The 56770-nt window shown below is 71.3% G+C and carries 49 protein-coding genes, 1 tRNA gene, 1 pseudogene and 1 riboswitch (2 of these 52 cut by a window edge); of the genes and pseudogenes, 31 read left to right on the top strand and 20 right to left on the bottom strand.

What is annotated here, in order from left to right:
* The 3 genes from ACH4D5_RS04250 to ACH4D5_RS04240 form a co-directional block, all read left to right on the top strand.
* On the top strand, positions 1-1862 hold the 3' portion of the coding sequence (locus ACH4D5_RS04250) for a HelD family protein (protein ID WP_398298318.1). Its footprint begins 484 nt before the window's first position; 1862 of the gene's 2346 nt are visible here — the last part of the coding sequence; its start codon lies off the left edge, out of view; it ends in the stop codon at positions 1860-1862.
* A 409-nt stretch (positions 1863-2271) separates the two neighbouring features.
* Positions 2272-3702, top strand: coding sequence for an NAD-dependent malic enzyme (locus ACH4D5_RS04245; protein ID WP_362987124.1), 1431 nt, complete (start codon positions 2272-2274; stop codon positions 3700-3702).
* 302 nt (positions 3703-4004) lie between these two features.
* A complete protein-coding gene (locus ACH4D5_RS04240; protein WP_016645140.1) occupies positions 4005-4286 on the top strand; it encodes an HU family DNA-binding protein in 282 nt (93 codons plus the stop codon).
* 68 nt (positions 4287-4354) lie between these two features.
* On the opposite strand, the gene murA is transcribed toward ACH4D5_RS04240, so the two are convergent.
* Entirely contained in the window at positions 4355-5698 is a 1344-nt protein-coding gene (gene murA, locus ACH4D5_RS04235; protein ID WP_398298315.1) for a UDP-N-acetylglucosamine 1-carboxyvinyltransferase, read from the bottom strand.
* 253 nt (positions 5699-5951) lie between these two features.
* Between murA and ACH4D5_RS04230 the strand changes: the two genes are divergently transcribed.
* Entirely contained in the window at positions 5952-6551 is a 600-nt protein-coding gene (locus ACH4D5_RS04230; protein ID WP_398298313.1) for a YqgE/AlgH family protein, read from the top strand.
* On the opposite strand, the gene ACH4D5_RS04225 is transcribed toward ACH4D5_RS04230, so the two are convergent.
* Positions 6524-7444 (bottom strand): LysR family transcriptional regulator, encoded by a 921-nt coding sequence (locus ACH4D5_RS04225; protein WP_398298311.1) that lies wholly within the window; start codon positions 7442-7444, stop codon positions 6524-6526. The two genes, ACH4D5_RS04230 and ACH4D5_RS04225, sit on opposite strands and share 28 nt — an antisense overlap.
* Before the next feature lie 101 nt (positions 7445-7545).
* On the opposite strand from ACH4D5_RS04225, the gene ACH4D5_RS04220 reads away from it, so the two are divergent.
* The 7 genes from ACH4D5_RS04220 (at position 7546) to ACH4D5_RS04190 (ending at position 17131) form a co-directional block, all read left to right on the top strand.
* On the top strand, positions 7546-8727 hold the full coding sequence (locus ACH4D5_RS04220) for an MFS transporter (RefSeq protein WP_398298309.1): 1182 nt from the start codon (positions 7546-7548) through the stop codon (positions 8725-8727).
* A gap of 292 nt (positions 8728-9019) precedes the next feature.
* Entirely contained in the window at positions 9020-9316 is a 297-nt protein-coding gene (locus ACH4D5_RS04215; RefSeq protein WP_033263869.1) for a DUF3039 domain-containing protein, read from the top strand.
* Between the two features lie 126 nt (positions 9317-9442).
* On the top strand, positions 9443-11068 hold the full coding sequence (locus tag ACH4D5_RS04210) for a beta-N-acetylhexosaminidase (RefSeq protein ID WP_398298307.1): 1626 nt from the start codon (positions 9443-9445) through the stop codon (positions 11066-11068).
* Positions 11069-11353: 285 nt separating this feature from the next.
* A complete protein-coding gene (locus ACH4D5_RS04205) occupies positions 11354-12259 on the top strand; it encodes an FAD binding domain-containing protein (protein WP_398298305.1) in 906 nt (301 codons plus the stop codon).
* Entirely contained in the window at positions 12256-14295 is a 2040-nt protein-coding gene (locus tag ACH4D5_RS04200) for a 2Fe-2S iron-sulfur cluster-binding protein (protein WP_398298303.1), read from the top strand. Before ACH4D5_RS04205 ends, ACH4D5_RS04200 begins: the two co-directional genes overlap by 4 nt.
* Positions 14292-16595, top strand: a complete 2304-nt coding sequence (locus tag ACH4D5_RS04195; protein ID WP_398298301.1) for a xanthine dehydrogenase family protein molybdopterin-binding subunit — start codon at positions 14292-14294, stop codon at positions 16593-16595. Before ACH4D5_RS04200 ends, ACH4D5_RS04195 begins: the two co-directional genes overlap by 4 nt.
* Positions 16592-17131 carry an AAA family ATPase gene (locus tag ACH4D5_RS04190; RefSeq protein WP_398298299.1) on the top strand — a complete coding sequence of 180 codons (540 nt, stop codon included), beginning with the start codon at positions 16592-16594 and terminating at the stop codon, positions 17129-17131. The genes ACH4D5_RS04195 and ACH4D5_RS04190 overlap by 4 nt, the downstream gene beginning before the upstream one ends.
* Positions 17132-17156: 25 nt before the next feature.
* Here the strand turns inward: ACH4D5_RS04190 and ACH4D5_RS04185 are convergent, their stop codons facing one another.
* The 3 genes from ACH4D5_RS04185 to ACH4D5_RS04175 form a co-directional block, all read right to left on the bottom strand.
* Positions 17157-20489 carry a S8 family peptidase gene (locus ACH4D5_RS04185; RefSeq protein ID WP_398298297.1) on the bottom strand — a complete coding sequence of 1111 codons (3333 nt, stop codon included), beginning with the start codon at positions 20487-20489 and terminating at the stop codon, positions 17157-17159.
* A gap of 250 nt (positions 20490-20739) precedes the next feature.
* Positions 20740-20811 (bottom strand) — tRNA-Cys (locus ACH4D5_RS04180).
* Positions 20812-22474: 1663 nt separating this feature from the next.
* Complete coding sequence (locus ACH4D5_RS04175; protein ID WP_398298295.1) at positions 22475-23098, bottom strand: rodlin; 624 nt, start codon at positions 23096-23098, stop codon at positions 22475-22477.
* A 190-nt stretch (positions 23099-23288) separates the two neighbouring features.
* On the opposite strand from ACH4D5_RS04175, the gene ACH4D5_RS04170 reads away from it, so the two are divergent.
* Positions 23289-23837: a DinB family protein gene (locus ACH4D5_RS04170; protein WP_398298293.1), complete on the top strand. Its 549-nt coding sequence runs from the start codon at positions 23289-23291 to the stop codon at positions 23835-23837.
* Between the two features lies 1 nt (position 23838).
* Here ACH4D5_RS04170 and ACH4D5_RS04165 read toward each other — a convergent pair whose 3' ends face one another.
* Positions 23839-24285 (bottom strand): ATP-binding protein, encoded by a 447-nt coding sequence (locus ACH4D5_RS04165; protein WP_398298291.1) that lies wholly within the window; start codon positions 24283-24285, stop codon positions 23839-23841.
* 156 nt (positions 24286-24441) lie between these two features.
* On the opposite strand from ACH4D5_RS04165, the gene ACH4D5_RS04160 reads away from it, so the two are divergent.
* The 6 genes from ACH4D5_RS04160 to ACH4D5_RS04135 all read left to right on the top strand — a co-directional run bounded on the left by ACH4D5_RS04160 (position 24442) and on the right by ACH4D5_RS04135 (position 31194).
* Positions 24442-25296: a helix-turn-helix domain-containing protein gene (locus tag ACH4D5_RS04160; RefSeq protein WP_398298289.1), complete on the top strand. Its 855-nt coding sequence runs from the start codon at positions 24442-24444 to the stop codon at positions 25294-25296.
* A complete protein-coding gene (locus ACH4D5_RS04155; protein ID WP_398298287.1) occupies positions 25293-25574 on the top strand; it encodes a DUF397 domain-containing protein in 282 nt (93 codons plus the stop codon). The genes ACH4D5_RS04160 and ACH4D5_RS04155 overlap by 4 nt, the downstream gene beginning before the upstream one ends.
* 71 nt (positions 25575-25645) lie before the next feature.
* Positions 25646-27178: an MFS transporter gene (locus ACH4D5_RS04150; RefSeq protein WP_398298286.1), complete on the top strand. Its 1533-nt coding sequence runs from the start codon at positions 25646-25648 to the stop codon at positions 27176-27178.
* Between the two features lie 215 nt (positions 27179-27393).
* Positions 27394-29193 carry a DEAD/DEAH box helicase gene (locus ACH4D5_RS04145; protein WP_398298285.1) on the top strand — a complete coding sequence of 600 codons (1800 nt, stop codon included), beginning with the start codon at positions 27394-27396 and terminating at the stop codon, positions 29191-29193.
* A gap of 316 nt (positions 29194-29509) precedes the next feature.
* Positions 29510-30151 carry a helix-turn-helix domain-containing protein gene (locus ACH4D5_RS04140; RefSeq protein ID WP_362987159.1) on the top strand — a complete coding sequence of 214 codons (642 nt, stop codon included), beginning with the start codon at positions 29510-29512 and terminating at the stop codon, positions 30149-30151.
* Positions 30152-30387: 236 nt separating this feature from the next.
* Positions 30388-31194 carry a S16 family serine protease gene (locus ACH4D5_RS04135; protein WP_398298284.1) on the top strand — a complete coding sequence of 269 codons (807 nt, stop codon included), beginning with the start codon at positions 30388-30390 and terminating at the stop codon, positions 31192-31194.
* A gap of 148 nt (positions 31195-31342) precedes the next feature.
* Here the strand turns inward: ACH4D5_RS04135 and ACH4D5_RS04130 are convergent, their stop codons facing one another.
* From ACH4D5_RS04130 to ACH4D5_RS04105, 6 genes are all read right to left on the bottom strand, one after another.
* Positions 31343-31951: an ArsR/SmtB family transcription factor gene (locus ACH4D5_RS04130; protein WP_398298282.1), complete on the bottom strand. Its 609-nt coding sequence runs from the start codon at positions 31949-31951 to the stop codon at positions 31343-31345.
* Between the two features lie 76 nt (positions 31952-32027).
* The gene (locus tag ACH4D5_RS04125; RefSeq protein ID WP_398298280.1) at positions 32028-32996 is read right to left on the bottom strand and encodes a glycine betaine ABC transporter substrate-binding protein; all 969 of its coding nucleotides are present in this window, start codon (positions 32994-32996) and stop codon (positions 32028-32030) included.
* Positions 32993-33865 carry an ABC transporter permease gene (locus ACH4D5_RS04120; protein ID WP_398298545.1) on the bottom strand — a complete coding sequence of 291 codons (873 nt, stop codon included), beginning with the start codon at positions 33863-33865 and terminating at the stop codon, positions 32993-32995. The genes ACH4D5_RS04125 and ACH4D5_RS04120 overlap by 4 nt, the downstream gene beginning before the upstream one ends.
* A 26-nt stretch (positions 33866-33891) precedes the next feature.
* Entirely contained in the window at positions 33892-35166 is a 1275-nt protein-coding gene (locus ACH4D5_RS04115; protein WP_398298278.1) for a betaine/proline/choline family ABC transporter ATP-binding protein, read from the bottom strand.
* On the bottom strand, positions 35159-35806 hold the full coding sequence (locus ACH4D5_RS04110) for an ABC transporter permease (RefSeq protein WP_398298543.1): 648 nt from the start codon (positions 35804-35806) through the stop codon (positions 35159-35161). Before ACH4D5_RS04110 ends, ACH4D5_RS04115 begins: the two co-directional genes overlap by 8 nt.
* Positions 35807-35837: 31 nt before the next feature.
* A complete protein-coding gene (locus ACH4D5_RS04105) occupies positions 35838-36308 on the bottom strand; it encodes an Lrp/AsnC family transcriptional regulator (RefSeq protein WP_030794967.1) in 471 nt (156 codons plus the stop codon).
* Between the two features lie 121 nt (positions 36309-36429).
* On the opposite strand from ACH4D5_RS04105, the gene hppD reads away from it, so the two are divergent.
* Positions 36430-37575 (top strand): 4-hydroxyphenylpyruvate dioxygenase, encoded by a 1146-nt coding sequence (gene hppD, locus ACH4D5_RS04100; protein ID WP_398298276.1) that lies wholly within the window; start codon positions 36430-36432, stop codon positions 37573-37575.
* 85 nt (positions 37576-37660) lie between these two features.
* Here the strand turns inward: hppD and ACH4D5_RS04095 are convergent, their stop codons facing one another.
* Both ACH4D5_RS04095 and ACH4D5_RS04090 read right to left on the bottom strand, forming a co-directional pair.
* Positions 37661-38548, bottom strand: a complete 888-nt coding sequence (locus ACH4D5_RS04095) for an alpha/beta hydrolase fold domain-containing protein (protein ID WP_398298274.1) — start codon at positions 38546-38548, stop codon at positions 37661-37663.
* On the bottom strand, positions 38545-39102 hold the full coding sequence (locus ACH4D5_RS04090) for a quercetin 2,3-dioxygenase (RefSeq protein ID WP_398298272.1): 558 nt from the start codon (positions 39100-39102) through the stop codon (positions 38545-38547). The genes ACH4D5_RS04095 and ACH4D5_RS04090 overlap by 4 nt, the downstream gene beginning before the upstream one ends.
* Positions 39103-39183: 81 nt before the next feature.
* On the opposite strand from ACH4D5_RS04090, the gene ACH4D5_RS04085 reads away from it, so the two are divergent.
* The gene (locus tag ACH4D5_RS04085; RefSeq protein ID WP_398298270.1) at positions 39184-39639 is read left to right on the top strand and encodes a MarR family winged helix-turn-helix transcriptional regulator; all 456 of its coding nucleotides are present in this window, start codon (positions 39184-39186) and stop codon (positions 39637-39639) included.
* On the opposite strand, the gene ACH4D5_RS04080 is transcribed toward ACH4D5_RS04085, so the two are convergent.
* Positions 39625-41082: a tetratricopeptide repeat protein gene (locus ACH4D5_RS04080; protein WP_398298268.1), complete on the bottom strand. Its 1458-nt coding sequence runs from the start codon at positions 41080-41082 to the stop codon at positions 39625-39627. The genes ACH4D5_RS04085 and ACH4D5_RS04080 overlap by 15 nt on opposite strands.
* 107 nt (positions 41083-41189) lie before the next feature.
* Here ACH4D5_RS04080 and ACH4D5_RS04075 point away from each other — a divergent pair, with 107 nt between their 5' ends.
* Positions 41190-42560, top strand: coding sequence for an FAD-binding oxidoreductase (locus ACH4D5_RS04075; protein ID WP_398298266.1), 1371 nt, complete (start codon positions 41190-41192; stop codon positions 42558-42560).
* A 40-nt stretch (positions 42561-42600) separates the two neighbouring features.
* On the opposite strand, the gene ACH4D5_RS04070 is transcribed toward ACH4D5_RS04075, so the two are convergent.
* Complete coding sequence (locus ACH4D5_RS04070; RefSeq protein ID WP_398298264.1) at positions 42601-43086, bottom strand: SsgA family sporulation/cell division regulator; 486 nt, start codon at positions 43084-43086, stop codon at positions 42601-42603.
* A gap of 254 nt (positions 43087-43340) precedes the next feature.
* On the opposite strand from ACH4D5_RS04070, the pseudogene ACH4D5_RS04065 reads away from it, so the two are divergent.
* The 3 genes and pseudogenes from ACH4D5_RS04065 to ACH4D5_RS04055 form a co-directional block, all read left to right on the top strand.
* Positions 43341-43463 (top strand): annotated as a pseudogene (locus ACH4D5_RS04065) (DUF2510 domain-containing protein); the annotation flags it as partial.
* Positions 43464-44237: 774 nt separating this feature from the next.
* Positions 44238-45224: an RDD family protein gene (locus ACH4D5_RS04060; RefSeq protein WP_398298541.1), complete on the top strand. Its 987-nt coding sequence runs from the start codon at positions 44238-44240 to the stop codon at positions 45222-45224.
* Positions 45225-45299: 75 nt separating this feature from the next.
* Complete coding sequence (locus ACH4D5_RS04055) at positions 45300-45983, top strand: RDD family protein (protein ID WP_398298262.1); 684 nt, start codon at positions 45300-45302, stop codon at positions 45981-45983.
* Here the strand turns inward: ACH4D5_RS04055 and ACH4D5_RS04050 are convergent.
* Entirely contained in the window at positions 45973-46245 is a 273-nt protein-coding gene (locus ACH4D5_RS04050; protein ID WP_398298260.1) for a hypothetical protein, read from the bottom strand. The two genes, ACH4D5_RS04055 and ACH4D5_RS04050, sit on opposite strands and share 11 nt — an antisense overlap.
* 541 nt (positions 46246-46786) lie before the next feature.
* Between ACH4D5_RS04050 and ACH4D5_RS04045 the strand changes: the two genes are divergently transcribed.
* A complete protein-coding gene (locus ACH4D5_RS04045; protein WP_398298539.1) occupies positions 46787-49162 on the top strand; it encodes an immune inhibitor A domain-containing protein in 2376 nt (791 codons plus the stop codon).
* A 123-nt stretch (positions 49163-49285) separates the two neighbouring features.
* Entirely contained in the window at positions 49286-49600 is a 315-nt protein-coding gene (locus ACH4D5_RS04040) for a hypothetical protein (protein ID WP_362987193.1), read from the top strand.
* A 29-nt stretch (positions 49601-49629) separates the two neighbouring features.
* Here the strand turns inward: ACH4D5_RS04040 and ACH4D5_RS04035 are convergent, their stop codons facing one another.
* The 3 genes from ACH4D5_RS04035 to ACH4D5_RS04025 form a co-directional block, all read right to left on the bottom strand.
* A complete protein-coding gene (locus ACH4D5_RS04035) occupies positions 49630-50670 on the bottom strand; it encodes a beta-propeller fold lactonase family protein (protein WP_398298258.1) in 1041 nt (346 codons plus the stop codon).
* A 195-nt stretch (positions 50671-50865) separates the two neighbouring features.
* Positions 50866-51450 carry an isochorismatase family protein gene (locus tag ACH4D5_RS04030; protein ID WP_398298256.1) on the bottom strand — a complete coding sequence of 195 codons (585 nt, stop codon included), beginning with the start codon at positions 51448-51450 and terminating at the stop codon, positions 50866-50868.
* A gap of 132 nt (positions 51451-51582) precedes the next feature.
* Positions 51583-52911, bottom strand: a complete 1329-nt coding sequence (locus ACH4D5_RS04025) for a nicotinate phosphoribosyltransferase (RefSeq protein WP_398298254.1) — start codon at positions 52909-52911, stop codon at positions 51583-51585.
* 91 nt (positions 52912-53002) lie between these two features.
* On the opposite strand from ACH4D5_RS04025, the gene clpS reads away from it, so the two are divergent.
* The 5 genes from clpS to ACH4D5_RS04000 all read left to right on the top strand — a co-directional run.
* Positions 53003-53317, top strand: coding sequence for an ATP-dependent Clp protease adapter ClpS (gene clpS, locus ACH4D5_RS04020; RefSeq protein ID WP_398298252.1), 315 nt, complete (start codon positions 53003-53005; stop codon positions 53315-53317).
* Positions 53318-53342: 25 nt separating this feature from the next.
* The gene (locus tag ACH4D5_RS04015) at positions 53343-53945 is read left to right on the top strand and encodes a DUF2017 domain-containing protein (protein WP_398298250.1); all 603 of its coding nucleotides are present in this window, start codon (positions 53343-53345) and stop codon (positions 53943-53945) included.
* Between the two features lie 372 nt (positions 53946-54317).
* Positions 54318-55826 (top strand): amino acid permease, encoded by a 1509-nt coding sequence (locus tag ACH4D5_RS04010; RefSeq protein WP_398298248.1) that lies wholly within the window; start codon positions 54318-54320, stop codon positions 55824-55826.
* An 86-nt stretch (positions 55827-55912) separates the two neighbouring features.
* On the top strand, positions 55913-56335 hold the full coding sequence (locus tag ACH4D5_RS04005) for a Mov34/MPN/PAD-1 family protein (RefSeq protein WP_398298246.1): 423 nt from the start codon (positions 55913-55915) through the stop codon (positions 56333-56335).
* Positions 56308-56471, top strand: a riboswitch (cobalamin riboswitch). Its footprint overlaps the gene before it by 28 nt.
* 43 nt (positions 56472-56514) lie before the next feature.
* Positions 56515-56770: the 5' end (the start) of an ABC transporter substrate-binding protein gene (locus tag ACH4D5_RS04000; RefSeq protein ID WP_398298244.1), read on the top strand. Its footprint extends 707 nt past the window's final position; the window shows 256 of its 963 coding nt (coding positions 1-256); its start codon is at positions 56515-56517; its stop codon lies beyond the right edge, outside the window.

Here is a 56770-nt window from a genome sequence, read left to right as displayed (position 1 = left end):
TCATCCGCTCCAAGGGCCGCAAGGTCCTCGGCGTCGAGGACGACCTGATGCGCCCCGAGCTCACCGCCCGGCTCGACGGCGAGGAGCTCCCCGTCGTCGGCGACGGCGCCCTGATGGCCGCGCTCGGCCAGGCCCGCAGCCACTCGATGCGGGACATCGTGGCGTCCATCCAGGCCGAGCAGGACATGGTGATCCGCGCCCCCGCCGCGTCGGTGACGTACGTGGAGGGCGGCCCCGGCACCGGCAAGACCGCGGTGGCCCTGCACCGGGCCGCGTACCTGCTCTACCAGGACCGCCGCCGGTACGCGGGCGGCATCCTCATCGTCTCCCCGACCCCGCTCCTGGTCGCCTACACGGAAGGCGTGCTGCCGTCCCTCGGCGAGGAAGGGCAGGTCGCGATCCGTGCGGTGGGCTCCCTGGTGGACGGCGTGGAGGCGACGGAGTACGACAGCCCCGCGGTGGCCCGGGTCAAGGGCTCCTCGCGCATGCTGAAGGTGCTGAGGAAGGCGGCGCGGGGAGCACTGGAGACTCCCTCCGGCCCGGCCGCCCCCGCCGCCCCGCAGGACGGGCAGCTGTCCTTCGGCGACGAGGACGAGGAACCGCAGGCCGCCGCCGCCCCCACCCGCCTCCGCGTCGTCGCCTTCGGCCGCCGGCTCGAACTGGACGCCGGCCAGCTCGACCGCATCCGCCGCAACGCGCTCAGCGGCACCGCCCCCGTCAACCTCCTGCGCCCGCGAGCCCGCAAGCTCCTCCTGGACGCCCTGTGGTCCCAGTCCGGCGCGGCCGGCCGCCACACCGACCCCGAGCTCGCCGCCGAACTCCGCTCCTCCTTCGACGACGACATCACGTCCGAGGACGACTTCATCCGCTTCCTCGACGCCTGGTGGCCGGAGCTCACCCCGCGCGGCGTGCTGGCCGCGATGGGCGACGAGCGGCGCCTCGGCCGCTGGGCGCGCCGGATCCTCAACCCCGGCGAGGTCCGCAAGGTCGCCCGCTCGCTGCGGCGCGACGCGCTGTCCGTGCACGACGTGGCGATGCTCGACGAGCTCCAGGCGATCCTCGGCACGCCGCACCGCCCCAAGAAGAAGCGGGAACTCGACCCCCTCGACCTGCTCACCGGCCTCGAAGAGCTGATGCCGCAGCGCGAGGAGTCCCAGCGCGAGCGCGCCGAGCGCCTGGCGGCAGAGCGCACGGAGTACGCGCACGTCATCGTCGACGAGGCCCAGGACCTGACGCCCATGCAGTGGCGCATGGTCGGCCGCCGCGGCCGCCACGCCACGTGGACCGTCGTCGGCGACCCGGCCCAGTCCTCCTGGTCCGACCCCGACGAGGCGGGCGAGGCGCGCGACGAGGCGCTCGGCAGCCGCCCGCGCCGCCGCTTCACGCTCACCGTCAACTACCGCAACCCCGCCGAGATCGCCGACCTGGCCGCGCGGGTCCTGGCCCTCGCGATGCCGGGCGCCGAGTCCCCGTCGGCGGTCCGCTCCACCGGCGTGGAGCCCCGCTTCGCGGTCGTACGGGGCAAGGACCTCGCCTCGTCCGTGCGCGAGGAGGCGGCGCGGCTCCTGGAGCGGGTCGACGGCACGGTCGGCGTCGTCGTCGCGATGAACCGCCGCGAGCAGGCGGCGCGCTGGCTCGCGGGGCTCGGCGACCGGGTGGTGGCGCTGGGCAGCCTGGAGGCCAAGGGCCTCGAGTACGACGCGACGCTGGTCGTCTCGCCCGCGGAGATCGCGGACGAGTCCCCGGCGGGCCTGCGCGTCCTGTACGTGGCGCTGACGCGCGCGACGCAGCAGCTCACGGTCCTGTCGGGGGAGCGCGACGAGCCGGACGCGGCCGGGGTCCCGGATCTGCTCAGGGACTGACCCCTCGCGGTGAAGGACCGTCCTCCGAGATTGACCCGAGCGGCTTCTCGGGACGGGAATTGCCTTACGGGATTCGTTTGTTACCTTGGATGTGGCACCGGCTCGATCCAAGCCCCCGGGCCCAACCATCGTCGCTACGAGCGACCACTTGCCGCGAGGCGAGCATGGCGGGTCGGTGTCATAAGCGTGAGAGAGAGGCCCACGTCACCACGTGACGTGGGCCTCTTTCTGTTCCGGTCCCTCTTTCCGATCCACGTAACTTCTCGTATGGTGGAAACAAGTTTCCGAAACTGCAGCGCACTGGCCGGTGAACAAAACGTTCTCAATCCGGGGCGGCTACCACGTACTCAGCGGTAGGTGCGACCATCGGACGGCAAGAGCTACAAGGTGAAAGCAGAGGAAGTCCGCCATGGCAACGGCGCCCAGCGTCTCCTACTCGATGACGGTCCGACTGGAGGTGCCCGCCAGCGGGACAGCGGTCTCCCAGCTGACCACGGCCGTGGAGTCCTCCGGGGGTTCGGTCACCGGCCTCGACGTCACGGCCTCCGGCCACGAGATGCTGCGGATCGACGTGACGATCGCGGCGTCCTCCACCACGCACGCCGACGAGATCGTCGAGCAGCTGCGCACCATCGAGGGCGTCACCCTCGGCAAGGTCTCCGACCGTACGTTCCTGATGCACCTCGGCGGCAAGATCGAGATGGCGTCCAAGCACCCCATCAGGAACCGTGACGACCTCTCCATGATCTACACCCCGGGTGTCGCCCGGGTCTGCATGGCGATCGCCGAGAACCCCGAGGACGCCCGCCGCCTCACGATCAAGCGCAACTCCGTTGCGGTCGTAACGGACGGCTCGGCCGTCCTGGGCCTCGGCAACATCGGCCCGAAGGCCGCGCTGCCCGTCATGGAGGGCAAGGCGGCGCTCTTCAAGCGCTTCGCCGGCATCGACGCCTGGCCGCTCTGCCTGGACACCCAGGACACCGACGCCATCGTCGAGATCGTCAAGGCCATCGCCCCCGGCTTCGCGGGCATCAACCTCGAGGACATCTCCGCGCCGCGCTGCTTCGAGATCGAGGCCCGGCTGCGCGAGGCCCTCGACATCCCGGTCTTCCACGACGACCAGCACGGCACCGCCATCGTCGTCCTCGCCGCCCTCACCAACGCCCTGCGCGTGGTGGGCAAGGGCATCGGCGACGTGCGCGTGGTGATGTCGGGCGCCGGCGCGGCCGGCACGGCCATCCTCAAGCTGCTGCTCGCCGCCGGTGTGAAGAACGCCGTGGTGGCCGACATCCACGGCGTCGTGCACGCCGACCGCGAGGACCTGGTCTCCCACGACGTCGACTCGCCGCTGCGCTGGATCGCCGACAACACCAACCCCGAGGGTCTCACGGGCACGCTCAAGGAGGCCGTCGTCGGCGCCGACGTCTTCATCGGCGTATCGGCTCCGAACGTGCTGAACGGCGACGACGTCGCCGCCATGGCCGACGGCGCCATCGTGTTCGCGCTCGCGAACCCGGACCCCGAGGTCGACCCGGCAATCGCCCGGCAGACGGCGGAAGTTGTGGCCACCGGGCGCTCGGACTTCCCGAACCAGATCAACAACGTCCTGGTCTTCCCCGGCGTCTTCCGCGGCCTGCTCGACGCCCAGTCGCGCACGGTCAACACGGAGATGATGCTGGCCGCCGCGGGCGCCCTGGCGGACGTCGTCGCCGAGGACGAGCTGAACCGGAACTACATCATCCCCAGCGTCTTCAACGACAAGGTCGCGGGTGCCGTGGCCGGTGCCGTGCGCACCGCCGCGAAGGCCGCGGGGGCCGCTGTGACAGGCGCCACGGCCTAGCCGCACGGCGCGTCGCGGAACCCGGGCCCCTCGGGGCCCCTCTAGGGTGGCTTGGCAGCCAGCCCTCCCCTGCACCCGTATTTCAGGGGGTGGCGGACGCTTTCCGTGTGACCCCCAAGGGCGCCGGATTGGCTTTCCCGCCGCAGGTGGGGGCAGGATGCGTAATCGGGCGCGAGGGTCTGGACGTCAGACCCGGGTCCGGGGACTGTCCGAGGACCCTGGCAGCATCGTCTTCGCTGTGCCCATCATGCGGCCCTGCCGCGTGGCACGCCTCAACGGCAAAAGAACACGGGAGTACAAACATGAACCGCAGTGAGCTGGTGGCCGCGCTGGCCGACCGCGCAGAGGTGACCCGCAAGGACGCCGACGCCGTGCTGGCCGCGTTCGCCGAGACCGTCGGCGAGATCGTTGCCAAGGGCGACGAGAAGGTCACCATCCCCGGCTTCCTGACCTTCGAGCGCACCCACCGTGCCGCTCGCACCGCCCGCAACCCGCAGACCGGTGAGCCGATCAACATCCCGGCCGGTTACAGCGTCAAGGTTTCGGCTGGTTCCAAGCTGAAGGAAGCGGCCAAGGGCAAGTAGCCCCGGGCAGCTGAAAGGGGCGGTCACCCACTGGGTGACCGCCCCTTTCGTATGCCGTGCGGGAACCGCTAGCCGAGCGGTGCCCTGCCCGGCAGCTCGACCTTCGCGCCGAGCTCCTTGAGCTTCTCCATGAAGTTCTCGTAGCCGCGGTTGATCAGGTCGATGCCGTGGACGCGGGACGTGCCCTGCGCCGCGAGGGCCGCGATCAGGTACGAGAAGCCGCCGCGCAGGTCGGGGATGACCAGATCGGCGCCCTGCAGCTTCGTGGGGCCGCTGACGACCGCAGAGTGCAGGAAGTTGCGCTGGCCGAAGCGGCAGTCGGAGCCGCCGAGGCACTCGCGGTAGAGCTGGATGTGCGCGCCCATCTGGTTGAGCGCAGAGGTGAAGCCGAGCCGGGACTCGTAGACCGTCTCGTGGACGATGGACAGGCCCGCGGCCTGCGTCAGCGCCACGACGAGCGGCTGCTGCCAGTCGGTCTGGAAGCCGGGGTGGACGTCCGTCTCCAGGGCGATCGCGTCGAGGGAGCCGCCCGGGTGCCAGAAGCGGATGCCCTCGTCGTCGATCTCGAAGGCACCGCCCACCTTCCGGTAGGTGTTCAGGAACGTCATCATCGAGCGCTGCTGGGCGCCGCGGACGTAGATGTTGCCTTCGGTCGCCAGGGCCGCGGAAGCCCAGGAGGCGGCCTCCAGGCGGTCCGAGAGGGCGTGGTGGTTGTAGCCGCCGAGGCTGTCGACACCGGTGACCCGTATGGTCCTGTCGGTGTCCATGGCGATGATCGCGCCCATTTTCTGCAGGACGCAGATCAGGTCCTCGATCTCCGGCTCCACCGCGGCGTTCGACAGCTCGGTGACGCCCTCCGCGAGGACGGCGGTGAGCAGGACCTGCTCGGTGGCGCCCACGGACGGGTACGGCAGGCGGATCTTGGTGCCGCGCAGGCGCTGCGGGGCCTCCAGGTACTGGCCGCCCTCCCGCTTCTCGATGGTGGCGCCGAACTGGCGGAGCACCTCGAAGTGGAAGTCGATCGGCCGGCCGCCGATGTCGCAGCCGCCGAGGCCGGGGATGAAGGCGTGCCCGAGGCGGTGCAGGAGCGGGCCGCAGAAGAGGATCGGAATGCGCGACGAGCCCGCGTGGGCGTCGATGTCGGCGACATTCGCGCTCTCCACGTGCGACGGGTCCATGATGAGCTCGCCCGGCTCCTCGCCGGGCCGGACCGTCACGCCGTGCAGCTGCAGCAGGCCGCGCACGACGCGCACGTCGCGGATGTCGGGGACATTGCGCAGCCGGCTCGGGGCGCTGCCGAGCAGCGCGGCGACCATGGCCTTGGGCACAAGGTTCTTCGCGCCGCGGACACGGATCTCGCCCTCCAGCGGGGTTCCGCCGTGGACAAGCAGTACATCGTCGGTGACGGTCATGAATCTCGCGTTCCGATTGGATGGACGGGGGGACCAAAGGGCAAGCGTAATGGCCGCGTACCCCCCTTCCGTAAGGCCAAGGGCGTGCAAAGCACGTCATGAGTTCGTGACAACACGAACCGTGCGGAACCGGACACTCCAGGTCACCGCCCGGCGCACCGGCTCCACCGGCCACTTCCGGCCCTGAGCTGCGTTCACTCCGGTATGCGCATTGCCTCCCCGCGCAGGGCGAATATGCGGGATCATGTGGTCCATGACCGAGGTGTCCTCGCTCACAGGGCGGCTGCTCGTGGCCACACCGGCCCTGGCGGACCCGAACTTCGACCGCGCGGTGGTGCTGCTCCTCGACCACGACGAGGAGGGCTCGCTCGGCGTGGTCCTGAACCGTCCGACGCCGGTGGACGTCGCCGACATCCTGGAGGGCTGGGGAGAGCTCGCCGGGACGCCGGGCGTCGTCTTCCAGGGCGGTCCCGTCTCGCTGGACTCGGCGCTCGGCGTCGCGGTGATCCCCGGCGACGAGGCGGTGTCCGCGACCGCCGGGTCGCGGGCCGGCAGACAGGACCCGGTCGGCTTCCGGCGCGTGCACGGCGCGATCGGCCTCGTCGACCTGGAGGCACCGCCCGAGCTCCTCGCCTCGGCGCTCGGCTCGCTGCGGATCTTCGCCGGTTACTCGGGCTGGGGCCCGGGCCAGCTGGAGACGGAACTGGCGGACGGCGCCTGGTACGTGGTCGAGTCCGAGCCCGGCGACGTGTCGTCGCCCGACCCGGAGCGGCTGTGGCGTGCGGTGCTGCGGCGCCAGCGCAGCGAGCTCGCGATGGTGGCGACCTATCCGGACGACGCGTCGCTGAACTGACCGGCCCGCCGGCCGGTGCACGGTTCGGCGCCGTGCAGGTACCGCTCGGCCAGCGGGTGCGCGTCCCTCGCCGGGATCGCCAGGTGTACGGCGACGGGCGGGGCGTTCTTCAGGCGTACGTGACGCAGGGCCGGGTGGGAGTGCCTGCGGGCCACCGGCTCCGGCGCCACCCCCACCCCGTGGCCCGCCGCGACCGCCTCCAGCCACTCGTCGAAGTTGTCGGCGGTGCAGGCGAGGCGCGGGCGGCGGGAGGCCGGCCACAGGTCGGGGCGGGTCGTGCCGGTGACGGTGTTCACCACCAGCGGCACGTCCGCGAGCTCCGCCCAGTCGACGACGCGGCGGCCCGCGAGCTCCGCGGCGCCGCGTGCGACGACGGCGACGCGCGGCTCGTGCAGCAGCACGCGGGTGCGGACCGGTGCGCCGGACGGGACGTCGCCCCGTACGACCGCGACGTCGCACGCGCCCGTGGCCAGGCCCGCCAGCGGGGCGTCGCGCCGCACCAGCCGCACGCCCGCGCCCGTCGCCGCCCGGAAGGCGGAGGTCAGTTCGACGCACGCCTCGGGCAGCACGGAGGTGAAGCCGAGCCGCAGCAGCGGGGGCTCGGCGCGGGTGGCGCGCAGGGTGGCGTCCAGGCGGGTCAGCAGCGGGGCGAGGTCGTCGCGCAGCCGGTGGCCCGCCTCGGTGAGGACGACGCGGCGCGTGGTGCGCTCCAGGAGCCGGGTGCCGACGGCTTCCTCCAGGGCGCGGACCGTGCGCGTGAGGGCGGGCTGGCCGACGCGGAGCCGGTCGGCGGCGTGCGTGAAGCTCAGCTCGTCGGCGACGGCGAGGAATCCTCGCAGGTGGCGCAGCTCTACCCCGTCCAGTCCCTGATCCGTGCCCAGTCCTTGATTCATGCCGCCCGAGCATAAATGGGCTCGGCGGACATTTCTCGCCGGATACGGAGGCTGCCTACGTTTCCCTCCCGGAACCGCGAGGGAAGAGGGAGCTGAGCGCCGTGCGCAAGGTGTGGTTGTTGATGTTGGGGTCCTTCACGCTGGGGCTCGACGCCTATGTGATGGCGGGGCTCCTGCCGGTGGTCGCCGACGACCTGGGGACGACCGTCTCGCTCGCCGGGCAGATGGTCACCGTCTTCACCCTCGCGTACGCGGTGAGCGCGCCGCTCGTCGCCGGGCTGCTGTCCGGAGTGCGGCCGCGCGTGCTGATCGTCGCCGCGCTGGCCGTCTTCGCGCTCGGCAACGGGCTCACCGCGCTCGCCCCCGGTCTCGCCGTGCTGCTCGCCGCCCGGGCGGTGGCGGGGGTGGGCGCCGGGGTCTACTCGGCGCTGTCCACGGCGGCCGCCGCCTCGCTCGCGGGGGAGGAGCGGCGCGGGCGGGCGCTCGCGCTGGTGATGGGCGGGATGAGCTCGGGCACGGTGCTCGGTGTTCCGCTGGGGGTGCTGCTCGCCGGCCACACGTCCTGGCGGGCCACGATGTGGCTGGTGACGGGGCTCGGCGCGATCGCGCTCCTGGGCCTCGCGGTGGGGCTGCCGGAGGTGCCCGCCGAGCCGCCGGTGCCGGTGCGGGCGCGGCTCGGGGCGCTCGCCGACCGGCAGGTGCTGCCGATCGTGGGCGTCTCCTTCCTGGGCGCGGTGGCGAGCCTCGGCCTCTACACGTATCTCGCGCCGGTGCTCGCCTCGTCGGGCGGCGTGGGCGAGGGGGCGGTGGCGCCGTACCTGTGGGCGTGGGGGATCGGCGGGGTGCTCGGCAGCCTGGTCGCCGGGCCGCTCGTGGACCGTACGGGCCGGGTGGGCGTCCTCGTGACGGGGATCGTCTCGACCCTGACCGTCGCGATCGCCGTCCTGCCGCTGTTGGGCGCTGCGGCGTATCCGGCGCTCGTCGTCTGGGGTGCGGCGGGCTGGGCCTTCCAGGTTCCGCAGCAGCACCGGCTGCTCGCGCTGCGCGCCGAGCGCGGGACGGTGGCCCTCGCCCTCAACAACTCCGCCCTGTACCTGGGCAGTGCGGTGGGCTCCGGTGTGGCCGGGCTGGCTCTCGCGGCGGGGCTCGCGCCTCGGGCTCTGCCGTGGGCGGCGGCGGGGGTGGCCCTGGCGGGCCTCGCCCTCCATCTGTCCGCTGCGCGGGGCCGTTCCGTCCACCTGCGGCTTGGTGGGGGCTGGTCGCGCAGTTCCCCGCGCCCCTAGGTGGTCCGGGGCGCGGCCCCCGTGGGGATGCCCTGGCGGGCTGGGGGCTCCTTCTGTCTGTGGGCCGGTGGGGGCTGGTCGCGCAGTTCCCCGCGCCCCTAGGTGGTCCGGCGTGCGGCCTCGCGCCTGGCCCTGGTCACCCGGGGGTGCCCTGACGGGTGAGGGGCGGGGGTCTTACCCAGGGGCGCGGGGAACTGCGCGAGCAACCCCCACCGGGCCGCACGATATGAAGAACCCCCCCGTGGGCACGGGCGCTGCCGGGACGTCGCGGGCGTGAGTACCCTTGGCCCTTATGAGCACTCTTGAGCCCGAGCCCGAGCGCGGGGCAGGTACGGGGACCCTCGTAGAGCCGACGCCACAGGTGTCGCACGGTGACGGCGACCACGAGCGCTACGCGCACTACGTCCAGAAGGACAAGATCATGGCGAGTGCGCTGGACGGCACCCCCGTCGTGGCGCTCTGCGGCAAGGTGTGGGTCCCCGGCCGCGATCCGAAGAAGTACCCCGTCTGTCCCATGTGCAAGGAGATCTACGAGTCCATGGGCGCCGGCGGCGACAAGGACAAGGGCGGCAAGGACGGCAAGAAGTAGCCCTGCCGAGGACGGCACGAAGTAGGCGTCCCTTTCGTCCGTTGTGAGACCTCTTCGCCCGAGGGGCGTTGCGCCTGCCGCAACGCCCCTTTTGCGTCGCGCAATCGCGTGACAGCCTTGGGCGCCATGACCTTTGGGCAACTCATCCCGGCGCCCGCACGCGCCGAGGCCACGCAGAGCTCTTCCTTCGTCATCGACGCGTCCACCACCGTCTGGGCCGGCCCCGGCACCGGGTCCACCGAGCGGTGGCTGCGCGCCGCGCTCGGCCCCGCGCTCGGCCTCCCGCTCCGCGACGGCACCGAGGGCGCGGCCAACTCCCTCTCCCTGTACGTCGACGACTCCCTGGAGCCCGAGGCGTACAAGCTCACCATCGACAGCGACCGCGTCGAGATCCGCGGCGGCGCGGGCGCCGGCGTCTTCTGGGGCGCCCAGACGCTGCGCCAGCTCCTCGGCCCCGACGCCTTCCGCCGCGCGCGCCTGCGGCCCGGCGCCGAGTACGCCGTCCCGGCCGGCGTCGTCGAGGACGCCCCGCGCTTCGGCTGGCGCGGCATGATGCTCGACGTGTCACGGCACTTCATGCCGAAGGACGGGGTCCTGCGCTACCTCGACCTGCTCGCCGCCCACAAGCTCAACGTCTTCCACTTCCACCTCACCGACGACCAGGGCTGGCGCGTCGAGATCAAGCGCCACCCGAAGCTGACGGAGACCGGCTCGTGGCGGGCCCGCTCCAAGTGGGGCCACCGCGCGTCCCCCCTCTGGGAGGAGCGCCCGCACGGCGGGTACTACACCCAGGACGACATCCGCGAGATCGTCGCGTACGCCGACTCCCTGCACATCGCCGTCGTCCCGGAGATCGACATCCCGGGCCACTCGCAGGCCGCCATCAGCGCGTACCCGCACCTCGGCAACACCGACGTCGTCGACACCGAGGCGCTCACCGTCTGGGACACCTGGGGCGTCAGCAAGAACGTCCTCGCCCCGACCGAGGACGTACTCCGTTTCTACGAAGGGGTCTTCGAGGAGATCCTCGACCTCTTCCCGTCCACCTTCATCCACGTCGGCGGCGACGAGTGCCCCAAGGACCAGTGGAAGGAGTCGCCCGCCGCGCAGGCCCGCATCAAGGAGCTGGGCGTGGACGGCGAGGACGGGCTGCAGAGCTGGTTCATCCGCCACTTCGACCGGTGGCTGACGGCCCGCGGGCGGCGCCTCATCGGCTGGGACGAGATCCTGGAGGGCGGTCTCGCCGAGGGTGCCACCGTCTCCTCCTGGCGCGGCTACCGGGGCGGCATCGCCGCGGCCAAATCCGGCCACGACGTCATCATGTGCCCCGAGCAGCACGTGTACTTGGACCACCGGCAGGACGGCGGCCCCGACGAGCCGATGCCCATCGGTTTCATCCGCACCCTGGAGGACGTCTACCGCTTCGAGCCCGTCCCCGCCGAGCTCACCGAGGAGGAGGCGGCCCGCGTCCTCGGCGCCCAGGCCAACGTCTGGACCGAGGTGATGGAGCACCAGGGACGCGTCGACTACCAGGTGTTCCCGCGCCTCGCCGCCTTCTGCGAGGTGGCGTGGCGGCAGCTGCCCGCACCCGCCGAGCGGGACTTCGCCGACTTCGAACGGCGAATGACCGAGCACTACGCGCGACTTGACGCCCTCGGCGTCGACTACCGCCCGCCGAGCGGCCCGCTGCCGCACCAGCAGCGACCGGGCGTGCTCGGACGCCCGATCGAGGGGGCGCCCCCGAACGTGTGAGGAAGCTCCGGGATGCGTGCTCCCGGCGGTCCGTGCCGGGAGCATGGGCCGCCGGAAGCCGTGCGAAAACGGCATATCCCCCTGGTCTGGGGACGAATGCCTCCTAGCGGACCCCCGCGTCGGGGCCCGGGGAAGATGTGCCAGAGTTGCCACGTCCGGGTTGTGAGCACGTACCGTACGGCGGAACAGGCGTAACGGTGACACGTCGCGAAACGGCGAGCACTTCACATACGCGATGGATGTACGTGGAGCACGCGGCCGGACATCGGGAAGGGGCAGCCGGTTTTGAGCACGCACGCACCGCAGGCGGCACAGACACCGCAATCGGTGAAGCTGCCCGCCACGCTGGACGAGGCAGTGGCGGCGCTCGCCGCCATGCCCGCCGCCGTGCCCGTCGCCGGCGGCACGGACCTCATGACATCGGTCAACTCGGGACAATTGCGGCCCGCCGCCCTCGTCGGCCTCGGCCGCATCAACGAGATCCGCGGCTGGCAGTACCAGGACGGCCACGCCCTGCTCGGCGCCGGTCTCACGCACGCGCGCATGGGACGCCCCGACTTCGCCGCGCTGATCCCCGCCCTGGCCGCCGCCGCGCGCGCCGCTGGACCGCCCCAGATCCGCAACGCGGGCACCCTCGGCGGCAACATCGCGTCCGCCGCCCCGACCGGCGACGCGCTGCCCGTCCTCGCCGCCCTCGAAGCCGTGCTGATCATCGCGGGACCCGGCGGCGCTCGCCGCGAGGTCCCCGTCTCGCACCTCCTCGCCGGCATGGAGATGCTCCGCCCCGGCGAGCTCATCGGCTTTGTGCGCGTGCCGCTCCTGCACGCCCCCCAGGTCTTCCTCAAGGCGACCGGACGCACCGGACCCGGCCGGGCCACGGCATCCGTCGCGCTGGTCCTCGACCCCGCCCGGCGCGGTGTGCGGTGCGCGGTCGGCGCCATCGCGCCGATGCCCCTGCGGCCGCTTGAGGCCGAGGAGTGGGTGGCCTCACTGATCGACTGGGACGGCGAGCGCGGCAGTCTCGTCCCGGAGGCGGTCACCGCCTTCGGCGAGTACGTCGCGTCCGCCTGCATCCCGGACCACCCCCCGGCGGCCGACGGCACCGAACAGCCGCTGGCGCCCGCCGTACTGCATCTGCGGCGCACCGTCGCCGCGCTGGCCCGACGAGCACTGGGGAGGGCGCTGTCGTGAGCGACGACCAGAACACCCACAACGGCGGCGGCTGGCAGCCGCACCCGCAGGGCGAGTACGACTCCGACGCCACGGCGTTCGTGCAGCTCCCCGAAGGCATGCTGGACACCCCGCTCGCCGCCCCGGGACACGGTTACGTACCGCCGCAGATAACGGTCACCCCCACCACCGCCGACGCCACCGACCCGGCCGCCACGGGCACCTGGGTCATGCCTCCCGAGGTCACGGGGGCGGCCGGCGGCGGCCGCGCGGTGAGCTGGCCCGACGCGGGCACGGTGCAGGAGCAGCAGCCGGAGGCGCACCCGTACGACCCGCGGGCGACCGGCCAGTGGAGCTTCGGCGAGGCCGAGGCCGCAGGGCTCCAGCAGCCTTTCGGACAGGGGTACGAGCAGGAGACGCAGGGGTACGAGCAGGAGGCGTACGAGCAGGGCTACGGCCACCAGTACGGGCAGGCGCCCTCCGCTCCCGCCCCCTCCGACGTCACCGGGCAGTGGTCCATCCCCGTCGCCGACGGGGACCTGCCGGACGAGTCCGGTGAGTACACGGCGTCGTCGCTGACGGCCCAGTGGGGCGGCACGCCCCCCGCCACCCTGCCCGGCGGCGCGCCCGCGCCGTGGGCGACGGGGGCGGGAGCCGGTGCGCCCTGGGGCACGCAGCCGCAGGAAGCCGCCGCGCACGCCCCTGCGCCCCCCTCCGCCGAGCACGCCCCCGCGCCCGCCCCCGTCAAGCACGCCCCCGCCGAGCACCGTCAGGAATCGCCGCAGGAGAGCCGGTTCGAGCAGACGACGCTGCTGCGGGCGATCAGCGTGCCGCCCGCCGGACGGTCCGGCGCGGAGGCGGCACGGGCCGCGGAGGCCGCCCTCGCGGCGGAGGCCGCCCACGCCATGGAGGCGACGGAGGCCGTCGAGGCCGCCCGGGAAGCCGTCGAGGCCGCGGAGATCGCGGAGGCCGCGGAGATCGCCGACGTCCTGGAGTCGTCCGAGCCTGCGGACGAGTTCGAGGCCGCCGCCGAGCACGTCGGTGTGCCTGTGACGCCTTCCGAGGCCCTCCCTGAGTTCACCCCCGAGGCCGCCCCGGAAGCCCCGGAGACCGACCTCGAAGCAGTACCGGAGCCCGCCCCCGCGCCCGTCCCCGAAGCCGCCGAGGAGCCCCCGGCCGAGCCGGAGCCGACCGACGAGGCCGACGTGACCGGCGAGGCGGACGCGAGCGCTGAGCCGGACGAGCCCAGCGGAAGCGACCCGGCCGAAGCCGCGGCACAGGAGCCGCACGAGCCACTGGACCCGCCACAGGAGTCCCCGGAGTCCCCGGAGTCCTCGGAGGCAGCGGAGGCGAAGGCCTCCGACGGCCCCGTCATCGCGCCCAACCCCCTCCACGACGACCACCCCCTCGTCTCCTACGTCCTCAGCGTGAACGGCACCGACCGGCCCGTCACCGACGCCTGGATCGGCGAGTCCCTGCTCTACGTCCTGCGTGAGCGGCTCGGTCTCGCCGGGGCCAAGGACGGCTGCTCGCAGGGCGAGTGCGGGGCCTGCAACGTCCAGGTGGACGGCCGTCTCGTCGCCTCCTGCCTGGTCCCGGCCGCGACCACCGCGGGCAGCGAGGTCCGCACCGTCGAGGGCCTGGCCACCGACGGGCAGCCCTCCGACGTGCAGCGCGCGCTCGCCGCCTGCGGAGCCGTCCAGTGCGGCTTCTGCGTGCCGGGCATGGCCATGACCGTGCACGACCTCCTCGAGGGCAACCCCGCCCCCAGCGACCTTGAAACCCGCCGCGCGCTCTGCGGCAACCTCTGCCGCTGCTCCGGCTACCGCGGCGTGCTCGATGCCGTGCGCGAGGTGGTGGCCGAGCGCGAGGCGACCTCCGCGGCCGCCGCCGAGTCCTCGGCGCAGAACGCGCACGAGCACCCGCACGAGCACCCACACGGGCACGCTGACGAGGCGCGCATTCCGCACCAGGCGGGCCCGGGAGCCGGTGGCGTCCACCCCGCCGCGTACGACGAACCGCAGGGCCCCTACGGCCAGGACGGAGGCCACGCGTGACCACCGAAGCCGGCACCGCGACCACGCCCACCGCCGCCCCCGAGGGCCCCGGGCAGCCGCCGCACGGCATCGGCGCCTCGCTGCCGTCCGCGGAGTCCCGCGTGAAGACGGAGGGCACCTTCCCCTACGCCGCCGACCTGTGGGCCGAGGGCCTGCTGTGGGCGGCGGTCCTTCGCTCCCCGCACGCGCACGCCCGCATCGTCTCCATCGACACCAGCCACGCCCTCGACATGCCGGGCGTGCACGCTGTCATCACGCACGAGGACGTCCCCGGCGAGCCGCTGCACGGCCGCAGGACCGCGGACCGCCCGGTCTTCGCCTCCGATGTCGTACGCCACCACGGCGAGCCCATCGCCGCCGTGGCCGCCGACCACCCCGACACCGCGCGGATGGCGGCCGCCGCCGTCATCGTCGAGTACGAGGTGCTCGAACCGGTCACCGACCCGGAGAAGGCCTTCGAGGCCGAACCGCTGCACCCCGACGGCAACCTCATCCGCCACATCCCGCTGCGGCACGGCGATCCGGAGGCGGCGGGCGAGCTCGTCGTCGAGGGCCTGTACCGCATCGGCCGCCAGGACCCGGCGCCCATCGGCGCGGAGGCGGGCCTCGCGGTGCCGCGCCCCGACGGGGGAGTGGAGCTGTACGTCGCCTCCACCGACCCGCACGCCGACCGCGACCGGGCCGCCGCCTGCTACGGCCTCACCCCGGACCACGTGAAGGTGGTCGTCACCGGCGTGCCGGGCGCGACCGCCGACCGCGAGGACGCGGGCTTCCAACTCCCGCTCGGGCTCCTCGCGTTGCGGACCGGCTGCCCGGTCAAGCTCACCGCGACCCGCGAGGAGTCCTTCCTCAGCCACGCCCACCGCCACCCCACGCTCCTGCGCTACCGCCACCACGCGGACGCCGAGGGTCGGCTGGTCAAGGTGGAGGCACAGATCCTGCTCGACGCGGGCGCCTACGCGGACACATCGTCGGAGGCGCTGGCCGCCGCCGTCTCCTTCGCCTGCGGTCCGTACGTGGTGCCGAACGCCTTCATCGAGGGCTGGGCGGTCCGCACGAACAACCCGCCCTCCGGACACGTCCGCGGCGAGGGCGCGCTCCAGGTGTGCGCCGCGTACGAGGCGCAGATGGACAAGATCGCCAAGAAGCTGGGCGTCGACCCGGCCGAGCTGCGGCTGCGCAACGCCATGGCGACCGGCGACATCCTGCCCACCGGCCAGACCGTGACGTGCCCCGCCCCGGTGGCCGAACTCCTCGCCGCCGTACGGGACTTCCCGCTCCCCGAGCTGCCCAAGGACACCCCCGAGGACGAGTGGCTGCTGCCCGGCGGCCCCGAGGGCGCGGGCGAACCGGCCGCCGTGCGCCGGGGCGTCGGCTACGGCCTCGGCATGGTCCAGCTCCTCGGCGCCGAGGGCACGGACGAGGTCTCCACGGCCACCGTGAAGGTCCACGACGGCATGGCGACGGTGATCTGCGCGGCCGTCGAGACCGGCCAGGGCTTCACCACGCTGGCCCGCCAGATCGTCCAGGAGACGCTCGGCATCGAGGACGTCCGCGTCGCCCCCGTCGACACGGACCAGCCGCCCGCCGGGCCGAGCTGCCGTGGCCGCCACACCTGGGTGTCGGGCGGCGCGGTCGAACGCGCGGCGAAGATGGTCCGCACCCAGCTGCTCCAGCCCTTGGCGCACAAGTTCGGCATGTCCACCGAGCTGCTCCAGATCACCGACGGCAAGATCACCTCGTACGACGGCGTGCTGTCCACGACCGTCACCGAGGCCCTGGAGGGCAAGGAGCTCTGGGCCACCGCCCAGTGCCGCCCGCACCCGACCGAGCCGCTGGACGAGGCCGGGCAGGGCGACGCCTTCGTGGGCATGGCGTTCTGCGCGATCCGCGCGGTGGTGGACGTGGACATCGAGATCGGTTCGGTCCGCGTCGTCGAGCTCGCCGTCGCCCAGGACGTGGGCCGCATCCTCAACCCCGCCCAGCTGAAGGCCCGTATCGAGGCGGGCGTCACCCAGGGCGTGGGCGCGGCGCTCACGGAGAACCTCCGCACCCCGCGCGGCATCGTCCGCCACCCCGACCTCACCGGTTACGCCCTCCCGACCGCCCTTGACGCCCCCGACATCCGCATCGTGAAGCTGGTGGAGGAGCGCGACGTCGTGGCCCCCTTCGGCGCGAAGGCGGCCAGCGCGGTCCCGGTCGTGACGTCCCCCGCGGCCATCGCCTCCGCGGTCCGCGCGGCGACGGGCCGCCCCGTCAACCGCCTCCCGATCCGCCCCCAGGCCGCGGTCGCCACATGACCCCGCCCGAGGGCGGGGTCGTGGTGCTCACCGGCATCATGGCGTCCGGCAAGTCCACGGTCGCGCAGGCACTGGCCGAGCGCCTGCCGAAGGCCGCGCATGTGCGGGGCGACGCCTTCCGCCGCATGATCGTGTCGGGCGGTGTGGAGTACGAGGGCGAGCCCGGCGGCGAGGCCGAGGCCCAACTCCACCTGCGCTACCGCCTCTCGGCGTCGACGGCGGACGCGTACGCCGACGCGGGCTTCACCGCCGTCGTCCAGGACGTCATCCTGGGCGACGAGCTGAAGCCGTACGTGGACCTCCTCCGCACCCACCCCACGTACGTCGTCGTCCTCGCCCCGCGCCCCGAAGCGGTCGCCGCCCGTGAAGCCGCGCGAGGCAAGACGGGTTACGGCGCGTGGACGGTCGAAGACCTCGACGCGATCCTGCGCGAGCGGACACCGAGGCTCGGACTCTGGCTGGACAGTACGGAGTTGACGGTCGAGGAGACCGTTGACGCCATCCTGGCGCGCTTGGGCGAAGCCCGGGTGAAGTGACTCCACCCGGACTTCGCGGTGCGCGCTACTTGCCGTAGTAAGCGTTGTACAGGGACACGGACGACTTGTTGCCACCCTTGTCCGTGATCTCGGCGCGGAACGAGATGCCCTCACCCTTCGCCGGATTCGTCACGGACACCTCACCGTCCCGGACAGGGACCTTCTTCCAGCTCCGGCCCTCGTCGTACGAGACGTACACGGCAAGGGACTTGAGCCGCCCGGCGCCCGCCGCGGCGCCCTGCACCGTCACCGGAACGGACTGGTTCGCACCCGCAGGGGCGCGGCTCTCCAAATCAAGGGCCGGGGCGAACCGAGCGACGGAAACCGGAAGTGCAGCACGTCCCGCAGCCCTCTCGGAGCGGAACGTCCAGGACGCCTCGACGCGCGACGAAGCTCTCGCGACCCTCGGGTCACGCGTCACCGACGCGGTCAGCCGGTACTCGGCGTCACCCGCCGGCACCTCGAACGTCTCGGCGCCGGTCACCGGGTCGTCGTTCTCGGCGATCTTCGTGCCGTCGCGGTAGAGCGCCGACTTCGCCGCGGAGTACGCGGTCCAGCCCGCATGGCCCTCGCCGTCGGCGACGACCGGGATGCGGCCGCCCAGCCGGTCGCCTTCGCGGAAGACGCCGGTGCCGGCGGCGTTCAGGGCGGGCCCGAAGACGCCGACGTTGAAGGTCTCCGTGTACTTCCGGCCCGCCTTGAAGGTCCGCGGATCCATCTCGTAGTAACCCTCCATGACCGGCTCGCCCTCCTCACCCCTGTCGCCGTACTGATCGAAGTCGATGCCCCACTTCGTGGCGCCGAGCGCGGTGACGTGCACCGTCGTGGTGCGCGGCAGTTTCTGCGGGGTGAAGATGTGCGAGATGCCGCCCGCCTCGGGCCGGTATCCGGCGACGGCGAGGGAGCCCGACCGCCCCGGGGCCGAGGCGCCGGAACGCACCTCGACCGTGGCGAAGTCCGCGCGCTTCAGGTGCTTGGTGTAACCCGTCGACAGCTTCTTGACCGTGCCGCCGACGAGCATGTCGTAGCGGGTGCCCGCGCCCTTCGTCCAGGTGCCGAGCCACTGCTCGCCGAAGCCCTCGGGAACCTCCGGGCCGAGGTGGGCGGTGCGCAGGCCCTTGAACGTGGCGTTGGTGGGGCCGGATTCATACCCCTTGTACATGTACCGCGGTTCGCCCGCCACCAGCTTGGCGTCGCGGTCCGGGACCGTGATGTCGACCGGCTTCGCCCTGCGGGCGTCGAGCGTCACCGTCATGTTCCTGTCGACGGCCAGCCGGGGCTGGACGAGCCAGTCAGTGCCCTTCTCGGTGTTGTCCGGGTCGACATGGATCGACCAGTCCAGCAGGTAACTCCCCTTGGCGACCCGGACCTTGGTGCTCACGCCCTCCGGGAACACGTTGAGTCCCTTGTCCTTGCCGGTGATGGCCGACATCGTCGAGTCGTGGTGCGGCGTGGGCCTGCCGTCGCGGCCGATGGTCTTCAGCGTCACGTCATAGCGCTCGATCTCGCGGTCGAGTGCGGCGGCGGTGCGGACGGACTGGCCGCCGCCGTTCGCCACGACGTACGCGGAGTAGGCGCCGTCCACGGTGCCGCCGAGCTTGGAGTCGGCGGTCAGGTCGACGGAGGCGGTGCCGCCGGCGGGGACGGTGACCTTCTTGGCGCCGAGGGTGAAGAACCCGGCCGGGGCCGGGCGGCCCTTGGGGTCGGTGGCGGTCACCGTGAGGTCCAGGGTGACGTCGTCCTTGCCGAGGTTCTTGTACGTCACCTTCTTGGTGACCGGCTTGTCGTCGGTGTGCGGCCACTGCTGCGTGCCGAAGCTCACCGAGACCGGGTCGGCGATCACCGTCTGCTTGATTGCCTTGTCGACGGCGATACGGCCCGAACCCTGCTGGAAGGGCGTGTACTTGCCGCCCTTGGTGGAGCCGGTGAGCGCGCCCTTGAGCTCGGGCTGCTTCCAGTCCGGGTGCTGCTGCTTGAGCAGGGCGGCGGCGCCCGCGACGTGCGGGGCGGCCATCGACGTACCGGAGATCGTCAGATAGCCCTCGGGGTTCTGGCCGACCTCCCTCTCGATGACGGAGCCGGGCGCGGCGGCGGCCGTGATGTCCACGCCGGGCGCGGTCACGTCGGGCTTGATCGCACCGTCACCGACCCGCGGGCCCTGGCTGGAGAAGTCCGCCGGCTTGTCGTTGTCGTCGACTGCGCCGACGGTCAGCGCGGCGTCCGCACTGCCCGGCGAACCGACCGACTCGGCCGCGCCTTCATTGCCCGCCGAGACGGCGAAGAGGACGCCCTTGTCCTTGGAGAGCCTGTTGACGGCGGCTTCGAGCGGGTCGATCCCGGGGCTGTCGTAGCCGCCCAGGCTGAGGTTGACGACATCGGCGCCCTCTGCGGCCGCCCAGTCCATGGCGGCGATGATGCCGGAGTCCTCGCCTTCGCCGTCATCACCCAGAACCTTGCCGTTGAGGAGCTTCGCGCCGGGGGCGACGCCCTTGAACTTCCCGCCGGACTCGGCGCCCGTGCCGGCCGCGATGGAGGCGACGTGCGTGCCGTGGCCGATGCGGTCCTTGGCGTCCGGCGCGGCGGAGAAGTTCTTCTCCGCGAGGCTCTGGCCCTTGAGGTCCGGATGGGCGGCGTCCACGCCCGAGTCGAGCACGGCGATCTTGACGCCCTTGCCGTCGTACCCGGCGGCCCAGGCCTTGTCGGCGCCGATCTGCTTGACGCTCTTGTCGAGGGTGGCTTTACGGGTGGCGTCCGGCCAGACGTGGCTGATGCCGTTCTTGCTGCGGGTCAGCGTCTTCCACAGGGCTGCCGCGTCCCGCGTGGGCGTACTGAGCGCGTCCGCGTTCAGCACCTTCAGGCTCCGGCGGACGGTGGTACCACCGGCGTCGCGAACCTCGGCCTTGGCGCCGGTGTCGGTTCCCCGGTACCCGACGATGACCTTGAGGCCCTTCTCCTGAGGCTTCAACTCTGCGACGTCGAAAAGCCGTTGATCGAGCTTCCCGTCGGCGATCAGGCGTCGGGCGTCGGATGGCAGGACGAGCGTGTGGCCGTTCGGCAGGCGTTGGGTCCGTACGGGTATGTGCTCGCGTCCCTTCGCGGGCCGGAATCCCGTGACGCGTCCTGAGCGGTCGACGGCGACGCGGTCGCCGGTGAGGAGGGTGAGGTACGTGGGATGGCTGGACGGCTTGAGGGCAGGGTCTGCCACCGGAGGCCGGGTGGCCACTGGTGCGGTCACCGGCGCGGTCACCGGTGCGGTCTCCGGTGTGGCCGACGCGGGGCTGGTCGTGCCTGCTGCGAGGGCCGTGGCGGCGGCTGCGGCGACGGTGGCCGCGGCCGCTCTTCTGGCGTGGTTGCGCAAGTCTTCCCCCTGGAGTCGTGGTCCGAGGTGCTGTCCGGGGAGTATGTCGAGGGATGAGCCGTGCGCCGAACTCCGTTACGCAATCGCCTAGTTGGGGTTACACGTCCGTGTGGTTCCCATGAGATTCTGAGAGATGGCTCACGGGAACCTCCCCCGGGGCCGGTTGCGGGCCCGCCTGACGCGGAAAGGGTGGCCCCTCGTGGGGGACCACCCTTTCGCTTGTTGCGGTACGGCGCGGTGACGCCGTCGGAGGCCGTGGCGGGATTCGAACCCGCGTTACTGGATTTGCAGTCCAGCCCCTGAGCCTCTCGGGCACACGGCCAAGTCGTCGACCTGACTTCTCGAACGTAGCGGGGGCCTGCGGGGGGCTCAAGCGATCACGGGGGGACGCAATGGGACTGCCATGCCGCGTTCATGAAGGGGTGGTGGTCGGGGTTGCGGCGTCTTCGGTGGGCCTGTGCCTTCGATGCTTACCGGGGCCGCCCGGTTTTTTGCGGAGTGTGGCGGCTCCGGGCCGGCAGTAAAGGGCGCTCCCTGCGGTCGCGTCGGCTACGCCGATTCCGCTCCGCTCCACCCTTGACTCCCGCCCCTCCACCGCACGTTGACTTCGACCCGGACGGCCAGGGGTGGGGCCGACGGGGACCCCTGGGATGGGTCATCCCCTTTCATCGCCGGGTGCGGACCGGCCCAACGTGCGCCGACGTCACCGTCGCGGCGGGCCCGGCTTCGCCGCTCGGGTCATCGGCTCTCGCGGCCGGGTGCGGACCGGCCCATCGTGGGCGCGGGCCACGCTTGGGGCGCGGCCGCCCGGCGCGGCCCGGCTGGCCGGGTCATCACCCTTCATTGCCGGGTGCGGGCCGGTCCATCGTGTGTGCCCGTCGCGGTGGGGGTGTTGCCGGGCATGTGGGTGGCCGGTCGGGCACCTACTTTGGAAAAGTTGTGAACGAGGAGGCCGCGCGCCCCCCTGCCACGCCCCGCGCGCCGTCACACAGGGCCGGTCATGGAGGGATTGTGGCGCGGTGGGCTCGGATGCTGGGGGCGCATGGGCTGTTCGCGGGGGGCGTGCGGCGAACGCATTCGCAACTTCGCGAAAGTAGGTCCCCGGGGGGCAGCCTCTCCCGCCCCGGCCGGGACGGCGCATCGGTCGTGAGTAGGGGGGCGCACGGCCTCCCCATTCGCAACTTTCCCAAAGTTGGTCCCCGACAGGCGGCCTCTGCCTCCCGGCCGGGGCGGCGCATTGGTCGTGAGGAGGGGGCGCGCGACCTCCCCATTCGCAACTTTCCCAAAGTTGGTCCCCGACAGGCGGCCTCCCCCTCCCAGCCGGGCGGCGTATTGGTCGTGAAGAGGGGGCGCGCGGCTCCTCCATTCGCAACTTCGTGAAAGTTGGTCCCCGACAGGCGGCCTCCCCCTCCCGGCCGGGGCAGCGCATTGGTCGTGGAGGGGGCGCGCGGCCTCCTCGTTCGCAACTTTGTCGAAGTAGGTGCCCGGGAGGGGCGGGGGCCGGGCCTGCCCAGCGCCATGGACCTTGGCGGTCACCCACGATGGACCGGCCCGCACCCGGCTATGAAGGGGGATGCCCCGGCCAGCCGGGCCGCGCCGGGCGGCCGCACCCCGACCGTGGCCCGTGCCCACGATGGACCAGTCCGCACCCGGCCGTGAAAGCCGATGACCCGAGCGGCGAAGCCGGGAGGCGGGAGGCCGAGGCCCGACCGTGACGGACACGCACGATGGACCGGGCCGCACCCGGCAGCGAAAGGGGATGACCCGACAGACGGCCCCCGTCGGCCCCACCCCTGGCCGTCCGGGTCAAAGTCAACGTGCGGTGGAGGGGCGGGAGTCAAGGGTGGAGCGGAGCGGAATCGGCGTAGCCGACGCGCAGCGCAGCGGAGCGCCCTTTACTGCCGGCCCGGAGGCGCCACACTCCGGAAAGTCCGGGCGGCCCCGGTAAGCATCGAAGGCACAGGCCCACCAAAGACGCCGAGTCGTCAGCCGTCGGGCGAAAGGTTCCCCGAGAGCACCGGGATGTTGCTGAGGATGTGGGAGAGGGCCTCGTCACCCTTGGCCTCGGAAGCCTTCTCGATGCACTGCTGATTCTGCGGGTTGGACAGGACGTTGACGTCCTGCACGCCGACATTGACCAGGGAGAGGATGCTTTGTGCGTCGATCTTCGACGGGAGATTGAGGCAGGACTTGTTCAGTGATCCTTCCAGGAGTGCGGCCTGCGGTCCCAGCTCCTCCGCAGGGGCGCGCCGCGCACCGCCGGAGCCCGCACCCGGCGGCTTGGGAACCGTGCCCTTGGCGGCGTTCAGTTTCTCGATGAGGGCGTTGACCGGGTTGTTCTTGTCGTCCTTGATGGCCTGAACGCAGCGATCCATGCCCGGACTCCGGAAGCGGGCCAGATCACCCACGGTGAACGTGGTCAGGTCGGGGATGCCCTTGAGCGGGGCCTTGGCCGGCATGCCCAGGCACTTGGCGGTGGTCTCCGCGATGAGACCGATACGGACGTCGGGGGCCCGCTCGCCGGCCGCCGCGGGCGCCGTGGACACGGCGGTACTCAGGAGACTGGCGGCGGACAGGGCAAAGGCGGTCACGGCGGTACGGGTGCGCATGCGCGGGGCTCCTTCGAACCGGATGCACGGAGGTTCTCCTGTCCTCCATTCATTCCGGTCCGTCGGGCGCCCGCACGCACACGGCACCCATACGGGCAGGGAGCCCGCACTAGGTCAAGATCTGACCTATATGCCTTCTAGCGTGGTGCTTGTCCTTATGGAGCGGTACCCAAGGAAGGCGGCCACCACCATGCCCGGAACCGACACCACGACCTTCGACCAGCCGGCGACCACCGGCGAGCGCGCAGACCTGCTGGAGGCGCTGGACCACCACCGGACCATGCTCCGCCGCACCGCACGCGACCTCACCGACGAGCAGGCCGGCCTGCGCACCACCGTCAGCGAGCTGTGCATCGGCGGCATCATCAAGCACGTCACCTCGGTCGAGCGGGTCTGGGCCGCCTTCATCCAGGACGGCCGGGCGGCCTTCGGCGACTTCACCGCCATGAGCGACGAGGACTTGGCCCGGCGCGCGGACGAGTTCCGCATGCTGCCGGGTGAGACGCTGGAGGGCGTCCTCGCCGCCTATGCCGAAGTCGCCGCCGAGACGGACGCGTTGGTACGGGCGCTGCCCGACCTCGACGTCTCCCACCTTCTCCCCGCGGCTCCCTGGTGGGAGCCCGGCGGGTCGTGGACGGCCCGGCGCGTCCTGCTGCACGTCATCGGCGAGACCTCGCAGCACGCGGGGCACGCGGACATCATCCGCGAGTCCCTCGACGGCGCCCAGAGCATGGCCTGAGCTACGTCGGCCGTGGCGCGTCCAGCTCCGCCCAGACCGTCTTGCACGGGCCGTACGAGGGCGGCCGCAGGTCCGTGCCCCAGCGGTCGGCCAGGGCCTCGACCAGGAGCAGGCCCCGGCCCGACTCCTCGTCGGGGGCCGGCCGTCGGGGGTGCAGTGGCGGGCTCCGGTCCGCCCGCGCGTCCGACACCTCGATACGGAGTGTGTTCGTCGCCGTGACGGTCAGCGCCAGCCGGAAGCTCCTGCCGGGCACGTGGCCGTGCAGCACGGCGTTGTTCGCCAGCTCGGCGACGATCTGCTCCGCGTTCGCGGAGGGCTGCTCCCAGCTGCGCAGTTGCTCCCTCGTCAGGAGCCGGGCCAGGCGGGCGCCTCTTCGTGTCGCGGAGAGCAGGACCGTGAACTGGTGGGCGGGTGTGGGGGTTTGAGCCCGGGTCGTTTTCTGGTTCACGTCACTCAGCGTGGCGGCCCGAGCGCGGCGCGGATAGCGGTGCGCGCTGTGCGTACCGATTTTGTCCCACGCTTGTCCTGCCTTGTCCCGGCTGTCCCGGGTGACGTACGGGTACGAGTGCGCGTTGGGCTTGGACGGGACGGCGGAGGTGGCGCGGTGGAAGAACGTAACGACGGTGTGGACGAACCCGGTTGGGACGTCGACCCCGAGGACGAGATCAGCGCGGTGGTGGAAATGGTCGGCCAGCAGTTGAAGCGCTGGCGTGAGGCGGCGGGCTTCAGGGTGGCGGAGTTCGGGGAGGCGATCGGGTACGGGGAGGACTTGATCCGCAAGATCGAGCGCGGGGCGCGGATTCCCCGCCCCGAGTACCTGGACAAGGTGGAGGAGGTGGTCGACGCCCGTGGGCTCGTCTCCGCGATGAAGAAGGAGATGCGGGAGGCAAGGTATCCGAAGCGGGTTCGGGCACTTGCGAAGTTGGAGCAGCGGGCGGTCGAGCTCGGGATGTACAGCAACCACAACATCCACGGCCTGCTGCAGACGGAGGAGTACGCGCGGGCGCTGCTCGGAACGCGACGGCCCGCGTACACGGATGAGGCGCTGGAGCGCCTGGTGGCGGCACGTTTGGCGCGGCGGTCGGTTTTCGAGCGCAGCCCGGCACCCGAGTTCAGCTTCGTCCAAGAAGAGGTGACGCTGCGGCGGCCGATCGGAGGGACAATGGCTCTGCGTCGTCAGCTCGAACGCCTCTTGGAGTTGGGGGAGTTGCGGCACGTCGAGATCCAGGTGATGCCGACGTCCTGTAGTGACCACCCCGGGATGGGCGGTCGGATCCAGGTGCTGAAGTTCGGAGACGGTACAGCGATGGGGCGTACTGGCGACGAGTTCGCAGGCCGTCCGGTCTCCGATCCGAGGCAGCTCCGCATCCTCGAACTGCGGTATGGCATCATCCGGGCCCAGGCTCTCTCACCCCGGGAGTCTCGGGCCTTCATCGAGCAAGTGCTGGGAGAGACATGATCCGCAAGGCTTCTGCCGGGCACGCCTCCAGGCTGGAGTGGTTCAAGAGCAGCTACAGCAGCAGCAACGAGTCCGGCGACTGCGTCGAGGTCGCCCTGGAGTGGTTCAAGAGCAGCTACAGCGACAGCAGCAACGGCGAAGACTGCGTCGAAATAGCCACCACCCCCGACACCATCCACATCCGCGACTCCAAGACCCCCCAAGCCCCCCACTTCACCATCACCCCCTCCGCCTGGTCCCACTTCGTCACGTACGCCTCACGGGACTCAGAGGCGTAAGACCAAGGGACGAGCAAGCCCCCACCCCAGGACAGGGGTAAAACCGCCCCACGCCTCTTACCCTGGCGTGCATGACTGACGACACCGGCGGCGTACTGAGCAAGCCCTACAGAGCCCTGAGCATCGGCATCGTCTCCGTCGTGCTGCTCATCGCCTTCGAGGCGACCGCCGTCGGGACGGCGATGCCCATCGCGGCCCGCGAGCTCGACGGCGTGGCGCTGTACGCCTTCGCCTTCTCCGGGTACTTCACGACGAGCCTCTTCGGCATGGTGTTCAGCGGGCAGTGGTCGGACCGGCGCGGTCCGCTGGGACCGCTCGCCACGGGTATCGCGCTGTTCGGGGCGGGGCTGCTGCTGAGCGGGACCGCCGCGACGATGTGGCTGTTCATCGCGGGGCGGGCCGTGCAGGGGCTCGGCGGCGGACTGGTCATCGTCGGGCTGTACGTGGTCGTCAGCCGGGCCTACCCGGAGCATCTGCGGCCGTCGATCATGGCGGCGTTCGCGGCGAGTTGGGTCGTGCCGTCCGTGGTGGGGCCGCTGGTGTCCGGCACGGTGACCGAGCACCTCGGGTGGCGGTGGGTGTTCGTCGGCATCCCCGTCCTCGTGCTCGCGCCGCTCGCCCTCGCGCTGCCCGCGATACGGCGGACGGCGTCCGGGCCGGTGGACCCGGACGCGCCGGCCGCCGGGTTCGACCGGCGCCGCATCCGGCTGGCGCTCGGCATCTCGCTGGGGGCGGGGCTCCTCCAGTACGCGGGGCAGGATCTGCGGTGGCTGTCGGTGCTGCCCGCCGCGCTCGGCGGGGCGGTCCTCGTGCCGGCCGTCCTGGGGCTGCTGCCCAAGGGGACGTACCGGGCCGCGCGCGGGCTGCCCTCCGTCGTGCTGCTGCGCGGCGTCGCGGCCGGGTCGTTCGTGGCCGCCGAGTCCTTCGTACCGTTGATGCTCGTCACGCAGCGCGGGTTGAGCCCGACCATGGCGGGGCTTTCGCTGGCCGTGGGCGGGGCGACCTGGGCGCTCGGGTCGTACGTCCAGTCGCGGCCCGCGATGGAGCCGTACCGGTCGCGGCTCGTGGCCGCCGGCATGGTGCTGGTCGCGGCGGCGATCCTCGCCGTGCCGACCGTGCTCATCGAGTCCGTGCCCGTGTGGATCGTCGGGGTCGCGTGGGCCTTCGGGTGCTTCGGCATGGGCATGGTGATCGCATCGACCAGCGTGCTGCTGCTGCGGCTCTCGCCGCCCGCGGACGCGGGCTCGAACTCGGCCGCGCTCCAGATCTCCGACGGACTCTCGAACGTCGTCCTGCTCGCCGCGGGCGGCGCCGCGTTCGCCGCGCTCGGCGGCGGCACGGTGGGGGCGGGCCACGGGGCGGGGGAGGCCACGGGTTCGCACCCGGCCGCGTTCGTCGCCGTCTTCGTGCCGATGGCGGTGGTCGCCCTGATCGGGGCGTGGGTGGGGACGAGGCTCCAGGGGGCGCGGGTGCCGGACGCGGCGGCGGTCCCGGCGGCGGACGAGACAGGGGTCGTGGTGACCGACGTGGTGACGGACGTACGGATGGACGTGCTGTCGGACGCGGCATCGGACGTACGGACGGACGCGCGGGCGGACGGGTAGCCGGGTGCGATGTCCGACGTTCGTACGGACGTGACGGGGCACACCAGGTGGGCTGGTGAGGCACGTCACGACGGCCCGCACGCGGACGTGCGGGAGGCCACGCGTACCGGCATCCGCGCCCCCGCGAGAGCCTCGCCCCCAGTGGAACGTCCCCGCATCACCGGTAAGGTGGCCCGGTTGTCATACGTGCCGCCGACCTTGCGAACCCGGAGACCGTGACTACCACCAGCGCCGCCGCCAACTCCTCCCACCACCTCTCTCCCGCCTTCCCCGGCCGTGCCCCCTGGGGCACCGCCAACAAGCTGCGCGCCTGGCAGCAGGGCGCGATGGAGAAGTACATCCAGGAGCAGCCGCGAGACTTCCTGGCCGTCGCCACCCCCGGCGCCGGAAAGACGACGTTCGCGCTCACGCTCGCGTCCTGGCTGCTGCACCACCATGTCGTGCAGCAGGTCACCGTGGTCGCGCCCACCGAGCACCTGAAGAAGCAGTGGGCGGAGGCCGCCGCCCGTATCGGGATCAAGCTGGACCCCGAGTACAGCGCGGGGCCGCTCAGCAAGGAGTACCACGGCGTCGCCGTGACGTACGCGGGCGTCGGTGTGCGGCCGATGCTGCACCGCAACCGCTCCGAGCAGCGCAAGACCCTCGTGATCCTCGACGAGATCCACCACGCCGGTGACTCGAAGTCGTGGGGTGAGGCGTGCCTCGAAGCCTTCGAGCCCGCGACGCGGCGGCTCGCGCTCACCGGTACGCCGTTCCGGTCCGACACGAACCCGATCCCCTTCGTCACGTACGAGGAGGGGAACGACGGCATCCGGCGCTCCGCCGCCGACTACACGTACGGCTACGGCAGCGCGCTCGGCGACGGCGTCGTGCGGCCCGTCATCTTCCTCTCGTACTCCGGCAACATGCGCTGGCGCACGAAGGCGGGCGACGAGATCGCGGCGCGGCTCGGCGAGCCCATGACCAAGGACGCCGTGTCGCAGGCGTGGCGGACCGCCCTGGACCCGCGCGGCGAGTGGATGCCGAACGTCCTCAAGGCCGCCGACAAGCGGCTCACCGAGGTCAGGAAGGCCATTCCCGACGCGGGCGGGCTCGTCATCGCCACCGACCAGGACTCCGCGCGCGCCTACGCCAAGCTGATCCGGGAGATCACGGGCACGAAGGCGACCGTCGTCCTCTCCGACGACACCGGGGCGTCCAAGCGGATCGACGACTTCAGTGCGAGCACCGACCGGTGGATGGTCGCCGTCCGCATGGTGTCCGAAGGCGTCGACGTGCCGCGCCTCGCGGTGGGCGTGTACGCGACGACGATCTCGACGCCGCTCTTCTTCGCGCAGGCCGTCGGCCGTTTCGTACGGTCCAGGAGGCGCGGCGAGACCGCGTCCGTCTTCCTGCCGACCGTCCCCGACCTCCTCACCTTCGCCAACGAGATGGAGGTCGAGCGCGACCACGCCCTCGACAAGCCGAAGAAGGAGGGGGAGGAAGACCCCTACGCCGAGTCCGAGAAGGAGATGGACGAGGCGAACAAGCAGGAGGACGAGGACACCGGGGAGCAGGAGCAGTTCTCCTTCGAGGCGCTGGAGTCCGAGGCCGTCTTCGACCGGGTCCTGTTCGACGGCGCCGAGTTCGGCATGCAGGCGCACCCGGGGAGCGAGGAGGAGCAGGACTACCTGGGCATCCCGGGGCTCCTCGAACCCGACCAGGTGCAGATGCTGCTCCAGAAGCGGCAGGCCCGGCAGATCGCCCACAGCAGGAAGAAGCCGGACGAGGAGGCGGACCTCCTTGAGCTGCCAGCCGAGCGGCGGCCGGTGGTCTCGCACAAGGAGCTGCTCGGGCTGCGGAAGCAGCTGAACACGATGGTCGGCGCGTACGTCCATCAGAGCGGGAAGCCGCACGGGGTGATCCACACCGAGCTGCGGCGCACGTGCGGTGGGCCGCCGAGCGCGGAGGCGACGGCCGGGCAGCTGCGGCAGCGGATCGAGAAGGTCCAGGAGTGGGCCACCCGCATGAAGTGACGTTCGAGTAAGGAGCGGGGCGTTCCGAGTGCGGAGGGCTTGTGTGGATCCCGCGCGTACGTCTTTTTGGCGGCGCCCCGCGTAACGGGGCAGATGGGGGCGCTAGGGGCGTCCCGGTGCCCGGATTCTGGACGAAGTCTTCCGCTGAGCGGGACGGCCTCGCTACTGTCCCCGCAACGCACACGCCCCGTGGCAGCGCCGCCGCGGAGCGCAGCCGGTGTTCCGACCGGCGGCCTCTGACGCGCGTCGCCCACGGGACCGGCGGCGCAACCGCCGCGTAAGGGGGCCGCCGACCCTCACCTAAGGAGTGGGCGTCGTGACCGCGGAGACTTCCCAGACGCTCGACAGAGGACTGCGCGTCCTCAAGCTGCTGGCCGACACCGACCATGGCCTCACGGTCACCGAGCTGTCCAACAAGCTCGGGGTGAACCGGACCGTGGTGTACCGCCTGCTCGCCACCCTCGAACAGCATGCGCTGGTACGACGGGACCTGGGCGGTCGGGCCCGCGTCGGCCTCGGCGTGCTCCGCCTCGGCCGGCAGGTGCATCCGCTGGTGCGGGAGGCCGCGCTGCCCGCGCTGCGCTCCCTCGCGGAGGACATAGGGGCGACGGCTCACCTCACCCTCGTCGACGGCTCGGAGGCACTCGCCGTCGCGGTGGTCGAGCCCACGTGGACGGACTACCACGTCGCGTACCGCACCGGGTTCCGGCACCCGCTGGACCGGGGTGCGGCGGGCCGCGCGATCCTCGCGGCGCGGCAGGGGCTGGTGACGGATCCCGGTTACGCGCTCACGCACGGGGAGCTGGAGGCCGGGGCGAGCGGGGCGGCTGCGCCGCTGGTGGGCGTGACCGGCCTGGAGGGAAGCGTCGGCGTCGTCATGCTGGCGGACTCGGTGCCGGAGCGGGTGGGGCCTCGGGTGGTGGACGCGGCGCGGGAGGTGTCCGATGCGTTGCGCTGAGGCCGCGCGGGCGAGCGGAGTCACGGGGCTCGGTCTGTCGCCGGCTGCGCCTGGCTCGTCCTCAAGCGCCGGACGGGCTTGATATCCCCCTCGCGCTCGTTCCCATGCCGCGGGGCTGATCACGGGGCTCGGTCGATCGCCGGCTGCGCCGAGCTCGTCCTCAAACGCCGGACGGGCTTGAAATTCCGCCTCGGGCGGGTCCCCGGCCCCTCGTGGCCTCACGTTAGATTGATCCCGTGTTCTCGTTCTCTCGTCTCACGCGCCCCCAGGCCCTTGCCGTCTGCGCTCTGCCCGTCGTGGCCCTGCTGGCGGTCGCGGGGCTCGCGCCGTTGCCGTTCGCCGTGGCTCAGCCGGGTGGGACGGCGGACGTCCTCGGGAAGCACGAGGGGAAGCCCGTCCTGACGGTGTCCGGCGTGCCCACGCGGGAGACCAAGGGGGAGCTCCGGATGACCACGATCGTCGCGACCGGGCCCCAGATGGACGTCTATCTGGACGACGTCGTCGACGGGTTCTTCCGGAGCGATCGGGCCGTGATGCCGAAGGACTCCGTCTACCCCGTCGGGGACGACGTGAAGGAAGTCGAGAAGCACAATCTCGGGGACATGAAGAAGTCGCAGGACGCCGCCACCGACGCGGCACTGCGGTATCTGAAGGCGAACGGGGTCGACGACACCGGCAAGGTGAAGGTCAAGGCCGACCTCGGCAAGATCGGTGGACCGAGCGCCGGCCTGTTCCTCACGCTCGGCATCATCGACAAGGTGGACGGCGACGGCAGCGGCGGCGACCTCACGGGTGGCCGCACCATCGCGGGCACCGGCACGATCACGGCCGACGGCAAGGTCGGGCCGGTCGGCGGTGTCGCCCTGAAGACGCAGGCCGCGCGGCGCGACGGCGCGACCGTCTTCCTCGTGCCGAAGGACGAGTGCTCGGATGCTCAGGCGGAGCTGCCGAAGGGGCTTCGGCTGGTCCCCGTCACGACGCTGACGGGAACGGTCGACGCGCTGCGCGCCTTGGAAAAGGGCGGGGAGGTTCCGAGCTGCTGACCAGGCGCAGGCCCAGTTCGACCAGGGTCCAGCCCAGTTGAGTGCGGAAACGGGGTCCGCGGTGGCGCACGGGTGCCGCGCGGTGTAACTCCCGCGCACGCTCCTGGTGCAGCTTCAGGTGGATGTCGGGGTGCATGGCTCGGTCCTCTCAGGTGCCTTCGGCCTTCGGCCGGCTCGGGAAGACGTTGGCGTGGACGCGCACCTTCGCGACGTCCTCGGCGCCTTCCGGCACCGGTGTGCGGTAGCTCTCGACGAGGTCGTGGATCTTGTGGGCCAGCTCGGAGGCGAGCTCGGGGGTCAGGTCCAGGGTGAAGTCGCTGATGTCGGCGGCCTCGTCCCACTCCTCTGACCACTCGTGCCGCGTGGCGATCCAGGTGTTCACCTCCTGCGCGTGCTGTGTCGCGTACTCGTGCAGGAGGGTGCTGAGGGCGCCGCGCACTTCCGGGTCCTGGTCGCGGATGAGGTCCTCGTCGGTGTACGTGCCCTGGTGCGCCGACCGCCACCACCGCTCCCTGCCCTTGCCCCGCTCCGGGTCGTCCTCGACGAAGCCGTACTCCGCGAGCTGCCGCAGGTGGTAGCTGGTCGCACCGCTCGACTCGCCGAGGCGGGCGGCGAGTTGGGACGCGGTCGCCGGGCCGTCGAGCCGCAGGGAGCTGAGGAGCCGCATCCGCAGCGGGTGCGCGAGGCCGCGCAGCGTGCGGGCGTCGAGGTGGTGGACCTTGCGGCCCGCCTGTTCTCTCGCCTGTTCTTCCGTCATGTCCGTCAGCGTAAGCACGCAAAGACTCCGTTGCAATGCTTTCTTTGCAACGGAGTCTTTGTAACTATGGCCGAACCTACTCCTTGACGAAGCCCTCCTCGATCAGCCAGTCCTTCGCCACCTCATGCGGGTCCTGGCCCTCCACGTCCACCTTGGAGTTGAGCTCCCGCGCCACCGTGTTGTTCAGCTTCTTCGTGATGGGCGCAAGGACCTCCGCGATCTCCGGGTGTTCCTTCAGCGACTTGCTGTTGATCTCGGGGGCCGCGTTGTAGTTGGGGAAGAAGTGCTTGTCGTCCTCCATCGTCGTCAGGTTCATCGCCTTGATGCGGCCGTCCGTCGTGAAGACCTCGCCGTACGTGCACGACCCCTTGGCGGCCTGGGTGTAGATGATCCCGGTGTCCATCTTGGTGATGCTGGAGGAGGGGACATGCATCCCGTACTTCTTCTGCATGCCGGGCAGTCCGTCCTCCCGCGACGCGAACTCGCTCTCCACGCACAGCGATACGGCCTTCGGGTTCGACTTCGACAGCTTCGCCACGTCGGAGAGCGTCTTCGTCTTGTACTTGGCCGCGTTCCGCTGGTTCATCGCCAGGGCGTACGTGTTGTTGAGCGTGGCCGGGGGGAGCCAGGTGACGCCGTTCTTCAGGTCCGCGTCGTGCACCGCCTGCCACTGCTTCCGCGGGTCGGTGATCGGCTCGGTGTTGCCCTGGTAGGTGATCCAGGCCGTGCCCGTGTACTCGTACATGGCGTCCGCGTCGCCGCCCTTGACCGCCTCGCGCGCGCCGATCGAGCCCTGGATGCCGGTGCGGTCCAGCACGTCCGCGCCGGCCGCCTGGAACGCGATGCCCATGATCGCGCCGAGGATCAGCTGTTCGGTGAACTCCTTCGAGGTGACCGTGAGATCGGCGCCCTTCAGGGGCAGGCCCCTGCCGATGGAGCCGGGCTTGACGTCGTCCACCATCGGGCTGCCGCTCGTGAGACCGCAGGCGGTGAGCAGCGAACCGGCCAGGACGGCGACGACGGCCGTGCGGGCTGTGATCCTCATGCGTCCACCTCCAGGCCGCGCGGGCGCAGCACCAGTTCCGCGAGCGAGGCCAGCCAGTCCACCAGGAGCGCCAGCACGATCGTCAGGATCGAGCCGAGCATGAGGACCGGCATCCGTTGGGTGGTCATGCCCGTCGTGATCAGGTCGCCGAGGCCGCCGCCCCCGCCGAACGTGGCGAGCGTCGCCGTGCCGACGTTGAGGACGAGCGCCGTGCGGACGCCCGCGAGGATCAGCGGGACGGCCAGGGGGAGTTCGACCTTCGACAGGACGCCGAGCGGTGACATGCCGATGCCGCGTGCCGCCTCCAGGAGCGTCGGGTCGTTCGCCTTCAGGCCCGCGATCGTGTTGGAGAGGACCGGCAGGACGGCGTAGATGATGATGCCGATGAGCGCGGCCTTCTCGCCGATGCCGAGCCAGATCACGAGCAGTGCGAGGAGGCCGATGGCCGGGGTCGCCTGGCCGATGTTGGCCAGGGCCATCGCCACCGGGGCGCCTTTGCGCAGTCGCTTGCGGGTCAGCAGGATGCCGAGCGGGATGGCGATGATGAGGACGAAGAACGTCGAGATCGCCGTGAGTTCGATGTGCTGGCGCAGCCTGAGCCAGACGTTGCCGTCGGCCAGCGCGTTCCTGGAGATCGAGTCGAGGTCGGCCTGCTGGAACCACCCCCAGGTCGCGAGGAGGACCACCGCGAGGACGGCGGGCAGGAACGTCAGCTTCTGCCAGGTGACCCTGCGCGGCTGCCGGGCGGCGAGCGCGGCGGGCGGCGCCTCCAGTTCGGCCTCGCCCTCGTCGCGGAAGGCGAGGCCCTTGACCTCGTGCTCGCCCTCGGGGCGGGACGGTTCCCTGGGGGACGGTTTGCGGTCGGGGATCCGGGGCGTGCTCCCGGTGGGGCCGCTCACGCCTTCGCCTCCCCGCCGTAGCCCTCCTGCTCGAAGTGGGTCAGCCGGGCGCGCTGCTCCTCCAGCTGGTGCTGGTGCTCGACGGCTTCGAGGCGGTCGGCCTCCAGCATCTCGTGGACGGAGTTCATCAGCGTCTCCATGTCGACGACGCCCGTGTACTCGCCGCGCCGCCCGGTCACCGCGACGCGGCCCGCGTTGTCCGTGAGGACGGCTTCGAGCGCGTCGCGCAGGGTGGCGTCGCGGGTCACCGTGTCGTGGACGAGGGTGCCCGCGCGGGCCAGCGAACCCTTGGCGCGCATCAGGTCGCCGCGCCGCAGCCACTTGTAGGGGCGGCGGCGCTTGTCGAGCAGGAGCAGTTCGTTGGTGTTGCTGCCGCGCAGCTTGTCGAAGATGTCCTGGAGCGGGTCGTCGACGGTCACCGTGGGAATGTCGGCGATCTCCACGTCCCGTACGCGGGTCAGGTTCAGGCGCTTGAGCGCCGCGCCCGCGCCCACGAAGCCCGACACGAAGTCGTCGGCGGGGTTGGTGAGGATCGCTTCGGGGGTGTCGAACTGCGCGATGTGCGAGCGCTCCCGCAGGACGGCGATGCGGTCGCCGAGCTTGATGGCCTCGTCGAAGTCGTGCGTGACGAAGACGATCGTCTTGTGCAGCTCGTGCTGGAGCCGGATCAGCTCGTCCTGGAGGTGGTCGCGGGTGATCGGGTCGACGGCGCCGAACGGTTCGTCCATCAACAGCACGGGCGGGTCCGCCGCCAACGCCCTGGCCACGCCGACGCGTTGCTGCTGGCCGCCGGAGAGCTGGCGCGGGTAGCGGTGGTGGAACTCCGCCGGGTCGAGCCCCACCAGGTCGAGCATCTCCTCGACGCGGGAAGCGATCCTCGCCTTGCCCCAGCCGACCATCTTCGGCACGAGCGCGATGTTCTGCGCGACGGTCATGTGCGGGAAGAGGCCCGAGGACTGGATCGCGTACCCGACCTTGCGGCGCAGCTTCACCGGGTCGATGTCGGTGACGTCCTCGCCGTTGATGCGGATGCGCCCGCCGGTCGGCTCGATCAGGCGGTTGATCATCTTCAGGGTGGTCGACTTGCCGCAGCCGGAAGGCCCCACGAGGATGACGGTCTCGCCCGCCTTGATCTCCATGTTGACGCTGTCCACGGCGGGTTCGCCGTTGCCCGGGTAGCGCTTGGTGAGGTTCTCCAGCTCGATCGTGGCCCCGGAGGTGGTGGCCCCGGAGGCGGTGGTGGCCCCGGAGGTGGCGGTGGTCTCAGGCACGGATCCCCCTCGAAATGGTCAGCCTGCCGATCAGGACGTACGCGGCGTCGAAGAGCAGCGCGAGGACGACGATCCCGAGCGTGCCCGCGAGCACCTGGTTGAGCGCGTTCTTGCTGCCGAGCGAGCCGATGCCGCGGAAGATCTCGTTGCCGAGGCCGGGCCCCGACGCGTACGCGGCGATGGCCGCGATGCCCATCAGCATCTGCGTGGAGACGCGGATGCCGGTGAGGATGGGCGGCCAGGCGATCGGCAGCTCCACCCTGAAGAGCCGGGCGGCACGGGACATCCCGATGCCCTTGGCGGCGTCGACAAGGGAGGGGTCGACGCCGCGCAGCCCGACGATGGCGTTGCGCACGATCGGCAGCAGCCCGTACAGGGTCAGCGCGACGACGGTCGGCGCGACCCCGAGCCCCACGACCGGGATCAGCAGGCCGATCATGGCGAGGGAGGGCACGGTGAGAATGGTGGACGTGACGGTCGTGGCGAGGTTGCCCGCCCATTCGCTGCGGTACGTGAGGACGCCGATCAGTACGCCGATGACGGTGGCGACGACCATGCACTGGAAGACGGCGCTCGCGTGTTGATACGCGTCCGTCAGCAGTTGCTGGTGGCGGTTGCCGAGGTAGTCCCAGAAGTTCACTGAAGTGCTCACCTCGTCTTTCCGAAGGAACTCAGGGGTCTTCGGACGCCTGCTCCACCAGCGGGATGATCCGCAGCGGAACGGGGTTTTCCATGACGATCGCCGTGGAGGCCCGGACGATGCCATCAAAGCCCACGACCCGGTCGATCACACGTTGGAGATCGGCGTTCGACCGGGCCACGAGGCGGCAGAGCATATCGCCGTGACCGGTGATGGTGTGCAGTTCGAGCACCTCGGCGACGGTCGCCAGATGCGCGCGTACGTCCGCGCCCTGGCCCTGTTTGATCTCCAGCGTCGCGAAGGCCGTCACGGGATAGCCGAGCGCCGCCGGATCGACCTCGGGGCCGAAGCCCCGGATGACTCCATTGGACTGAAGCCGGTCCATCCGCGCCTGCACCGTGCCGCGCGCGACGCCGAGCCTGCGGGACGCCTCAAGAACCCCGATACGCGGCTCCCGTGCCAGCAGCACGATGAGTCTGCCGTCCAGATGATCGATCGCCATGACGCCTCCACGGTGGTCATGATGTACAGATAGCCCGCCCATCCTGGTCACCCACTGGGCAGATTGACCACTAAAAACGCGAACTATTGCGCACCTTGCGGTTCGGCGGGAGTCTCACAGCATGACTGAGACCACCACTCACACCCCTGACACCGCGCGCGAGGCCGACCCCTTCCCGGTGAAGGGAATGGACGCGGTCGTCTTCGCCGTGGGCAACGCCAAGCAGGCCGCGCACTACTACTCCACGGCGTTCGGCATGAAGCTGGTCGCCTACTCCGGACCGGAGAACGGCAGCCGCGAGACCGCGAGTTACGTCCTCACCAACGGCGGTGCGCGCTTCGTCTTCACCTCCGTCATCAAGCCCTCCACGGACTGGGGTCACTTCCTCTCCTCCCACGTGGCCGAGCACGGCGACGGCGTCATCGACCTCGCGATCGAGGTGCCGGACGCGCGCGCCGCGTACGCCTACGCCGTCGAGCACGGTGCCCGCGGCATCACCGAGCCGTACGAGGAGAAGGACGAGAACGGCACGGTCGTGCTCGCCGCCATCGCCACGTACGGCAAGACCCGCCACACCCTGGTGGAGCGCACCGACTACGACGGCCCGTATCTGCCCGGTTTCGTGCCCGCGAACCCGATCGTCGAGCCGCCCGCCAAGCGCACCTTCCAGGCGATCGACCACTGCGTCGGCAACGTCGAGCTCGGCAAGATGAACGAGTGGGTCGGCTTCTACAACAAGGTCATGGGCTTCACGAACATGAAGGAGTTCGTGGGCGACGACATCGCGACCGAGTACAGCGCGCTGATGTCGAAGGTGGTCGCGGACGGGACGCTGAAGGTCAAGTTCCCGATCAACGAGCCCGCCATCGCCAAGAAGAAGTCGCAGATCGACGAGTACCTGGAGTTCTACGGCGGCGCCGGCGTCCAGCACATCGCGCTCGCCACGAACGACATCGTCGAGACCGTGCGCACGATGCGCGCGCAGGGCGTCCAGTTCCTGGACACCCCCGACTCGTACTACGACACCCTCGGCGAGTGGGCCGGTGAGACCCGCGTGCCCGTCGAGACCCTGCGCGAGCTGAAGATCCTCGTCGACCGCGACGAGGACGGCTACCTGCTCCAGATCTTCACCAAGCCGGTCCAGGACCGCCCGACCGTCTTCTTCGAGATGATCGAGCGGCACGGCTCGATGGGCTTCGGCAAGGGCAACTTCAAGGCGCTCTTCGAGGCGATCGAGCGCGAGCAGGAGAAGCGGGGCAATCTGTAAGCACCGTTTGTCGCGGGCTGCGCCCTGCTCGTCCTCAAACGCCGGACAAGCTGGATTCCCCCAGCCTGTCCGGCGTTGCCGCCGTTCAGGCCGATGTGCGTCGCCGCGCGAACTCCAGCGAGCGCGCGAAGATCCGCTCGACCTCCGCGTCGGCCACACCGTGCCAGCCGTGGTCCGCGCCCGGGACCGTCCACAGCTCGGCCGGTGCCCCGGCCCGCTCCAGCGCGGCGGCCAGCGACGCGCTGTGGGAGTGGTCCACCATCGTGTCCGCGTCGCCGTGCACCAGCAGGAACGGCGGTGCGCCCGGGCGGACCCGGGACAGTGGGCTCGCCCCCCGCGCCCGCTCAGGGACCGTCGCCGGGGCCGCGCCGAGCAGGAGCGCCTCGGGAGTCGCGGGGTCCTCCGGGGTGAAGTGGCCGCGCGGGGCGGTCAGATCGCTCGGCCCGTACCAGATCACGGCCCCGGCGATGGCGCCCTCCTCGTGGGTCAGGGCGAGCAGCGAGGCGAGGTGGCCGCCCGCCGACTCGCCCCAGACCACGGTCCGTCCGGCGTCGACGCCCAGTTCCGCGCCGCGCAGGGTGAGCCAGCGCAGCGCGTCCCGCAGGTCGTCGAGCGGGCCGGGGAAGCCGGCCTCGCCGCTGAGCCGGTAGTCGACGCAGGCCACGGCGAGCCCGGCGGCGGCGATCCGCGCGAACGGCCCCGGCGACCAGTGCCGGGTGCGCATCCCCATGTCGTCGCGGCGCCCCTGGAGCCAGGCGCCGCCGTGCACGAAGAGCACCAGCGGCGCCGGCCCCGCCGCGGGGGCGGTCCCGGGCAGCCACAGGTCGAGTTCCAGGGGGCGGCTGCCCCGGTCCTGGCGGTAGGGCACGCCGCGCAGTTCGCGTACGCCGGGCGCGCGCACCGCCGGGGGCGGCAGGGGAGCGACGTCGGGGTGGGGTGCGGCGATCAGCTCGCGGAGCGCGGGCCCCGTCACCGGGTCCGCCACTGGTGGTCGGGCAGGAAGTTCACGTCGTACTGCTTGGGAACGGTGCCGAACTTGTGGGGCTCGGGGATCAGCGGCCGGTGCGGCAGGCCGTGCTCCTCCGCGGGCGCGCCGAGGTTCTCGAAGAAGCGCTCGAACGTGCCGCCGGGGCCCGCGGCGACGCCGACGACCTGGCTGTGGTGGCGCTCCATGCGGTAGGCGTGCGTGCAGTTCTTCGGTACGAAGCCGAAGTCGCCGGGGGTGAGCAGCTTCTCCTGCTGGATGCCCTCGGTGTCCTCGACGAAGAGCCGGACGGCGCCCTGGGTGACGTAGAAGACCTCGTGGGTGTCGGCGTGCACATGGGCCGGTATGAGGTCGCCCTTGGGGCCCTCGACGGTGAAGAAGTTGAAGGTGTTCTCGGTCTGCTCGCCGCCCGCGTAGACGGTGACGAGGTCGCCGAACAGGTGGGCGCGGTCGCCGTCGCCCTTCTCGATGAAGTAGGGCTTGCCGGGCTCCGGGGGGATGTGGGAGGTGCGGCGGTAGCGGGTGGCGTACTCGATGGTCATGGGGGCGCTCCTCGAGGCTCGGGCACTGAAGGCATCGCCGGGCCATCGTGCGGCCGGGCAATGTCAGGTACCCTGACATTAATGACCGAGAAACCCGTTCGACGCAACCTGCCCCAGCTCCTCGGCGAGGCCCGCCGCTGGTTCGAGGAGGGCCTCCTCGCCGCCATGGAGACGACCGGCGCCCCGCCCGTCTCCCTGACGCAGGTGCAGCTCTTCGCCGTCCTCGACGACGACGGCACCACCGTCTCCGAACTGGCCCGCCGCATGGGCGTCACCCGGCAGACCGCCCACCAGGCCGTGCACGGCCTCGTCGGCGCCGGACTCCTGGAGCAGGTCCCCGACCCCGCGTCCGCCCGACAGCGGCTCATCCGCCGCACCCCCCAGGGCGAGCGCGCCCACCACGAGGCGACCACCGTCCTCACCCGCCTGGAGGAACTGCTCGCCGCCCGCATCGGCCCGGCCCCGGCCGACGCCCTGCGGGCCGCGCTCGAAGCGCCGTGGGGTCCCGTGCCGGGACCGGACTCAGTCGCGGGGTGACGGCTTGGCTTGCGGCTGCTTGCGCGGCGGCGTCTGCCGTGGCCGGGGCAGCGGTGGAGCCACCTCCCCGCTCGGCGCGTACACCTGCTCGGGACCGCCCTCCGGCGGCTCGCCCAGCGCCTTCAGGGCCTTCTTCGCAGCGGGCACGCCGAGCGGCGAGAAGTACGGGTTGACGCGCAGCGCCTCCCGCAGGTGGCGGCGCGCCGCGCCGTACCAGCCGAGCTCCCGCTCGATCTGCCCGCGGTGGTAGGCGAACAGGGCGCTGCGCGGCCCCTTGTCCATCGCCTTCGTGACCAGCTTCAGACCCGCCTCGCCGTCCCCGGACCTGTGCAGCGCCCAGCCCAGCGCGTCCGCCGTCTCCGGACTGCCGTGCCGCTTGTACTCCGCGGTGAGCCGCTTCACCGCCGCGTCCGCGTCGCCGTGGTCCGCCTCGAAGAGGCCGAGGATCCGCTGGTTGTTGACGCCTCCCGCACCGCCCTGCCGCACCCGGGTCCGCAGCACGTCGTACTGCGCTCGCGCCGCGGGACCCAGCTTCAACGACTCGTACAACTCGCCCAGCTCCAGGGCGTACTCGGGCAGCGGATGCCGGGTGAGCGCCGACCGGTAGGCCTGCAGCGCCTCCGATGTGCGGCCCAGCGCCGCGAGGGCGCGGCCCCGGCCCGCCAGGGACGGGTGGTGGTCGGCCTCCGTGGCGAGCGCCACGTCGTAATAGCGCAGCGCCTCCGTCGGCTCGCCCCGCTCCCACGCCAGCTCCCCGACCCGGTGCAGCGCCGCCGCCTTCTCCGCCGGGGCCTCCGCGAGCGCCGCCGCGTCGGTCAGCGCCGCGTTCGCGTCCTCGCGCCAGCCGCGGTTGCGGTAGACCTGCCCGGTCCGCGTCAGGACCGCGGCGCCCGAGCCCAGCTTCTGCAGGGACTCCAGGGCCTTGGCCGCCGCCTTCGTGTCCCCGAGCCCGCTGTACGCGTCGATCAGCGCGGGATACGCAGTCCACCGCTTCGGCGCCTGCCGCACCGCGAGCTCGCCCCACTTCCGGGCCGCCCGGAAGTCGTGCCGGGCATTGGCGAGCGTGGCAAGACCCGTCAGGGCCTCCGGGTTCCCCTCGGGCCGCGTCCTCAGCGACGTGCGCAGCGCGCTCTCGGCCTTCGGGTAATTCGCGAAGTCGGCGGTCCGCACGCCCTTCGCGACATACGCCGAGCCGAGCACCGCCCAGGACTGCTCGTCGCCGGGGTGCGCCCGCAGATGCGCCTCGCGCTCCCCGATCAGCGCCGTCAGATCCGGCAGGGCGGCGGGCATCCCCGCCCCCACGGCCACCATCGCCCGCCCCGCCGGACCGAGCGCGGGCGGCGCCGCTTCCCCGCCGTCCCGCGGCAGCAGCACATACGCACTGCCGATCACCACGCTCCCCGCCACGGAGCCGATCAGCACACGCTTCACCGAAGGCCTCATGACGCTCACTGTGCGCCACTGCCGTCCATACGAAGAGCACATCCCGGCCTGCGGAACGGCGTCGCACACGGGTTCACACCGATGGCCCCGGGTGCGAGGCTGTGATCATGAGCCGCACCCTCATCGACCTCCTTCAGGAGGGCCTCCCGGCCGAGGCGGTCCTCACCGACCCGGACGTGACCTCCGCGTACTCCCACGACATGGCGAGCTTCTGCGACGCGGGCACCCCGGCCGTCGTGGTCCTGCCGCGCACCGTCGAACAGGTCCAGCACGTGATGCGCACCGCCACCGAGCTGCGCGTCCCCGTCGTCCCGCAGGGCGCCCGCACCGGCCTGTCCGGCGCCGCCAACGCCAGCGAGGGCTGCATCGTCCTGTCCCTCGTCAAGATGGACCGCATCCTGGAGATCAGCCCCGTCGACCGGATCGCCGTCGTCGAGCCGGGCGTCGTCAACGCCACGCTGTCCCGCGCGGTCGGCGAGCACGGCCTGTACTACCCGCCGGACCCCTCCAGCTGGGAGATGTGCACCATCGGCGGGAACATCGGCACCGCCTCCGGAGGTCTGTGCTGCGTGAAGTACGGCGTCACCGCGGAGTACGTCCTCGGGCTCGACGTCGTCCTCGCCGACGGACGCCTCATGAGCACAGGGCGCCGCACCGCCAAGGGCGTCGCCGGATACGACCTGACGCGGCTCTTCGTCGGCTCCGAGGGCAGCCTCGGCATCGTCGTCCGCGCCGTCCTCGCCCTGCGGCCCGAACCGCCGCGACAGCTCGTCCTCGCGGCGGAGTTCCCGACGGCCGGGGCCGCCTGCGACGCCATCTGCGCGATCATGGCGGGCGGCCACGTCCCCTCGCTCCTCGAACTGATGGACCGTACGACGGTCAAGGCCGTCAACGCGCTCGCCCACATGGGCCTGCCCGAGACCACCGAAGCGCTGCTCCTCGCCGCCTTCGACACCCCCGACCCGACGGCCGACCTCGCCGCGGTCGGCGCGCTCTGCGAGGCCGCGGGCGCCACGCAGGTCGTCCCGGCCGAGGACGCCGCCGAGTCGGAACTCCTCCTCCAGGCGCGGCGGTTGTCGCTCACCGCGCTCGAAGCCGTCAAGGGCACCACGATGATCGACGACGTGTGCGTGCCCCGCTCCCGGCTCGCGGAGATGCTCGACGGCGTCGAGCGCATCGGCGAGAAGTACGGCCTGACCATCGGGGTCTGCGCGCACGCCGGCGACGGCAACACCCACCCCACCGTCTGCTTCGACGCGGCGGACCCCGACGAGGGCCGGCGCGCCCGCGAGTCCTTCGACGAGATCATGGCCCTCGGTCTGGAGCTCGGCGGCACGATCACCGGCGAGCACGGGGTCGGCGTCCTGAAGAAGGAGTGGCTGGCGCGCGAGATCGGCCCGGTGGGAGTGGAGATGCAGCGGGCCGTCAAGGCGGCCTTCGACCCGCACTCACTCCTCAACCCGGGCAAATTGTTCTGACCGTGTGTCCGCTCCGCGGTCGCCCCCGTGGCGGCGGAGCTCACTCACCGTCCTTGGACTCGTCCGAGGGCCACGGGTCGCGCAGCCACAGCTCGTCCACGCGGCCTCGGCCGGAGGCGGGCGCGAGCAGCTCGGCGAGGCCGTCGTCGATGCCGAGCTGCTCGCCCTCGGAGCCCGGCGGGACCACGCGCAGCGTCCGCTCCAGCCAGGCGGACACGGCGGCGGCCGGTGCCTCCAGGAGCGCGTCGCCGTCCGGCGAGCTGAGGGCCATCAGGACGACGCTGCGGCCGTCCACCTTCGTCGGCCAGACGCGTACGTCGCCGTGGCCGCACGGCCTGAACACCCCTTCCACCAGGAGCTCGCGGGCGAACGTCCAGTTCACCGGGTGCTCGGAGCCGATGTGGAAGGCGATGTGGACGGCGTAGGGGTCGTCGGTGCGGTAGGTGAGGCGGGCCGGGACGGGGATGGCCCGCTCCGGGGAGAGGACCAGTTTGAGCTCCAGCTCGCGTTCCACCACGGAGTGCATGTCGATGCCCTTCTTCTCTGCGGGGGTCCTGGGACCGGACCCGTACGAGTGGAGAGGGCGGGATCGCCGGAGCATTACGCGGCTTCGGGAAATTTCTTCGTACGACTTCGGGGCGGGGTGCGGGGGACGCGGGGGAAGTGTGGGGAGCGTGCCCGGAAAGTGGTTCGGAAGGGCGGGAGCCGCCCGGTGGGACACGGAGGTCTGATAGATGTGGAGCCCCCAGAAGACCCCCGAGCAGATACGGGACGACGGACATGAGCGCCCCAACTCCGGCCCCAGGCGACGAACGGCCTCGCGAAGGCTACTACCCCGACCCGTCCATTCCCGGATATGTCCGGTACTGGAACGGCACCGCCTGGGTCCCCGGCACGAGCCGCCCCGCCCCGTCCGACGGCGAACCCCTCCCGCCCCCGCCGGGCGCATCCGCCCCCTCCCGCGCGGAGGAAACGGGCCCCGTCTTCTTCGACGAACACCACCCCCAGACGGGCCAGTTCGAAACGGGCCCCCCTGACACGGGCCCGATCGCGACGGGCCCGCTCACGGAGGGGACGACTGGGACGGGCTCGCCTGCGACGGGGGCGCCCGCGACGGGGCGGGCCCAGGTGGGGCAGGGCCATGCGGTGCAGGCCCAGGCGGGGCAGGCGGCACAGGGTCAGTTCCCGCCCGGGCACTCCGTGCCGGGCCAGGGCGTGCCGGGCCAAGGTGCGGCGGGCCACGCCGTGTCGGGGCAAGTCGCGCCGGGGCAAGGCGCCTCGGGTCGGTCCGGGCCGCAGGGCCAGGCCTCATCCGGGCAGGCCGGGCCGGGCCAGGCCGCTTCCGGTCAGGCTGCCGCGCAGGGGCCGTCCGTAGCCGGGCAGTTCGGGCAGGGGCAGAGCACGCCGGGTCAGTTCCCGCCCGGGCAGTCGGCGTCGGGCCAAGCCCTGTCGGGCCAGTCCGCGTCGAGCCAGGCTGCGTCGGGACAAGCCCTGCCAGGCCAGTCCGGGTCGGGACAAGTCGCGTCGGGGCAAGACCGGGTCGGGCAGGGGCAGCACGGGGGGCGGCCCGAGCCTGCTGCTGCCTGGCAGGCCGATGCGGGGCGGCAGGCCGGTCTCGGTGCCGAGCAGGAGCGACGGGTTTCCTGGGGCGATGCCCAGGAGCCGAGCGATCCGCGGGTGGTCGAGGACGCGGCGCCCCGCGCCGAAGCCGCCGCCGAGAGCCCCTCGCACGAGGACAGCAACCCCGGCACGGTCACCATCCGCGCCGTGAAGCCGGGCGCCGCCAAGCCGACCGCGGGCGAGGGCACAGTGACGTTCCGTCGGCCCACCCCGTCGGCCGGCACCGACGGCACCATGTCCATCCGCGCGATCCGGCCCAAGTCCAAGCAGCCCTCCGTACCGCAGCAGGGTGGCGTACCTCCGCAGGCGGCCACGCCTCAGGCCCAGGCCCCGCAGGCCCAAGCGCAGCAGCCTCAGACCTCCGTGCCGCAGCAAGGCGGTGTCCCCGCACCCGTCACCTCCGGGCCCGGCGGTGGCTCGCAGTCGTGGGCGCAGCAGGTGCACCAGCTCGCGCAGGGCCCGGCCGAACCGGCCCCCGCCCAGCAGGGCGAGGGACAGCCCGTCGTGCCGTGGAAGCCCGTCGCCGCGGACCCGTTCCTCGCCGTCGCGCAGGCCCAGGCCGCGGCCCGCCCCGCGGGACTCGGCAGGCGCCTCGCCGCGCGGCTCCTCGACACCCTCGTCCTCGCCGTCGTCACCGGCGCCGCCGCGCTGCCCCTCGGCACCAAGGCCGCCGACCACATCGACAGCAAGATCGACGCGGCGAAGCTCTCCGGCGAGAAGACCACGGTCTGGCTGCTCGACGGCACCACCGCGGGATACCTCGGCATGATCCTCGCCGTCCTGCTGCTCTTCGGCGTCGTGTACGAGGCGCTGCCCACCGCCAAGTGGGGCCGCACCCTGGGCAAGAAGGTGTGCGGCATCGAGGTGCGGGACATCGAGGAGCACGAGGCACCGACGTTCGGGGCGGCGCTGAAGCGCTGGCTGGTGTACAGCGTGCCGGGCGTACTCGTGATCGGCGTCGTCGGCGTGGTCTGGTGCCTCTTCGACCGGCCCTGGCGCCAGTGCTGGCACGACAAGGCGGCGAACACCTTCGTCGCGGGGTGAGCAGCGCCGAGGCCGCGTAACCCGGTCGGCCGCTCGCCGGATGCGGAGCCCGGACCGGCGCGGTCGACTCGGGCCATGAGCACCGAACCGCCGCAATACCCGTCACCGGACGACGACCCGTTCAAGAAGCGGCCGCCGCAGCCCCCGCAGGGCGGCGGAGGCGGGTCCCCGTACGACACCCCGCCCCCCGGTTCGGGTCCCCCGCCCCCGGGAGCGGGCGGCGGCTCTCCCTACGGCGCCCCGCCCCCGCCGTACGACGGTGACCCGTACGGCGGCGGACCCGGTGGCTACGGCGGACAGGACCCCCTCGCCGGGATGCCTCCGCTCGCCGACAGCGGCAAGCGCGTGCTCGCCCGCATCATCGACATGGTTCTGGTGGGCATCGTCGTCGGCCTGCTGTCGTGGCTGTTCGGCACGGCGGCGTACGACATCGACCCGGACGAGGTGAACACGGGCAAGTCGTTCGGCCAGTCGCTGCTGGCCGCCGTGCTCTACATCGCGTACGACACCTATCTGATCTCCAAGACGGGTCAGACACTCGGCAAGAAGTGGCTGGGGATGCGGGTCGCCAACCTCAACGACGGTGCCACGCCCACCCTGCAGACCGCGCTGGCCCGCGCGGCCGTCCTCTGGCTGCCGTTCGCGTTCTGCTGCGCCTGCGTCTGGACGGTCATCTGCGGCGGCTGGAGCTTCTTCGACAAGCCCTACAAGCAGGGCCTGCACGACAAGGCCGCCAAGACGGTGGTGGTCAGCGCCTAGGCACCGCGGCGTGCCGCGCCGGTACGCGCGCGTCGGCGGGGGCGGCCGCCGGCACCGTGCGCGCGAGGGGCGCCGCGGGTTTCTCGGGACGCCTCGGCAGCGGAACCGTCATGGCGACCAGTAAGCCGAGGCCGAGCGCGGCCAGGGCTATCACCGCGATACCGACTCCCGAGGCGGTCCGGGAGAGCAGCAGCATCGCGAGGGTCGAGAAGACGACGGTCACCGAACCGTAGGTGATCTGTGCGGTGGTCGGACGTGGCATGGGACGAGGCATGACGTGATCCGTCCTCGGCAGTGATCCCCCCGCGGCTTGTGACCGCGGGGGCGGATGCGGATGTGTGAACGAACGTTTACGAATCAAAGGGGCCTCGACGGCGGCGACTTGCGATGTGCCGCCATGCGCGGTGGCGCACCGTCGATTGACTCTATGACGCTCCATGCCCGACGGGAACGGGCAGTAAGCGTGACCTAACCCACGGTGCCGCAGCACAGGGGGCGCACGGGTTCATGGCGTCCAGTAAGTGGACGGTGCGGCGCGCCCGTTGACCATGCGCGTGGAGCAGTGCCCCGTGTCCGGATACCGGATCCCGGCGTCTGCATAGTGCACTTGGCCTGTCCAAGTCAAGGTCTGTCTTTTCTCCCGTACTTCCGGTCGAATGTCGTCACTTGTGACGCGTACATCGCGCGCGGACCCCCCTCCGACCGGGAATTTCGGTCCGCCATTTTCGCGCGGGCGCGGGGGAGGACAACATCAAGTGACAGCCAGAACACGGACGTTCAGAGCCACCGCGGTGGCCGTGGCGATGGCCGCGGCCGCCGCGACGTTCTCGGCGGCGACAGCAGCGACGGCTTCGGCCGAGGACGGTGCCTCGGGCGGGGCTCCGGCCGTCGACCGGCAGGACCCGGCGCACCCGAAGGCGCACGTCGACCACGACCTGGACGGACCGTTCAGCAAGCAGCAGGCGCAGCAGCGCAAGGCCGCCCTGCAGCAGGTCGTCGAGGGCGACGCCAAGGTGCAGAAGCGGGGCGCCTCCAAGGTCGTCAAGCTCGACGACAAGAAGTACGTCGAGCTGGGCCGCGAGAAGACCGACAAGATCTTCACGATCCTGGTGGAGTTCGGGAACAAGGTCGACGACACGACCATGTACGACCCGGACGGCCCCGAGGGCCCGGAGCAGCCCGTCAAGAAGTACGGCGGCAAGCCCGGCCCGCTGCACAACAAGATAGCCAAGCCGGACCGTGCGAAGGACAACAGCACGGCCTGGCAGAAGGACTACAACCGCAAGCATTTCCAGGACCTCTACTTCGGTGAGGGCAAGGACAGCAAGGGCAAGACCAAGCACTCGCTGAAGACCTACTACGAGAAGACCTCCTCGGGCCGCTACTCGGTCGACGGCGAGGTCTCCGACTGGGTCAAGGTCGACTACAACGAGGCGCGTTACGGCTCGAACTACTGCGGCGACACCAACTGCGCCAACGTCTGGGACGCGGTCAAGGACGGCGTGACCGCCTGGACGAAGGCCCAGAAGGACGCGGGCCGCACGGACGCGCAGATCAAGGCGGACCTGGCCAAGTACGACCTCTGGGACCGCTACGACTTCGACAACGACGGCGACTTCAACGAGCCCGACGGCTACATCGACCACTTCCAGATCGTCCACGCGGGCGAGGACGAGTCGGCCGGCGGCGGCGCCGAGGGCGAGAACGCCCTGTGGGCGCACCGCTGGTACGCGTACGGCAACGACGCGGGCCGCACGGGGCCCGGCAACAACAAGGCCGGCGGCACCCAGATCGGCGACTCGGGCATCTGGGTCGGCGACTACACGATGCAGCCGGAGAACGGCGGCCTCGGCGTCTTCGCCCACGAGTACGGCCACGACCTCGGTCTGCCCGACCTGTACGACACCACGGGCAAGGGCGAGAACTCGGTCGGCTTCTGGTCGCTGATGTCGGCCGGCTCCTGGCTCGGCACCGGCAAGGACGCCATCGGCGACATGCCGGGCGACATGACCGCCTGGGACAAGTTCCAGCTGGGCTGGCTCGACTACGCCAAGGCGAAGGCGGCCACGACGTCCGAGCACAAGCTGGGCGTCGCGGAGTACAACACCCGGCACCGCCAGGCGCTCCTCGTCGACCTGCCGAAGAAGGCCGTGAAGACCACGGTCGTGAAGCCCGCCGAGGGCGCCAAGCAGTGGTGGAGCGACCAGGGCGACGACCTGAAGAACACCCTCACGCGCTCCGTCGACCTGACCGGCAAGTCCAAGGCCGAGCTGTCGCTGAGTGGCTGGTGGGACATCGAGGCCAACTACGACTACCTCTACACCGAGGTCTCGACGGACGGCGGCGCCAACTACACGCCGGTGGACGGCACCGCGGACGGCAAGCCGATCACCCGTGACGCCGGCGACAAGCCCGCGCTGACCGGTGTCTCCGGCGCATACAAGAAGCTCGTCTTCCCGCTCGACGCCTACGCCGGCAAGAAGATCGACATCCGCTTCCGCTACGCCACCGACGGCGGCGCGGGCGGCAAGGGCTTCACGGCCGACGCGCTCGCCATCACCGCGGACGGCGCCAAGCTGTTCGAGGACGGCGCCGAGGGTGACGACAACGGCTGGACGGCGAAGGGCTTCTCGCGCATCGGCGAGTCCTTCACCAAGAAGTACGACCAGTACTACCTCGCCGAGAACCGCCAGTACGTGTCGTACGACAAGACCCTGAAGGTCGGCCCGTACAACTTCGGCTTCTCGCAGTCCCGTCCCGACTGGGTCGAGCACTACCCGTACCAGACCGGCCTGATGGTCTGGCAGTGGGACACCTCCCAGAAGGACAACAACACCAGCCAGCACCCCGGCCAGGGCCTGATCCTGCCGGTCGACGCGCACGCCAAGCCGCTGAAGTGGAAGGACGGCTCGCTCCTGCGCAACAAGATCCAGCCGTTCGACGCGCCCTTCAGCAAGTACGCGACCGACTCGTTCACGCTCCACAACGCGGACGTCGCGCTGAAGATCAAGTCCCAGAAGGGCGTCCCGGTCTTCGACGACCGCAAGGGCACCTACTGGTACGCGTCGAACCCCACGGGCAGCGTGAAGGTCACTGACACCAACACGCAGATCAAGATCATCAAGCAGCCCAAGGACGGCTCGACGATCACGGTCCAGGTGGGTCGCTCGACGAAGTAACCAGCATTTCCGCAGGTCAAGCCATGATCGGCCGCCGCCCCCTAGCGGGCGGCGGCCGATCGTGTTTAGGTGCGTCCTGTGACTGTCTTATTGACGCGACGTTTCACGGGGGTGTGACCGAGCATGTCCGCAGGTGGTTTCTGCAAGCTGCCCAACGGCAGCGTGGTGGTGGCGCTGACGCTGCCGAGCCCGGCGCCGGGCGGCGGCACGGTCAGGATGATCGTGCACGCCGTGAACCGCGCCAGGGCCCTGACCCGGCTGCGGAACCTCGGCCTGCGGGCGGTCTACCTCCGGGGCAACGCCGAGCCGCCCACCCCGGACGAGATCACCGCGGTCCTGCACCATCCGGACGGCCTCATATGGCGCACGGCGCCCGACACGGTGAACGAGCTGTGGCATCCGATCCGGGCCCTGTTCGGGCGGCGCGCCGCCGCGTAGGGCCCGCCCCGGCGAGGAGATGCGCGCGCTCACCTGGGGGTGATGGCGATGCCCTCGGGCTGGTCCCCGGTGGGCAGGGTCGCCCGCACCTTCCCCGTCGCCGGGCTGACCACCGAGACGGTGTCCGAGCCCTCGTTGGTGACCCAGACCCGGTTGCCGCCCGGGCTGACCGCGAGCCCCTGCGGCGTCCTGCCGACGGGCACCTGCTGGAGGACCCGCCCGGTCGAGGTGTCGATGACCAGGAGCGTGTCGGCCGCGGAGTCGGCGGCGTACAGACGCAGCCCGTCGGGGCTGAGCCCGAGGCCCAGCGGGCCCTTGCCGACCGCCCAGGTGGCGGTCACCTTGCGGGTGCCGGTGTCGATGACCGAGACGGATCCCGAGCCCGTGTTGGCGACGTAGACCCTGTCCCCCTTGCCGGTGCTGGTGATGCCGCTGGGGAAGTCGCCCACCGGGACGCGGGCCACCGCGCGGTCCTCCTTGGACAGCACGGTGACATCGTTGGTGCCGCTGTTGCTGACGTAGGAGACCCCGCCGGGCAGCGTGGTGACGCTGTGCGGGAGCTCCCCCACGGGAATGGTCGCGACGACTTTGCGGGATGAGGTGTCGATGACCGACACGGTGTCGCTGCCCCAGTTCGCGGTGATGACCCGCCGCCCGTCACGGCTCGGCGTGGCCGCGAACGGATACGAACCGACGGGGACGGTCGCCACGACCTTGTGGTGCGTGGTCTCGACGAAGGAGACCGTGTCGGACAGGCCGTTCGCCACGTACACGGTGGAGCCGTCCGGGGCCGCGCCCACACCGGTCGGCCCGTTGCCCACCTGCGTGCTGGTGACGCGCCGTTCGAGCCGTACGTCGTACGAGGGGGCGGTCCCGGAGCCGCTGCTCGCCACGTAGGCGACGATCCGCATCGGGAAATCACCGCCGGGCCCGCCCTTCGGACCCACCGCCGCAGGCACGGGAGGCCCGGGAGCCGCGGCGGCCGAGGTGCACACCACGGCCGTGAGCACGGCACCGAGCGTCAGCCGGGCACGGAAACGGAAACGGCCGGGTACGGAAGGGCGCTGCATGATTCCCACCTTTTGGGGCTGGCGTTCGGAAGGACCCTCTAGGGACACATCCGTTCAAACGCACGGCGGGTGATCAGTGCACGGCAGGAGTGTGAATTCGCTCTTTCGCCTGCGCCGGGTGGACCAATTCGGCTATGACCCCACTTCGCGACGTGACGGGGCCGAAGGAGTGAAGGGGCCGGCGGGGTGAGGGGTCTACAGCACCGGCTTGCCGGTGAGTTCCACGCCCGCCGCCCGCAGTTCCTGGAGGGCCCGCTCGGTCGTGGTCTCGGCCACCCCTGCGGTGAGGTCGAGCAGCACGTGCGTACGGAAGCCCGCGCGCACCGCGTCGAGCGCCGTGGCCCGCACGCAGTGGTCCGTGGCGATGCCCACCACGTCGACCTCGGTGATGGACCGCTCCCGCAGCCAGTCCGCCAGCGGCACGCCGTTCTCGTCGGCGCCCTCGAAGCCGCTGTACGCCGCGGAGTAGGCCCCCTTGTCGAAGACGGCGTCGATGCCGCCGGAGGCGACCGCGGGCGCGAAGTTCGGGTGGAAGCCGATGCCTTCCGTGCCGGCCACGCAGTGCGGCGGCCAGGAGTCCACGAAGTCCGGGCGGTCGGAGAAGTGGGCGCCGGGATCGATGTGGTGGTCGCGGGTGGCCACCACGTGGCGGTAGCACGCCGGGGCCTGGCCGATCAGCTCCGTGATGCCGGCGGCCACGTCCGCGCCGCCGGCGACCGCGAGGCTGCCGCCCTCGCAGAAGTCGTTCTGCACGTCTACGACGATCAGTGCGCGGCGCATGGCGGGTGTCCTTCTGCTGGGGGACTACGAGCGTAGAGACTTCGGGTGCGTTGCGGGAGGGGGCGGTCGAAGCGCCCGGGGCGGGATCACACGGACCGGCCGGGCGGGGTCACACGGACCCGGTCCGGCGGGTCACACGTACTCGGTCGGAATGACCGCTTCGCCCCGGGACAGCTGCGTCGCCGACAGGGGGAGCCCGGCGCGGGCGGCGGCGTGCCGGTCGCGGACGGCGTCCAGCGGCTCGCGGGCCACGACCGTGCCGCCCTTGACCAGCTCGACCAGGAGCTGCCGGTCGACGAGCTCGGGCGGCACCGGGCCGGTGCCGACGACCTCGGCCTCGGCGACGCCGTGCTCGTCGGTCCTGCGCGCGGCCCACTTGCGGCCGCCCACCGAGGACTTGGCGCCGAGCGACTTCTTCGCCACGGGCTCCAGGGGGGCCTTCGGGTCCGCCGAGTGGGCGCGGGCCACCAGCTTGTAGACCATCGAGGCGGTGGGGTGCCCGGAGCCGGTGACGAGCTGCGTGCCCACGCCGTACGCGTCGACGGGCGCCGCGGCGAGCGAGGCGATGGCGTACTCGTCGAGGTCGGAGGTGACGACGATCTTCGTGTCCGTCGCGCCGAGCTCGTCCAGCTGCTGGCGCACCCGGTGCGCGACGAGCAGCAGGTCGCCGGAGTCGATGCGGACGGCGCCGAGCTCGGGCCCGGCGACCTCGACGGCCATCCGGACGGCCTCGGTCACGTCGTAGGTGTCCACGAGCAGGGTGGTGCCGCGGCCGAGCGAGTCGACCTGGGCGCGGAACGCGTCGCGTTCGTTGTCGTGCAGCAGGGTGAAGGCGTGGGCGCTGGTGCCGACGGTCGGGATGCCGTAGCGGAATCCGGCGGCCAGGTCCGACGTGGTCGCGAAGCCGCCGACGTACGCGGCGCGGGCGGCGGCCACGGCGGCCAGTTCGTGGGTGCGGCGGGCGCCCATCTCGATCAGCGGGCGCTCACCCGCGGCCGAGGACATGCGGGAGGCGGCGGCCGCGATGGCCGAGTCGTGGTTGAGGATGGAGAGGATCACGGTCTCCAGGAGCACGCACTCCGCGAAGGAGCCCTCGACCCGCAGGATCGGCGAGCCCGGGAAGTAGACCTCGCCCTCGGGATAGCCCCAGATGTCGCCCTGGAAGCGGTAGCCGGAGAGCCACTCGAGGGTCGCCTCGTCGACGATGTTCCGCTCGCGCAGGAAGCCGAGGACATCGGCGTCGAAGCGGAAGTTCTCCACGGCGTCCAGGACGCGGCCGGTGCCGGCCACCACGCCGTAACGCCGTCCCTCGGGCAGTCTGCGGGTGAAGACCTCGAAGACCGAACGCCGGTCGCCGGTACCGGCCCGCAGCGCGGCCTGCAGCATCGTCAGCTCGTACTGGTCCGTGAAGAGCGCCGTCGACGGAACATCCACCGGCAGCCCAAGGTCCGCTGTGTTCATACGATGGATGCTACCCCCAATCTCGTCACTCTGACGATTTCGAGGGCCGGGCAAGAGGCCATTTGTGCGAGGGGCCTCTCGTGGTGGCAGCATGGGGCGTGTGAGTACGGCTCCCGCAGAGATCACGCGCCCGGAATCGGACGAAGAGGCGCTCGTCGTCCCCGAACCGGACGTTCCCTGGATCACGCTCGTGCACAACGACCCGGTCAACTTGATGAGCTACGTGACGTACGTGTTCCAGACGTACTTCGGGTACTCGAAGGAGAAGGCCACGAAGCTGATGATGGACGTGCACCAGAAGGGCCGAGCGGTCGTCTCCAGCGGCACCCGCGAGGAGATGGAGCGCGACGTCCAGGCCATGCACGGGTACGGGCTGTGGGCCACCCTTCAGCAGGACCGGAAGTAGCGGACCGGAAGTAGCGACGCATCTGATGCCAGGACAATTCGAAGCGATTCCAGGGGGCGGCGCGGCCGTCGCGCTCGACGAGGTCGAGATCTCGATCATCCGCTCCCTCGCCGTGCAGCTCCTGGAGCTGATCGGTCCGGGGCCGGGCGGTGAGGTCTCCGACGACCCGCTCGCGGAGCTCTTCGCCGAGGGGCCGAGCGAGCCGCCGTCCGACCCGGTGATGAAGCGCCTGCTGCCCGACGCGTACGGCGGCCCGGGGAGCGAGGACGCGGCGGGCGACGCGGACGAACTCCGGGCGTACTCGTCGGAATTCCGCCGTTTCACGGAGAACGACCTGCGGGCCAAGAAGCGCGACGACGCCCTGGCCGTGATCCGCTCGCTCGACTCGATGACGGCCTCGGGCGAGGGCGGAGCTGTCCTGAAACTGTCGGTCGAGGAGTCCCGGCACTGGCTCGGAGCCCTCAACGACCTCCGGCTCGCGATCGGCACGCGCCTGGAAGTCAGCGACGAGGAGGACGCGGATCTGCTCTACCGGCTGCCGGACTCCGACCCCCGCAAGCCGATGGTGATGGCCTACCTCTGGCTCGGCGGACTGCAGGAGACGCTGGTCGGGACGTTGCTGGACTGAATCCGGGCAGAAATCCGTGCAGACGGCAGCGAAATTTGTTGTAGTGGACAGGTTCTGTTCACCCGGCGGGCCGTTCGCTCAGCGGAGCCTCAAATCCGGATAACGATCCCGTCACTTCATTGTCCGCCTTTGTCGCGTCAAGTGAAGTTTGTCCGCTTCTTCTTGTGGGGTGCGCCACAGGTGGCTCATTCCCTCACTGTTGCCACCGTGATAAATCTTCACGACCACTCGGCTACGCCACCCATGTCGCCGAGGGCGCTCGAGTCGGCAGACCGCCGGTAGCACTCCATTCGTATCCGGGGGGATCAGGACCTGATCCGCAGCCACAACGCAGATGTGCGGGCGCGGATCAGCATGGAGAAAGGCGTCACCATGACCTCAGTGCAGGTCGAAGAGCAGCACGACGAGCACGGCGGCAACGGTGTCGCGCAGGACGGCTCGTCCGGCGAGGGTTACCAGCGCGGGCTCGGAGCCCGGCAGATCCAGATGATCGCGATCGGCGGTGCCATCGGCACCGGCCTGTTCCTCGGCGCGGGCAAGGCCATTCACAAGGCCGGCCCCAGCCTCATCCTGGCGTACGCCATCGCGGGCCTCGTCATCTTCTTCATCATGCGGGCGCTCGGCGAGCTCCTCATGTACCGGCCCGTGTCCGGCTCCTTCTCGGAGTACGCCCGTGAGTTCATGGGCCCGTTCTTCGGATTCGTGACCGGCTGGACGTACTGGCTCTTCTGGGTCGTCACCGGCATCACGGAAGTGACAGCGGCCGCCCAGTACATGCAGTACTGGACACACGGCTCCGTCCCGCAATGGGCGTACGCGCTGATCTTCACGGTCATCCTGTACGGCGCGAACCTCATCTCCGTGAAGCTCTTCGGCGAGCTGGAGTTCTGGTTCTCGATGGTCAAGGTCACCGCCATCATCGGCATGATCCTGATCTGCATCGGCATCCTCACCATCGGCTTCTCCGACGCCGGTGACACCGCGACCGTGGCCCACCTGTGGAACCAGGGCGGCTTCTTCCCGAACGGCATCGGCTCCACGCTGATGACGCTGCAGATCGTGATGTTCGCCTTCCTCGCCGTCGAGCTCGTCGGCGTCACCGCGGGCGAGTCCAAGGACCCGAAGACCGTCCTGCCCAAGGCCATCAACACCGTGCCGTGGCGCATCGCCGTCTTCTACGTCGGCGCGCTCATCATGATCCTGTCGGTCGTGCCGTGGACGCACTTCCAGCCGGGCGTCTCGCCGTTCGTCGCGGCCTTCGAGAAGATGGGCCTCGGCGTCGGCGCCGCGATCGTGAACTTCGTGGTCCTCACCGCCGCGCTCTCCTCCTGCAACTCCGGCATGTACTCCACCGGCCGCATGCTGCGCGACCTGGCGATGAACGGCCAGGGCCCGAAGTTCTTCACCAAGCTCACGAAGAACGGCCTGCCGCTCATCGGCACCACGGCCTCCGCCGCGTTCATGCTGGTCGGCGTCTGGATCAACTACCAGTGGCCGGGCGAGGCGTTCAACTACGTCGTCTCCTTCGCGACCATCTCCGGCATGTGGGCTTGGATCATGATCCTGGCCTGCCAGATCCGCTACCGCCGCAAGGCCGACCGCGGCGAGCTGCCGCAGTCCACCTTCCGGGCCCCGGGCGCCCCGTACACCAGCTGGTTCGCGCTGCTCTTCATCGGCATGGTCATCGTGATGATGGGCGTCGACAAGGACGCGCGGATCTCGCTGTACGCCGCTCCGGTCTGGGCCGCGATTCTCGGCGTCTCCTACCTGGTCCTCAAGAGCCGCAACCCGCAGGCCGCGGCGTTCAACAAGCGGAAGATCGGCCTCCCCGAGGACGCCTCCGCGGATGCCTCCACCGGCGACCGCCTCTCCAAGGACTGACCGGCTCCCCAAGGCCGCTGTCCAGCATTCGGGCCCGCGCGTACCACACTCCGGTACGCACGGGCCCCTCTGCTTATCCTGGCGCCATGCTGACCATCACCCAGGCCCTCCACGACCAGATCGTCGCGCACGCGCGCCAGGACCACCCCGACGAGGCGTGCGGCGTGGTCGCGGGCCCGGCGGGCACCGGCCGCCCCGAGCGGTTCATCCCGATGCTCAACGCCGCGCGCTCGCCCACGTTCTACGAGTTCGACTCGGGCGACCTGCTCAAGCTCTACCGCGAGCTCGACGACCGCGACGAGGAGCCGGTGATCATCTACCACTCGCACACGGCGACCGAGGCCTACCCCTCGCGCACCGACATCACGTACGCCAACGAACCCGGCGCCCACTACGTCCTGGTCTCCACGGCGGACACCGACGACGCGGGCCCCTTCCAGTTCCGCTCGTACCGGATCGTCGACGGCGAGGTCACCGAGGAAGACGTAAAGGTCGTACAGGCATACTGAGCTTTACTCACGAGGGCGGCAGGACCCAGGAAGCCGGTGCGAACCCGGCACGGTCCCGCCACTGTGACCCCGCCCCACCGGCACGCGCCGGCCGGGGCGGGGGAGTCAGGAACTGACCTGCCGCCTTCCTCCACACGACGCAGGGGACGCGGAAATCCCCTGGAGGAGGCAGTTCAGCCATGTCCCGACCGATACGTGCCCTGGCCGCCGCGGCCCTGCTCGTCCCGCTCGCCGCGTGCTCCTCGTCCGGCTCCGGCGGTGACAGCAAGCCCGCCGCCAAGACCGCAGGATTCCCGTACACCGTCACCAACTGCGGCGTGAAGACCACCTACGACGCACCTCCGAAGCGCGCCGTCACCATGAACCAGCACACCACCGAAGTGATGCTGGAACTCGGTCTGAAGGACCACATCGCCGGCACCGCCTACCTCGACG

Source organism: Streptomyces sp. NPDC018029, from assembly GCF_044327655.1.
Classification (GTDB): domain Bacteria; phylum Actinomycetota; class Actinomycetes; order Streptomycetales; family Streptomycetaceae; genus Streptomyces.
The sequence above is the reverse complement of the archived record's forward strand: the minus strand, read 5'-3'. Positions and strand labels throughout refer to the sequence as shown.

What these genes read in the sequence shown, in the direction of transcription:
- ACH4D5_RS04070 (WP_398298264.1), bottom strand. Translation starts at nt 43,086, where the DNA reads ATGCACTCCGTGGTGGAACGCGAGCTGGAGCTCAAACTGGTCCTCTCC.
- ACH4D5_RS04170 (WP_398298293.1), top strand. Translation starts at nt 23,289, where the DNA reads ATGCCCGGAACCGACACCACGACCTTCGACCAGCCGGCGACCACCGGC.
- ACH4D5_RS04245 (WP_362987124.1), top strand. Translation starts at nt 2,272, where the DNA reads ATGGCAACGGCGCCCAGCGTCTCCTACTCGATGACGGTCCGACTGGAG.
- ACH4D5_RS04040 (WP_362987193.1), top strand. Translation starts at nt 49,286, where the DNA reads ATGTCCGCAGGTGGTTTCTGCAAGCTGCCCAACGGCAGCGTGGTGGTG.
- ACH4D5_RS04150 (WP_398298286.1), top strand. Translation starts at nt 25,646, where the DNA reads ATGACTGACGACACCGGCGGCGTACTGAGCAAGCCCTACAGAGCCCTG.
- ACH4D5_RS04130 (WP_398298282.1), bottom strand. Translation starts at nt 31,951, where the DNA reads ATGACGGAAGAACAGGCGAGAGAACAGGCGGGCCGCAAGGTCCACCAC.
- ACH4D5_RS04035 (WP_398298258.1), bottom strand. Translation starts at nt 50,670, where the DNA reads ATGCAGCGCCCTTCCGTACCCGGCCGTTTCCGTTTCCGTGCCCGGCTG.
- ACH4D5_RS04055 (WP_398298262.1), top strand. Translation starts at nt 45,300, where the DNA reads ATGAGCACCGAACCGCCGCAATACCCGTCACCGGACGACGACCCGTTC.
- clpS (WP_398298252.1), top strand. Translation starts at nt 53,003, where the DNA reads ATGGGGCGTGTGAGTACGGCTCCCGCAGAGATCACGCGCCCGGAATCG.
- ACH4D5_RS04075 (WP_398298266.1), top strand. Translation starts at nt 41,190, where the DNA reads ATGAGCCGCACCCTCATCGACCTCCTTCAGGAGGGCCTCCCGGCCGAG.
- ACH4D5_RS04215 (WP_033263869.1), top strand. Translation starts at nt 9,020, where the DNA reads ATGAGCACTCTTGAGCCCGAGCCCGAGCGCGGGGCAGGTACGGGGACC.
- ACH4D5_RS04015 (WP_398298250.1), top strand. Translation starts at nt 53,343, where the DNA reads ATGCCAGGACAATTCGAAGCGATTCCAGGGGGCGGCGCGGCCGTCGCG.
- ACH4D5_RS04030 (WP_398298256.1), bottom strand. Translation starts at nt 51,450, where the DNA reads ATGCGCCGCGCACTGATCGTCGTAGACGTGCAGAACGACTTCTGCGAG.
- ACH4D5_RS04240 (WP_016645140.1), top strand. Translation starts at nt 4,005, where the DNA reads ATGAACCGCAGTGAGCTGGTGGCCGCGCTGGCCGACCGCGCAGAGGTG.
- ACH4D5_RS04050 (WP_398298260.1), bottom strand. Translation starts at nt 46,245, where the DNA reads ATGCCACGTCCGACCACCGCACAGATCACCTACGGTTCGGTGACCGTC.
- ACH4D5_RS04005 (WP_398298246.1), top strand. Translation starts at nt 55,913, where the DNA reads ATGCTGACCATCACCCAGGCCCTCCACGACCAGATCGTCGCGCACGCG.
- ACH4D5_RS04125 (WP_398298280.1), bottom strand. Translation starts at nt 32,996, where the DNA reads ATGAGGATCACAGCCCGCACGGCCGTCGTCGCCGTCCTGGCCGGTTCG.
- murA (WP_398298315.1), bottom strand. Translation starts at nt 5,698, where the DNA reads ATGACCGTCACCGACGATGTACTGCTTGTCCACGGCGGAACCCCGCTG.
- ACH4D5_RS04155 (WP_398298287.1), top strand. Translation starts at nt 25,293, where the DNA reads ATGATCCGCAAGGCTTCTGCCGGGCACGCCTCCAGGCTGGAGTGGTTC.
- ACH4D5_RS04010 (WP_398298248.1), top strand. Translation starts at nt 54,318, where the DNA reads ATGACCTCAGTGCAGGTCGAAGAGCAGCACGACGAGCACGGCGGCAAC.
- ACH4D5_RS04025 (WP_398298254.1), bottom strand. Translation starts at nt 52,911, where the DNA reads ATGAACACAGCGGACCTTGGGCTGCCGGTGGATGTTCCGTCGACGGCG.
- ACH4D5_RS04085 (WP_398298270.1), top strand. Translation starts at nt 39,184, where the DNA reads ATGACCGAGAAACCCGTTCGACGCAACCTGCCCCAGCTCCTCGGCGAG.
- ACH4D5_RS04045 (WP_398298539.1), top strand. Translation starts at nt 46,787, where the DNA reads ATGGCCGCGGCCGCCGCGACGTTCTCGGCGGCGACAGCAGCGACGGCT.
- ACH4D5_RS04175 (WP_398298295.1), bottom strand. Translation starts at nt 23,098, where the DNA reads ATGCGCACCCGTACCGCCGTGACCGCCTTTGCCCTGTCCGCCGCCAGT.
- hppD (WP_398298276.1), top strand. Translation starts at nt 36,430, where the DNA reads ATGACTGAGACCACCACTCACACCCCTGACACCGCGCGCGAGGCCGAC.
- ACH4D5_RS04225 (WP_398298311.1), bottom strand. Translation starts at nt 7,444, where the DNA reads ATGAATCAAGGACTGGGCACGGATCAGGGACTGGACGGGGTAGAGCTG.
- ACH4D5_RS04210 (WP_398298307.1), top strand. Translation starts at nt 9,443, where the DNA reads ATGACCTTTGGGCAACTCATCCCGGCGCCCGCACGCGCCGAGGCCACG.
- ACH4D5_RS04105 (WP_030794967.1), bottom strand. Translation starts at nt 36,308, where the DNA reads ATGGCGATCGATCATCTGGACGGCAGACTCATCGTGCTGCTGGCACGG.
- ACH4D5_RS04190 (WP_398298299.1), top strand. Translation starts at nt 16,592, where the DNA reads ATGACCCCGCCCGAGGGCGGGGTCGTGGTGCTCACCGGCATCATGGCG.
- ACH4D5_RS04090 (WP_398298272.1), bottom strand. Translation starts at nt 39,102, where the DNA reads ATGACCATCGAGTACGCCACCCGCTACCGCCGCACCTCCCACATCCCC.
- ACH4D5_RS04230 (WP_398298313.1), top strand. Translation starts at nt 5,952, where the DNA reads ATGACCGAGGTGTCCTCGCTCACAGGGCGGCTGCTCGTGGCCACACCG.
- ACH4D5_RS04080 (WP_398298268.1), bottom strand. Translation starts at nt 41,082, where the DNA reads ATGAGGCCTTCGGTGAAGCGTGTGCTGATCGGCTCCGTGGCGGGGAGC.